At 70.8% G+C, this 56123-nt stretch carries 51 protein-coding genes and 4 pseudogenes (2 of these 55 only partly in view); 33 read left to right on the forward strand and 22 right to left on the reverse strand.

Features of this window, described 5'->3' with window-relative positions:
* Together ACIRR9_RS30085 and ACIRR9_RS30090 are read left to right on the forward strand one after the other, a co-directional pair.
* Positions 1-196, forward strand: partial view of an NDP-sugar synthase gene (locus ACIRR9_RS30085; protein WP_403758072.1) — the 3' end only. 572 nt of this gene lie to the left of the window's left edge; the window shows 196 of its 768 coding nt (coding positions 573-768); its start codon lies off the left edge, out of view; it ends in the stop codon at positions 194-196.
* A gap of 37 nt (positions 197-233) precedes the next feature.
* A complete protein-coding gene (locus ACIRR9_RS30090) occupies positions 234-1586 on the forward strand; it encodes a phosphomannomutase/phosphoglucomutase (RefSeq protein WP_403758075.1) in 1353 nt (450 codons plus the stop codon).
* A gap of 222 nt (positions 1587-1808) precedes the next feature.
* On the opposite strand, the gene ACIRR9_RS30095 is transcribed toward ACIRR9_RS30090, so the two are convergent.
* Positions 1809-1994 (reverse strand): hypothetical protein, encoded by a 186-nt coding sequence (locus tag ACIRR9_RS30095; RefSeq protein WP_403758474.1) that lies wholly within the window; start codon positions 1992-1994, stop codon positions 1809-1811.
* Between the two features lie 440 nt (positions 1995-2434).
* Between ACIRR9_RS30095 and ACIRR9_RS30100 the strand changes: the two genes are divergently transcribed.
* Positions 2435-3832 carry a 2-oxoadipate dioxygenase/decarboxylase family protein gene (locus ACIRR9_RS30100; protein WP_403758078.1) on the forward strand — a complete coding sequence of 466 codons (1398 nt, stop codon included), beginning with the start codon at positions 2435-2437 and terminating at the stop codon, positions 3830-3832.
* A 24-nt stretch (positions 3833-3856) separates the two neighbouring features.
* The gene (locus ACIRR9_RS30105; RefSeq protein ID WP_403758081.1) at positions 3857-5386 is read left to right on the forward strand and encodes an aldehyde dehydrogenase family protein; all 1530 of its coding nucleotides are present in this window, start codon (positions 3857-3859) and stop codon (positions 5384-5386) included.
* 6 nt (positions 5387-5392) lie between these two features.
* Here the strand turns inward: ACIRR9_RS30105 and ACIRR9_RS30110 are convergent.
* A pseudogene (locus ACIRR9_RS30110) lies at positions 5393-6226 on the reverse strand (IS200/IS605 family accessory protein TnpB-related protein); the annotation flags it as partial.
* A 311-nt stretch (positions 6227-6537) separates the two neighbouring features.
* On the opposite strand from ACIRR9_RS30110, the gene ACIRR9_RS30115 reads away from it, so the two are divergent.
* Positions 6538-7173 carry a methyltransferase family protein gene (locus ACIRR9_RS30115; protein WP_403758083.1) on the forward strand — a complete coding sequence of 212 codons (636 nt, stop codon included), beginning with the start codon at positions 6538-6540 and terminating at the stop codon, positions 7171-7173.
* A gap of 25 nt (positions 7174-7198) precedes the next feature.
* On the opposite strand, the gene ACIRR9_RS30120 is transcribed toward ACIRR9_RS30115, so the two are convergent.
* Positions 7199-8341 carry a PP2C family protein-serine/threonine phosphatase gene (locus ACIRR9_RS30120; protein ID WP_403758085.1) on the reverse strand — a complete coding sequence of 381 codons (1143 nt, stop codon included), beginning with the start codon at positions 8339-8341 and terminating at the stop codon, positions 7199-7201.
* 401 nt (positions 8342-8742) lie between these two features.
* Between ACIRR9_RS30120 and ACIRR9_RS30125 the strand changes: the two genes are divergently transcribed.
* The 3 genes and pseudogenes from ACIRR9_RS30125 (at position 8743) to ACIRR9_RS30135 (ending at position 11894) form a co-directional block, all read left to right on the forward strand.
* Complete coding sequence (locus tag ACIRR9_RS30125) at positions 8743-9411, forward strand: glycoside hydrolase family 11 protein (protein WP_403758088.1); 669 nt, start codon at positions 8743-8745, stop codon at positions 9409-9411.
* Positions 9411-10097: pseudogene (locus ACIRR9_RS30130) on the forward strand (polysaccharide deacetylase family protein); the annotation flags it as partial. The gene ACIRR9_RS30125 and the pseudogene ACIRR9_RS30130, both read left to right, overlap by 1 nt.
* 135 nt (positions 10098-10232) lie before the next feature.
* The gene (locus ACIRR9_RS30135) at positions 10233-11894 is read left to right on the forward strand and encodes a hypothetical protein (protein ID WP_403758090.1); all 1662 of its coding nucleotides are present in this window, start codon (positions 10233-10235) and stop codon (positions 11892-11894) included.
* A gap of 35 nt (positions 11895-11929) precedes the next feature.
* Here the strand turns inward: ACIRR9_RS30135 and ACIRR9_RS30140 are convergent, their stop codons facing one another.
* Positions 11930-14014, reverse strand: coding sequence for a SpoIIE family protein phosphatase (locus tag ACIRR9_RS30140; RefSeq protein ID WP_403758093.1), 2085 nt, complete (start codon positions 14012-14014; stop codon positions 11930-11932).
* Positions 14015-14206: 192 nt separating this feature from the next.
* On the opposite strand from ACIRR9_RS30140, the gene ACIRR9_RS30145 reads away from it, so the two are divergent.
* From ACIRR9_RS30145 to ACIRR9_RS30160, 4 genes are all read left to right on the forward strand, one after another.
* Positions 14207-16681 carry a SpoIIE family protein phosphatase gene (locus ACIRR9_RS30145; RefSeq protein ID WP_403758096.1) on the forward strand — a complete coding sequence of 825 codons (2475 nt, stop codon included), beginning with the start codon at positions 14207-14209 and terminating at the stop codon, positions 16679-16681.
* Positions 16682-16796: 115 nt separating this feature from the next.
* Positions 16797-18392, forward strand: coding sequence for a hypothetical protein (locus ACIRR9_RS30150; protein ID WP_403758098.1), 1596 nt, complete (start codon positions 16797-16799; stop codon positions 18390-18392).
* Positions 18393-18435: 43 nt separating this feature from the next.
* A complete protein-coding gene (locus ACIRR9_RS30155; protein WP_403758101.1) occupies positions 18436-20034 on the forward strand; it encodes a serine/threonine-protein kinase in 1599 nt (532 codons plus the stop codon).
* 88 nt (positions 20035-20122) lie between these two features.
* Positions 20123-20614: a nucleotidyltransferase domain-containing protein gene (locus tag ACIRR9_RS30160; RefSeq protein WP_403758104.1), complete on the forward strand. Its 492-nt coding sequence runs from the start codon at positions 20123-20125 to the stop codon at positions 20612-20614.
* Between the two features lie 6 nt (positions 20615-20620).
* Here ACIRR9_RS30160 and ACIRR9_RS30165 read toward each other — a convergent pair whose 3' ends face one another.
* Positions 20621-20893, reverse strand: a complete 273-nt coding sequence (locus tag ACIRR9_RS30165; protein ID WP_403758107.1) for a VOC family protein — start codon at positions 20891-20893, stop codon at positions 20621-20623.
* Between the two features lie 3 nt (positions 20894-20896).
* Between ACIRR9_RS30165 and ACIRR9_RS30170 the strand changes: the two genes are divergently transcribed.
* Positions 20897-21541 (forward strand): carbonic anhydrase, encoded by a 645-nt coding sequence (locus ACIRR9_RS30170; RefSeq protein WP_403758110.1) that lies wholly within the window; start codon positions 20897-20899, stop codon positions 21539-21541.
* A gap of 192 nt (positions 21542-21733) precedes the next feature.
* On the forward strand, positions 21734-22774 hold the full coding sequence (locus ACIRR9_RS30175) for an MBL fold metallo-hydrolase (protein WP_403758113.1): 1041 nt from the start codon (positions 21734-21736) through the stop codon (positions 22772-22774).
* Here the strand turns inward: ACIRR9_RS30175 and ACIRR9_RS30180 are convergent.
* From ACIRR9_RS30180 to nthB, 3 genes are read right to left on the reverse strand one after another with little or no spacing between them, the layout of a single operon-like run.
* Entirely contained in the window at positions 22716-23054 is a 339-nt protein-coding gene (locus ACIRR9_RS30180; RefSeq protein WP_403758116.1) for a nitrile hydratase accessory protein, read from the reverse strand. The genes ACIRR9_RS30175 and ACIRR9_RS30180 overlap by 59 nt on opposite strands.
* Positions 23051-23650: a nitrile hydratase subunit alpha gene (gene nthA / locus ACIRR9_RS30185; RefSeq protein ID WP_403758119.1), complete on the reverse strand. Its 600-nt coding sequence runs from the start codon at positions 23648-23650 to the stop codon at positions 23051-23053. Before nthA ends, ACIRR9_RS30180 begins: the two co-directional genes overlap by 4 nt.
* Positions 23647-24312 (reverse strand): nitrile hydratase subunit beta, encoded by a 666-nt coding sequence (gene nthB / locus ACIRR9_RS30190; RefSeq protein ID WP_403758122.1) that lies wholly within the window; start codon positions 24310-24312, stop codon positions 23647-23649. Before nthB ends, nthA begins: the two co-directional genes overlap by 4 nt.
* A 173-nt stretch (positions 24313-24485) precedes the next feature.
* Between nthB and ACIRR9_RS30195 the strand changes: the two genes are divergently transcribed.
* Positions 24486-25415: an NAD(P)H-binding protein gene (locus ACIRR9_RS30195; RefSeq protein ID WP_403758125.1), complete on the forward strand. Its 930-nt coding sequence runs from the start codon at positions 24486-24488 to the stop codon at positions 25413-25415.
* Between the two features lie 447 nt (positions 25416-25862).
* On the opposite strand, the gene gap is transcribed toward ACIRR9_RS30195, so the two are convergent.
* The 4 genes from gap to ACIRR9_RS30215 all read right to left on the reverse strand — a co-directional run bounded on the left by gap (position 25863) and on the right by ACIRR9_RS30215 (position 29813).
* Positions 25863-26858 (reverse strand): type I glyceraldehyde-3-phosphate dehydrogenase, encoded by a 996-nt coding sequence (gap, locus tag ACIRR9_RS30200; protein WP_403758128.1) that lies wholly within the window; start codon positions 26856-26858, stop codon positions 25863-25865.
* 124 nt (positions 26859-26982) lie between these two features.
* Positions 26983-27939, reverse strand: a complete 957-nt coding sequence (locus ACIRR9_RS30205; protein ID WP_403758131.1) for a GlxA family transcriptional regulator — start codon at positions 27937-27939, stop codon at positions 26983-26985.
* Positions 27940-28025: 86 nt separating this feature from the next.
* Positions 28026-28778, reverse strand: a complete 753-nt coding sequence (locus ACIRR9_RS30210; RefSeq protein WP_403758133.1) for a class I SAM-dependent methyltransferase — start codon at positions 28776-28778, stop codon at positions 28026-28028.
* 51 nt (positions 28779-28829) lie between these two features.
* Entirely contained in the window at positions 28830-29813 is a 984-nt protein-coding gene (locus ACIRR9_RS30215; RefSeq protein ID WP_403758136.1) for an aldo/keto reductase, read from the reverse strand.
* 856 nt (positions 29814-30669) lie between these two features.
* Here ACIRR9_RS30215 and ACIRR9_RS30220 point away from each other — a divergent pair.
* From ACIRR9_RS30220 to ACIRR9_RS30245, 6 genes are all read left to right on the forward strand, one after another.
* Positions 30670-31932 (forward strand): alginate lyase family protein, encoded by a 1263-nt coding sequence (locus ACIRR9_RS30220; protein ID WP_403758139.1) that lies wholly within the window; start codon positions 30670-30672, stop codon positions 31930-31932.
* Positions 31829-32797 carry a PDR/VanB family oxidoreductase gene (locus tag ACIRR9_RS30225; protein WP_403758142.1) on the forward strand — a complete coding sequence of 323 codons (969 nt, stop codon included), beginning with the start codon at positions 31829-31831 and terminating at the stop codon, positions 32795-32797. Before ACIRR9_RS30220 ends, ACIRR9_RS30225 begins: the two co-directional genes overlap by 104 nt.
* 325 nt (positions 32798-33122) lie before the next feature.
* The gene (locus tag ACIRR9_RS30230) at positions 33123-33347 is read left to right on the forward strand and encodes a dienelactone hydrolase family protein (RefSeq protein ID WP_403758477.1); all 225 of its coding nucleotides are present in this window, start codon (positions 33123-33125) and stop codon (positions 33345-33347) included.
* On the forward strand, positions 33344-34291 hold the full coding sequence (locus ACIRR9_RS30235) for a 4Fe-4S domain-containing protein (RefSeq protein WP_403758480.1): 948 nt from the start codon (positions 33344-33346) through the stop codon (positions 34289-34291). The genes ACIRR9_RS30230 and ACIRR9_RS30235 overlap by 4 nt, the downstream gene beginning before the upstream one ends.
* 115 nt (positions 34292-34406) lie before the next feature.
* On the forward strand, positions 34407-35822 hold the full coding sequence (locus ACIRR9_RS30240; RefSeq protein WP_403758145.1) for a DHA2 family efflux MFS transporter permease subunit: 1416 nt from the start codon (positions 34407-34409) through the stop codon (positions 35820-35822).
* Between the two features lie 623 nt (positions 35823-36445).
* Complete coding sequence (locus tag ACIRR9_RS30245; protein ID WP_403758148.1) at positions 36446-38083, forward strand: FAD-dependent monooxygenase; 1638 nt, start codon at positions 36446-36448, stop codon at positions 38081-38083.
* On the opposite strand, the gene ACIRR9_RS30250 is transcribed toward ACIRR9_RS30245, so the two are convergent.
* Positions 38066-39172: a LacI family DNA-binding transcriptional regulator gene (locus ACIRR9_RS30250; protein WP_403758151.1), complete on the reverse strand. Its 1107-nt coding sequence runs from the start codon at positions 39170-39172 to the stop codon at positions 38066-38068. The genes ACIRR9_RS30245 and ACIRR9_RS30250 overlap by 18 nt on opposite strands.
* Before the next feature lie 257 nt (positions 39173-39429).
* On the opposite strand from ACIRR9_RS30250, the gene ACIRR9_RS30255 reads away from it, so the two are divergent.
* Entirely contained in the window at positions 39430-40488 is a 1059-nt protein-coding gene (locus ACIRR9_RS30255) for a glycoside hydrolase family 5 protein (RefSeq protein WP_403758154.1), read from the forward strand.
* Between the two features lie 126 nt (positions 40489-40614).
* On the opposite strand, the gene ACIRR9_RS30260 is transcribed toward ACIRR9_RS30255, so the two are convergent.
* The 3 genes from ACIRR9_RS30260 to paaI are packed head-to-tail and all read right to left on the reverse strand — an operon-like array spanning position 40615 to position 42960.
* Positions 40615-41127, reverse strand: a complete 513-nt coding sequence (locus ACIRR9_RS30260) for a GNAT family N-acetyltransferase (RefSeq protein WP_403758157.1) — start codon at positions 41125-41127, stop codon at positions 40615-40617.
* A gap of 58 nt (positions 41128-41185) precedes the next feature.
* Positions 41186-42532, reverse strand: a complete 1347-nt coding sequence (paaK, locus tag ACIRR9_RS30265; protein ID WP_403758160.1) for a phenylacetate--CoA ligase PaaK — start codon at positions 42530-42532, stop codon at positions 41186-41188.
* Positions 42529-42960 (reverse strand): hydroxyphenylacetyl-CoA thioesterase PaaI, encoded by a 432-nt coding sequence (gene paaI / locus ACIRR9_RS30270; protein WP_403758163.1) that lies wholly within the window; start codon positions 42958-42960, stop codon positions 42529-42531. The genes paaK and paaI overlap by 4 nt, the downstream gene beginning before the upstream one ends.
* Positions 42961-43135: 175 nt before the next feature.
* On the opposite strand from paaI, the gene ACIRR9_RS30275 reads away from it, so the two are divergent.
* Entirely contained in the window at positions 43136-44359 is a 1224-nt protein-coding gene (locus ACIRR9_RS30275; RefSeq protein ID WP_403758166.1) for a thiolase family protein, read from the forward strand.
* Between the two features lie 34 nt (positions 44360-44393).
* On the opposite strand, the gene ACIRR9_RS30280 is transcribed toward ACIRR9_RS30275, so the two are convergent.
* On the reverse strand, positions 44394-45011 hold the full coding sequence (locus tag ACIRR9_RS30280) for a LysE family translocator (RefSeq protein ID WP_403758169.1): 618 nt from the start codon (positions 45009-45011) through the stop codon (positions 44394-44396).
* Between the two features lie 109 nt (positions 45012-45120).
* Here ACIRR9_RS30280 and ACIRR9_RS30285 point away from each other — a divergent pair, with 109 nt between their 5' ends.
* The 7 genes and pseudogenes from ACIRR9_RS30285 to ACIRR9_RS30315 all read left to right on the forward strand — a co-directional run.
* Positions 45121-45573, forward strand: a complete 453-nt coding sequence (locus ACIRR9_RS30285; protein ID WP_365350892.1) for an Lrp/AsnC family transcriptional regulator — start codon at positions 45121-45123, stop codon at positions 45571-45573.
* A 135-nt stretch (positions 45574-45708) separates the two neighbouring features.
* The gene (paaA, locus tag ACIRR9_RS30290) at positions 45709-46680 is read left to right on the forward strand and encodes a 1,2-phenylacetyl-CoA epoxidase subunit PaaA (protein WP_365350893.1); all 972 of its coding nucleotides are present in this window, start codon (positions 45709-45711) and stop codon (positions 46678-46680) included.
* Positions 46677-46967, forward strand: a complete 291-nt coding sequence (paaB, locus tag ACIRR9_RS30295; RefSeq protein ID WP_365350894.1) for a 1,2-phenylacetyl-CoA epoxidase subunit PaaB — start codon at positions 46677-46679, stop codon at positions 46965-46967. The genes paaA and paaB overlap by 4 nt, the downstream gene beginning before the upstream one ends.
* A 9-nt stretch (positions 46968-46976) precedes the next feature.
* Positions 46977-47807: a 1,2-phenylacetyl-CoA epoxidase subunit PaaC gene (paaC, locus tag ACIRR9_RS30300; RefSeq protein WP_403758174.1), complete on the forward strand. Its 831-nt coding sequence runs from the start codon at positions 46977-46979 to the stop codon at positions 47805-47807.
* Complete coding sequence (paaD, locus tag ACIRR9_RS30305; RefSeq protein WP_403758177.1) at positions 47801-48331, forward strand: 1,2-phenylacetyl-CoA epoxidase subunit PaaD; 531 nt, start codon at positions 47801-47803, stop codon at positions 48329-48331. The genes paaC and paaD overlap by 7 nt, the downstream gene beginning before the upstream one ends.
* Positions 48331-49446 carry a 1,2-phenylacetyl-CoA epoxidase subunit PaaE gene (gene paaE / locus ACIRR9_RS30310; RefSeq protein ID WP_403758180.1) on the forward strand — a complete coding sequence of 372 codons (1116 nt, stop codon included), beginning with the start codon at positions 48331-48333 and terminating at the stop codon, positions 49444-49446. Before paaD ends, paaE begins: the two co-directional genes overlap by 1 nt.
* A gap of 351 nt (positions 49447-49797) precedes the next feature.
* Positions 49798-50347, forward strand: a pseudogene (locus tag ACIRR9_RS30315) (TetR/AcrR family transcriptional regulator C-terminal domain-containing protein); the annotation flags it as partial.
* 151 nt (positions 50348-50498) lie between these two features.
* On the opposite strand, the gene ACIRR9_RS30320 reads toward ACIRR9_RS30315, so the two are convergent.
* Complete coding sequence (locus ACIRR9_RS30320; RefSeq protein WP_403758183.1) at positions 50499-51452, reverse strand: LLM class flavin-dependent oxidoreductase; 954 nt, start codon at positions 51450-51452, stop codon at positions 50499-50501.
* Between the two features lie 86 nt (positions 51453-51538).
* Here ACIRR9_RS30320 and ACIRR9_RS30325 point away from each other — a divergent pair, with 86 nt between their 5' ends.
* The gene (locus ACIRR9_RS30325; protein ID WP_403758185.1) at positions 51539-52318 is read left to right on the forward strand and encodes a helix-turn-helix domain-containing protein; all 780 of its coding nucleotides are present in this window, start codon (positions 51539-51541) and stop codon (positions 52316-52318) included.
* Here the strand turns inward: ACIRR9_RS30325 and ACIRR9_RS30330 are convergent.
* The gene (locus ACIRR9_RS30330) at positions 52297-52719 is read right to left on the reverse strand and encodes a hypothetical protein (RefSeq protein ID WP_403758188.1); all 423 of its coding nucleotides are present in this window, start codon (positions 52717-52719) and stop codon (positions 52297-52299) included. The two genes, ACIRR9_RS30325 and ACIRR9_RS30330, sit on opposite strands and share 22 nt — an antisense overlap.
* Positions 52720-52849: 130 nt before the next feature.
* Positions 52850-53155 (reverse strand): annotated as a pseudogene (locus ACIRR9_RS30335) (helix-turn-helix transcriptional regulator); the annotation flags it as partial.
* Between the two features lie 271 nt (positions 53156-53426).
* Here ACIRR9_RS30335 and ACIRR9_RS30340 point away from each other — a divergent pair.
* Positions 53427-53768 (forward strand): hypothetical protein, encoded by a 342-nt coding sequence (locus tag ACIRR9_RS30340; RefSeq protein WP_365350904.1) that lies wholly within the window; start codon positions 53427-53429, stop codon positions 53766-53768.
* A 71-nt stretch (positions 53769-53839) separates the two neighbouring features.
* Here the strand turns inward: ACIRR9_RS30340 and ACIRR9_RS30345 are convergent, their stop codons facing one another.
* Positions 53840-54229 carry a VOC family protein gene (locus ACIRR9_RS30345; protein ID WP_365350905.1) on the reverse strand — a complete coding sequence of 130 codons (390 nt, stop codon included), beginning with the start codon at positions 54227-54229 and terminating at the stop codon, positions 53840-53842.
* A gap of 247 nt (positions 54230-54476) precedes the next feature.
* Here ACIRR9_RS30345 and ACIRR9_RS30350 point away from each other — a divergent pair, with 247 nt between their 5' ends.
* On the forward strand, positions 54477-54734 hold the full coding sequence (locus ACIRR9_RS30350; protein ID WP_403758192.1) for a WhiB family transcriptional regulator: 258 nt from the start codon (positions 54477-54479) through the stop codon (positions 54732-54734).
* Between the two features lie 343 nt (positions 54735-55077).
* On the opposite strand, the gene ACIRR9_RS30355 is transcribed toward ACIRR9_RS30350, so the two are convergent.
* A protein-coding gene (locus ACIRR9_RS30355) for a DUF4157 domain-containing protein (protein WP_403758195.1) crosses the window boundary here: on the reverse strand, positions 55078-56123 show its final stretch. Its footprint extends 1228 nt past the window's final position; 1046 of the gene's 2274 nt are visible here — the last part of the coding sequence; its start codon lies beyond the right edge, outside the window — the gene reads right to left on this strand; the stop codon is at positions 55078-55080.

A 56123-nucleotide genomic window follows, 5' to 3' on the forward strand; every position in this document is an offset into this window, starting at 1 on the left:
GGTGACCGGGCTGCTGCCGGACCTCGGGGACCACGAGGACACCACGTTCCCGTCCCTCGCTGCGCAGGACCGGCTGACGGCTTATCGCATCAACGGCTACTGGCGAGGCGTGGACAACGCGAAGGACCTGAAGACCGCTTCCGCGGAGATCACCGCGTTCGGGTGGCTCGCCGGAGCCGGAGCCGAAGCCGCCTGACAGGCACCTCTCCTCCGAAACCCCCGAAAGGCACCACATGACCGACTACTCCAGCTTGATCAAGGCGTACGACATCCGCGGTGAGGTCCCCGCCCAGCTCGACACAGGGATCGCCGAACGGATCGGCGCCCTGTTCGTACGGCTGACAGGCGCCTCGCGTGTGGTCGTGGCCCGGGACATGCGCGCCACCTCGGGCGCGCTCGCCTCGGCCTTCGCCGCAGGCGTCAACACCGCGGGAGCCGATGTGATCGACGCCGGCCTGGGCTCGACGGACTACCTCTACTACGCCTCCGGCAGCCTGGACCTGCCCGGAGCGATGATCACGGCCAGCCACAATCCGGCCCAGTACAACGGCATCAAACTCTGCCGTGCCGGGGCGTCCCCCGTAGGAGAGGGCACCGGCCTGGAGCAGATCAGGGCCTGGCTGGAGACCGGCGACATGCCTGCTCCCGCCCTCCGTCCCGGGACAACGACCCATCTCGACCTGCTGTACAGGTATGCCGATCACCTCACCTCACTGGTACAGATCAAGCCGACCCGTCTGCTGAAGGTGGTCGTCGACGCCGGAAACGGCATGGCCGGACACACCGTTCCGGCCGTCATGACCGACCTGCCTGTCACATTGATCCCGCTCTACTTCGAGTTGGACGGATCCTTCCCCAACCATGAGGCGAACCCGCTGGAGCCGAAGAACCTCGTGGACCTGCAGGCGGCGGTGTGCGCGAGCGGCGCGGACATCGGACTGGCCTTCGACGGCGATGCCGACCGCTGCTTCTTCGTCGACGAACAGGGCGCTCCCGTCAGCCCGTCGGCAATCGTCGGCCTGGTCGCAGCCCGTGAGCTGACACGTCATCTCGGTGCCGCGATCGTGCACAACGTCATCACCTCCGCCGCGGCCGTGGAGATCATCCGCGAGCACGGAGGCACTCCGATCCGCTCGCGGGTCGGACATTCCTTCATGAAGACGCGCATGGCGGAGTACGACGCGGTCTTCGGCGGCGAGCACTCCGGCCACTACTACTTCCGCGACTTCTGGCGGGCGGACACCGGGATGCTCACGGCTCTGCACGTGCTGGCCGCGCTCGCCGAACAGCACCGGCCGCTGTCGGAACTGCTCGCCCCCTACACGCGCTACGTCTCCTCGGGCGAGATCAACACCACGGTGGCGGACACGCCAGCCGCGCTGAACGATGTCGAGTCCGCCTGCCGCAGCATCGACGGAGCCGGCATCGACCGCCTCGACGGCCTGACCGTGGATCTGGGAGACGGCCGCTGGTTCAACGTCCGCCCGTCGAACACGGAGCCGCTGCTGCGGCTCAACGTAGAGGCCCCGGACGAGAACTCGATGGCCGAACTGCGCGACTGGGTGCTCACGATCATTCGGGCATGAGGCATGAGGCAGGTCCGGCCGGGCCGCAACGGACCCGCACGACGCCGTACGGGAGTCGGCGATCCCTTGCACACCCTGCAGGTCAAGGCAGCCGATCCCCCCGATGAACTGCGCGCGGCCCAGGCCTCCAGCCGTGGGCCGGGCGCTGCCCAGGAGCGCGTTCGTTGCCCGGCATGGAGATGAAGGAGATCATCTCGCCCGGACAGCTCCCGAGATCGTGGGTCAGGGCCAGGGTGCGCCTGGTCGCGCGGATGCGGCGCGACCCGTCTCCTGCCGGCCGCCTTGGCAAGCCCACACGTGAGTGGCGACGACGACGTCTCCGCGAGCCAGGTCCTTCTTCCGCCCGCCCGCGATACCGGTGAAGAACACCGCACGATGGCTGAGCCGGCTGATGGCACGTCCGGCCAGTCAACCACGTCCCCGACCCCGCCGCGGCGCTGCGCGAACGGGCCAGGGTGACCACTCCCGACGGCGTACTCCTCCTCTTCCACCCGTCCGGCCGTGCCGCGCGCCGCCCGCCACGGACGCCCCCTGGACCCGGACGACCTGACGGCCGAGGAGAAACGCGCCCCCGCCCTGCGGGCGGCAGACTGGCACCTCAAGGTCTACGAGGACGCCCGGCACCACCTCCTGGCACTGCGCGACCCGCACCCGCACCCTCGTCTGAGCGCGCCGCCCGCAGGCCCCGACACCCGCCCCGCCTTCTGTACGGCAGGGGCCCGGTCGGCGACCATCGGTGACATGATCCGCCGACCGCACTGCGCCCCCGCCCTCGCGGGCGCCCGTGGCCGGCGCCGGTTCCGCCCCGAAGCCCTGAGTCGCGCGATCCCCGACCGAAAGGCCGAACCATGTCGACGATCAGTCAATGGCAGCTGCGGGCCGCGTTCGCGGTGCGGTTGTCGGAGATGTACGGGCAGGAGGTTCCCGCCTACACGACGCTGGTGGACGTCTCCCGCGAGGTCAACGAGGACGTCCTGCGCGCACAGGGAGCCGACGCCGAACGCCTCGGGTCCATCGGCCGGGTGACCGCGGAGCGGCACGGAGCCATCCGCGTCGGCACCCCGCGGGAACTCCAGCAGGTCGCCCGCGTCTTCGGTGCCCTCGGTATGCACCCCGTCGGCTTCTACGACCTGCGGGAGGCCGCGGCCAGCGCCGTCCCCGTCGTCTCCACCGCCTTCCGCCCGGTCGACGGCGAGGAACTCGCCCGCAACCCCTTCCGGGTGTTCACCTCCATGCTCACCCCGGCCGACCCCCGCTTCTTCGACGCCGGCCTGCGCGCACGTCTGGAGACCTTCCTCGCCGGCCGTGAGCTCTTCCCGCCGGAGCTGCTCACGCTGGCCGACCGCGCCGCGGCCGAGCGCGAACTGCCCAAGGACGACGCCGAGCGCTTCCTCCGGCTGGCCGTCGGCGTCTTCGAGTTGTCGAAGGAACCGGTGGACCGGGCCTGGTACCGCACCCTGGAGCAGGTCTCCGCCGTCGCCGCCGACATCGGCGGAGTCCGCAGCACGCACATCAACCACCTCACCCCGCGCGTCCTGGACATCGACGAGCTGTACCGCCGTATGACGGACCGCGGCGTCGAGATGATCGACACCATCCAGGGCCCACCGGCCTGGAAGGGCCCGGACGTCCTGCTGCGCCAGACCTCCTTCCGCGCCCTGGCCGAACCCCGCCCGATGCGCGCCGAGGACGGCAGCGTCGTCAGCGGCGAACTGCGGGTCCGCTTCGGCGAGGTCGAGGCCCGCGGTATCGCCCTCACCCGTACCGGACGTGCTCTGTACGACGAACTCCTCGGCCGTGTCGACGAGTTGGCGTCCCGAAGCCCCGTCGAGAGCCGCGACGACATCGCGCGTGCCGTGTGGGAGCGCCATATGCCCGGCAGCGAGGAAGAACTCGCGGCCGGGGGACTGGCGTACTTCACCTACCGCCTCGCCGACGACCGGCCGAGTGACGGCGGCACACCGCCCGCCGGTCTCGCCGAACTGGTGCGGCAGGGCTGGGTGCGCGCCCAGCCCATCGTCTACGAGGACTTCCTGCCCCGCTCCGCCGCCGGCATCTTCCAGTCCAACCTCAGCGGCCAGGGCACCCGCGACAACGGACAGACGGGCACCGCCTACGACGCCGACTGGCTCTCCGGCGCCGTCGAACGCGAGGTCCTCGACCCCTTCGCCCTCTATGAGCAGCAGCAGAACCGCTCCCTCGCCCATGTCGCCCGCTCGCTCGGCCTCACCACCACCCTCCGCTGACCCGCCACCCCCTGGAGGACCACGATGACCAGCAACGCGCTGCCCACCACGGACGACCTGCGCGCCCGCGCCCGGACCTGCCTGCGGAACATCGGTGCGGAGGTGACAGAGGGCCAGGACTTCCCGGCCCGTACCCCCATCACCGGCGAGAACCTGTTCGGGTTGAAGGCGGCCACCGGCACCGACATCGAAGAAGCCCTTGCGGCCGCCCGTACCGCCTTCCTCGCCTGGCGCACCACACCCGCCCCACGCCGCGGTGAACTCGTCCGCCGGCTGGGCGAGTTGCTGCGCGAGCACAAGGGCGACCTGGCCGATCTCGTCACCATCGAGGCGGGCAAGATCCGCTCCGAGGCGCTCGGCGAGATCCAGGAGATGATCGACATCTGTGACTTCGCGGTCGGCCTCTCCCGCCAGTTGTACGGCCGTACGATCGCCTCCGAACGCCCCGGCCACCGCCTCGCCGAGACCTGGCACCCGCTCGGCGTGGTCGGCGTCATCTCCGCCTTCAACTTCCCCGCGGCCGTGTGGTCCTGGAACACCGCCGTCGCGCTCGTCTGCGGCGACACCGTGATCTGGAAGCCCTCCGAACTCACCCCGCTCACCGCCCTGGCCTGCCACCGTCTGCTGGCCCGGGCCGCCGACGAGGTCGGCGCACCCCGCGACGTGCACCGACTCCTGCTCGGGGACCGCGCGGTCGGCGAGAAGCTCGTCGACGACCCCCGCGTGGCCCTCGTCAGCGCCACCGGCTCCACCCGCATGGGCCGCGAGGTCGGCCCGCGGGTCGCCGCCCGCTTCGGCCGCAGCCTGCTGGAACTCGGCGGCAACAACGCCGCGATCGTCGCCCCCTCCGCCGACCTCGACCTCGCCGTCCAGGGCATCGTCTTCGCCGCGGCCGGCACGGCGGGCCAGCGCTGCACCACGCTGCGCCGACTGATCGTCCACCGCGACATCGCCGACACCCTCGTCGAGCGCCTGACCGCCGTCTACGGCAAACTCCCCGTCGGCAGCCCGTTCGACGAGACGACACTGGTCGGCCCGCTGATCTCCACCACCGCCCTCGACGCCATGCGGCACGCCCTCACCCGTGTCCAGGCCCAGGGCGGCAAGGTCCTGGCAGGCGGGAACCGGCGCCTCGCCGAGGCGGCACCGGCGGCGGCCTACACCGAACCCGTGCTCGTCCGCGTGGACGAACAGACCGGCGTCGTACGGGAGGAGACCTTCGCTCCGATCCTGTACGTCCTCACCTACGACACCCTCGACGAGGCGATCGCGCTGCACAACGACGTCCCGCAGGGCCTGTCGTCCAGCATCTTCACCCGCGACCAGCGGGAGGCCGAGATCTTCCTGTCCGCCGCCGGCTCCGACTGCGGTATCGCCAACGTCAACATCGGCACCTCAGGAGCCGAGATCGGCGGCGCCTTCGGCGGCGAGAAGGACACCGGCGGCGGCCGCGAGTCCGGCTCCGACGCCTGGAAGGCGTACATGCGCTCGGCGACCAACACCATCAACTACTCGGGCGAACTCACCCTGGCCCAGGGGGTCAGCTTCCTCTGACCGTTCCTAAAGACTGAGCGGGAGTGAGCCCTGTTGCCAGGGCTCATGCTCAGCCGAACGCCCCGAACGGTGGTGGGCGCTCTGGTCGACCGCTTTCGCGCCGCGTCCGGGCGGCACGGATCGTGTCCGTGGTCCGGGGATGCGGGGGCGGTTTCCCTCACGTCCCGGGGCCACCGGTCCGGCCTGGACGGTCCGATGCCCCACACGATCGCTCCGGTCGTGTGGGGGCGGTGCCGTCCGACGCCGGATCGGGTGCCCCAGGGCGCGCCTTCCGATCGCCACGGCGGCTGCGTCGTGGCGAGTGGTCTTCCTGGTTGTGGTGGTAAGGGGTTGCTGGCAGTGCTGGGCGCTCCAGCGGCTGGTGTAGGCGGGGTCGACGGCGACGACGGGGATGCCGAGTTCGGCTGCCATGGACACGAGCCGGGCCCGCAGCCGGGAGGTGGGCATGCCGGAGATCAGCTTGCGGAAGCGCTTCTTGCGGCCGTGCTTCTCGCGGGTTTTCTCCGCCTGGAAGTCGAGGTCCTCGATCGCGATCGCGAGGTGGTGGCGCTGGGCCCAGTGCAGCAGGCGGATCAGGGCGTGTCGGACTTGGGCGTCGCGGTGCTGGGCGGTGCCGGACAGGTCGTAGTCGAAGCGCCGGGGGCTGCCGGTGGGGTTGCCGTGTTCGTCGAGGCGCCCGGCGGCCAGGTGGTCGGCGTTGGTGTCGAAGCCGATCAGACCACCGGCACGGGCCACCGCGAGTGGCACGGTTTGGACTGGCGGGATCGTCCAGGACGCGGTCAGGTACCAGCGCCCGCGGCCTGTGTCTTCGTGGATGCGGTACCGCGCCCCCCGAAGGGCCGGGCACCACGAACGGCGCCGCCACCTCCCGTAGTCTCCCCACCCCGTTCACCCCCGGCCCGATGTCGCAGACATCCGTCATCACACCCAACGACCACCATCAGTGAAGGTCACGCATTCGATCCAAGAACTCCCGTTCCCCATCGTGCCTGCCGTTGCCAGGAGGCTCACTCATGCGCGCCAGAACACGCTCAAGTGCCATCGAACGCCACCTGCTCACAACCCCGGCGGGTCTCCCACCACGGGTGGAGGTCTCTCCATCGACCCGTGGGTGGTGGTGATCCGCACCCCTCCAGGCGCAGCCTTGAGGCATGGGTTCACTTCACTCCGCACTCGTCACCGTCACCGGCATCTGCATCGTGGTCTTTGCCGCGGCCTGGATCGCGGGTGCCGTCTACTTCGGTCTGAAGAGCCAGGGCGGCGTGCGGGGCTGGGGGCGCGGCCTGCGTCGCGCGTTGCCCCGCCGCGTTCTGCTGATCGCAGGCGCCTACCTGTTCTCCTCGCTGATCAGGTACTCCGGGGACATCTGGCGCCATCTTCGGTACTGGCAGCCCGAGCTCGCGCTCCTCGGGGGCCTGCTCGCCGTCGCCTCCACGGCGCTGCTGCTGTGGGCCCGCTGGGTCCTGGGCACGATGTGGGCCAGCGTGCCGATGGTCCAGGAGCATCACGAGCTGCGTACGGACGGCCCTTACCGGCTAATTCGCCATCCCATATACACCGGCTTGCTCGGACTGGTCGTCGGCGCCATGCTGGCCTGCGGCTTCGGCGTCTGGACAGCCGTCCTCGTGGTCGTCGTTCCGTGGCTGCTGCTCCGCGTCCGGGCCGAGGACGCGCTCATGGCCGGTCAGTTCGGGGCTTCCTACGACGCTTACCGCGCCGACGTCCCGGCGTTGATCCCGTGGACGCGTCCCGCTAGGACGGCGGCCGGGACACCGAGCTCGCCGTAGCCGTCGCCGTGCTTCCCGCGCTCCGTCACGGCTGCGGCTCGTCGGGCGCCCCGGCGTCCGGGCCGGTGTGGGGGGCGCCCGGCCTCCCGGTCGTTCCCTCGGGGAGCAGGAAGGCGGTGAGCGCGGCCGTGTCGTCCTGCAACTGGTCGTGGCTGTAGGCCAGCAGGTCCTCATGGAGCCGTTCCAGCAGCTCCGCGGGCGGCAAAGGCCCCCAGGAACGCAGCCGCTGGAGCAGGGGATAGAAGGAGCCGTCCGGATCCCGGGTCTCCGTGACGCCGTCCGTGTACAGGAGGAGCTGGTCGCCGGGGCCGAAGGGGTAGGTGTCGACGCGGTAGGGGTCCCGGACGAGCATGCCGAGGTTCAGCGGTGGCCCCGGCCGCCCGAGGTCCAGTTCACGGACCTCGCCGGGGCGGATGAGCAGCGGTGGTGGATGGCCGCAGTTGAGGATGCGGACGACCCTGTCGTCACCGCCGCCGGGGATCTCGGCGAAGACGGCCGTGACGAACCGTTCGGCCACCTCGCTGCCGCCCAACTGGCCCGCCCGTCGTGACATGCTGGTGTCCACCCGCTCCACGAGGGCATGCAGGTCGGGTTCGTCGTGCGCGGCCTCACGGAACGCGCCCAGCATGGTGGCCGCGGTCTCCACGGCGAGCAGCCCCTTGCCGCGTACGTCACCGATGAGCAGGCGTACTCCGTACGCGGTCGGCACGGCCTCGTAGAGGTCGCCGCCGATCCGGGCCTCCGCGGCGGCGGACAGGTAGAAGCTCTCCAGCAGCAGGTTCCCGATCCGGTGCGGGACCGGTCTGAGCAGGACGCGCTGTGCGATCTCGGCCACGAACCGGACGTCGGCCAGCGTGCGTTCCCGGCGGGTCCGGTGCGCGGCGAAGATCGTGCCCAGGGCGCCCACCAGAGCCGTACACACGTAGGCGGCCACATAGTGGCGCTCCCAGATGTAGCCCACGGGGCGGCCCGCACAGCACGCGGTGCCGGCCAGCAGCATCTCGAAGCCGATGGCGAAGACGGTGGCGCCGGCGACGACGACCGCCACATGTGCGAAGGCGGTCACCAGGGGGAGTGCGATCAGCAGGAAGCTCACCGGCCACTCCACCGGCGTGATCGGTTCGAGCACCAGCACGCCCACGACGTACAGGACGGGAAGCCAACGCATCCACGTGGGGGAAGCGGGGGGAGCGGGCAGTGCTGAGTGGCGACCGTCGTGCCTCACCCGGGACTCCTGGCATACGAATCTCGACAAGACTCCCAGCCTTCCGGGCCACCGCCCGCCGCGCCGGTGATTGCTCCACTCAGCGGCATGTTCCGGCGCGACGGCAGCATTCGCATCCGGTTACGAAACATTCGGGATTTTCCGTGAAGGTAATTGATCTTGAATTGGCCGATTGTCGACTCTCGCGATCGATAGGCGAATTTCTCTGCATTTGAGCTGCGTAAATAGCGCCCTGAGTGAATCGAAGGTTTCGAAATAATCACCGAAACTGTTGACAGGTGACATGGCCAGACCAACACTGCCCAGCAAGCCACACCCGCACAGGCCACACGAGGAGGCACTGCATGAACCCGCTCGACCACGCACTGAGCCGCCGCGGCGCAGGCGCACTGCTGCTGGGCGCCGCCGCCGGGCTGGCCCTGCCCGGCACCGCCCGTGCCGCCACGGTCGTCACCACGAACCAGACCGGTACCAACAACGGCTACTACTACTCGTTCTGGACCGACGCGCAGGGCACGGTCTCCATGACGCTCGGTTCCGGCGGCAACTACGGCAGCAACTGGAGCAACACCGGCAACTTCGTCTGCGGCAAGGGCTGGAGCACCGGCGCCCGCCGCAACGTGACCTACTCCGGCAGCTTCAGCCCGTCCGGCAACGGCTACCTGTCCCTCTACGGCTGGACGTCCAACCCGCTCGTCGAGTACTACATCGTCGACAACTGGGGCACCTACCGGCCCACCGGGACGTACAAGGGCAGCGTCACCAGCGACGGCGGCACCTACGACATCTATCTGACGACGCGGTACAACGCCCCGTCCGTCGAAGGCACCAAGACCTTCAACCAGTACTGGAGCGTCCGCCAGTCGAAGCGGACGGGCGGCACCATCACCACCGGCAACCACTTCGACGCCTGGGCCAGGGCCGGCATGTCCCTCGGCAGCTTCAGCTACTACCAGATCCTCGCGACCGAGGGTTACCAGAGCAGCGGCAGCTCCACCATCACGGTGGCGTGATGGGTGCCGCAGCGCAGCACTCGTCACGCCCCCTGCTGGCAACGGCCGCCGCGATCGCGCTGGCCGCCGCGGGCACCCTCGCCGTCGGCGCCGCCCCGGCCCAGTCCGCCACCTGTGCCGGTTACGTCGGTCTCACCTTCGACGACGGGCCGTCCACCGCCCACACCCCGAGCCTGCTCAGCGCACTCAAGGCCAACGGGCTGCGGGCCACGATGTTCAACGAGGGCCAGTACGCGGCCGCCTACCCCGCCCAGGTCCAGGCCGAGATCGGGGCGGGCATGTGGGTCGGCAACCACAGCTACACCCACCCGCATCTGACCCAGGAGACCCAGGCGCAGATCGACTCGGAGATCTCCCGCACCCAGTCGGCCATCGCGAGCGCCGGTGGCGGGACACCGACCCTGTTCCGGCCGCCGTACGGCGAGACCAACGCGACCGTGCACACGGTCGAGGCCAAGTACCGGCTCACCGAGATCATCTGGGACGTCGACTCGCAGGACTGGAACGGCGCGAGCACCGACGCCATCGTGCAGGCCGTCTCCCGGCTCACGAGCGGCCAGATCATCCTCATGCACGAGTGGCCCGCCAACACCCTGGCCGCGATCCCGCGCATCGCACAGAGCCTTGCGGCCAAGGGACTGTGCTCCGGGCGGATCTCCACGCAGACCGGCCGCGCGGTCGCTCCCTGAGGATCACCTGAGCACCACTTGAGCACCACCGGCACCAGGGGCGCGGCGGCGGTCCGTCAACCGCCGCGCCCTTCTCATGAGTTCGGATGACACCGGGATCTTCCGCCGCCTTCCGCCGATAGGGTCGCCGCCGTGGACTACTACGACCTGGGCCGTCACAGCCGGCGCGTGACGACGTCGTCCCCCGAGGCACAGACCTGGTTCGACCGGGGACTCATCTGGACCTACGCCTTCAACCACGAGGAAGCCGCCCGCTGTTTCGAGGCCGCCGGCGCGGCGGACCCGGACTGTGCGATGGCCGACTGGGGCGTGGCCTACGCCCTCGGCCCCAACTACAACAAACCCTGGGAGTTCTTCGACCAGGACGACCTGGCCCGGACGGTGGAGCGCACGCACACCGCCGTGGAACGCGCCCACGCCAAGGCCGCACACGCGACCCCCGTCGAACGTGCCCTCATCGAGGCGCTGCGCGCCCGCTACCCGCAGGCCGCGGCCCCGGACGCGGAGGCCTGCTCGGTGTGGAACACCGCCTACGCCGACAGCATGCGGGCCGTCCACGAACTGGCGCCCGACGACCTCGACGTGGCGACCCTCTACGCCGACGCCCTGATGAACCTCACCCCCTGGCAGCTCTGGGACATCCGCACCGGCCGGCCCGCCGACGGAGCCCGCACCCCGGAGGCCAGGGCCGTGCTGGAGCGGGCCCTCGGCGCCGAGGCGGGCCCCCGGCACCCCGGGCTGCTGCACCTCTACATCCACCTGATGGAGATGTCACCCACCCCCGAGACCGCCCTGCCGGTCGCCGACCGGTTGCGCGACCTGGTCCCCGACGCCGGGCACCTCCAGCACATGCCCTCGCACCTGGAGGTCCTCTGCGGCGACTACCGGCGCGTGGTCTCCGACAACGCCGCGGCCGTCGCCGCCGACGAGAAGTACCACGCCCGCGCCGGAGCGCTGAACTTCTACACCCTCTACCGCTGCCACAACCTCCACTTCGGGATCTACGGCGCGATGTTCCTGGGCCGTCTCCAGGACGCCCTCGCCACGGCCGAACGGCTCGAAGCCGCCGTGCCGGAAGAACTGCTGCGCGTGCAGAGCCCGCCGATGGCCGACTGGCTGGAGGGCTTCCTCGCGATGCGGGTGCACATCCTGATCCGCTTCGGCCGCTGGGACGACATCCTGCGCCTGCCGCAGCCCGCCGACCCCCTGCTGTACTGCGTGACCACCGCGATGCACCACTACGCGCGCGGAGTCGCCCACGCGGCCACCGGCAGGATCGCCGAAGCGGAGGCGGAACGCGCCCGTTTCCGGGACGCGGTCGCCGCGGTCCCCGCCACCCGCATGCTGTTCAACAACACCTGCGCCGACATCCTGGCCATCGCGTCCGCGCTGCTGGACGGCGAACTCGCCTACCGCAAGGGCGACTTCGACACCGCGTTCGCCGCCCTGCGGCGCTCGGTCGACCTGGACGACAACCTCCCCTACGACGAGCCCTGGGGCTGGATGCAGCCCACCCGGCACGCCTACGGCGCCCTGCTCCTGGAACGCGGCAGGGTCGAGGAGGCCGAGGCGGTCTACCGCGCCGACCTCGGCCTGGACGACACCCTGCCCCGGCCGCTGCAGCACCCCGGCAACGTCTGGTCCCTGCACGGCTTCCACGAATGCCTCCAGCGGCTCGGCAAGGACGGCGAGGCACGGATCGTGGCCCAGCAGCTGAAGCTCGCCGCCGCGACGGCGGACGTACCGATCACGGCGTCCTGCTACTGCCGTACGGAGTGCTGCGGCACGCGTTAGAGCGCCCGCTCAGAGCGCCCGCTCAGAGAGCCCGCTCAGAGCGCCCGCGCGATCAGCAGCGCCACGTCGTCGTGGTCGTCGGGGTGGCGCAGGCCGTGCAGCAGCAGGTCGCAGGTCTGCTCCAGCGGCCGGTGGGGCTCGTCGAGGAAGCCGAGCAGCACGCTGAGGCGGTCGTCGATGGGGTGGCGGCGGGTCTCGACCAGGCCGTCGGTGTACAGGACCAGCAGGTCACCGGCGGTGAGGTCGACGGTGGTGGTCTCGAAGGGGATGCCGCCGACACCGAGCGGCGCGGCGGGCGGCAGTTCGAGCAGGGTGGCGGCGTGCCCGGAGTGCACCAGCGCGGGCGGCATATGACCCGCGTTGGCGAATTCGCAGCGCCTGGTGTGCGGGTCGTACACCCCGTACAGACATGTGACGATGTAGTGCTCCAGATCGCAGGTGATCTTGTCCAGGTGCTGGAGCACCGCGGCCGGGGGCAGTTCCAGGTCCGCGTACGCGCAGGTGGCGGTGCGCAGCCGGCCCATGGTGGCGGCCGCGTCGATGCCGTTGCCCATCACGTCCCCGACGACCAGCACGGTCCGGTCGCCCGACAGCGGGATCACGTCGTACCAGTCGCCGCCCACCTCGCTGGTCGCCTGGGCCGGCTGGTAGCGCGAGGCCAGCTCCAGGCCCGTGTGGTGCGGCGCGTGGTCGGGGAGGAGGCTGCGCTGGAGGGTGAGGGCGGTGTTGCGGACGCTCTGGAACCAGCGGGCGTTGTCGATGGCCACGGCGGCCCGCCCGGCCAGCTCGGTGGCGAGGACCACGTCGTCCTCGTCGAAGGGGAGCGGATTGCGGGTGCGCTTGAGATCGAAGGCGCCGAGCACCTCGCCGTGCGCGATGAGGGGTACGACGAGGTACGAGTGCACCCCGGCCTGCGCCAACAGGGCGCCCGCCTCGGCGTTGCGGGCGATACGCGACAGATCGTGCGCGCCGACACGGGGGACCAGGACCGGCCGGGCCGTGTGGACGCAGAGGGTCACCAGCCGGTCGCCGTCGTAGGCGGCCAGGTCGCCGAGCGGATCGGCGGCACGCAGCGCGACCGTGGGATGGGCCGCTTCGAGGGCCAGGGCCCGGAACAGCTCCGGGCCGTTCTCCGGTCTGCGGGAACGGCGCAGCGCGAGCGCCGAGTCCAGCACGTCCACGGCGACCACGTCCGCGAGGACCGGGGTGGCGATCTCGGCCAGCTCATGCGCCGTACGCTCCACCTCCAGCGAGGTGCCCACCCGCGCGGAGGCGTCGGCGATGAGGGCGAGCCGTCTGCGGGCCCGGTCGGCCTCGGCGGCCGCGCGGTGCCGCTCGGTGACGTCGACGACCGAGGTCGCCGCGCCCAGGACCCGGCCGCCGTGGTCCTCCAGTCGGTAGAACGACAGCGACCAGGCGTGCTCACGCTCCGGATCCGCCGGGGGCCGGCCCACGTGGTACTGGTCGAGCAGCGGCGTGCCCGTGGTGAGCACCTGCCGCAGCGCCGACTCCACGGAGTCGATGTCGGGCAGCGACAGGGCCTCCCGCAGATGGCGTCCGATGTGCTCCTCGGCGGGAATGCCGTCGATGCGTTCCAGCGCCGGGTTGACCAGCAGATAGCGCAGGTCGGGGTCGAGGAGGGCCAGGCCGATCGGGGACTGGTTGATCAGCCGCTCGCACAGCGCCAGGTCGGTCTCCACCCTTTGGAGCATCGTGTGGTCGGCCACGATCCCCAGTGCGTAGATGTCGCCCACGTCGTCCATCAGCCGCATGCTGCGGAACTCCATGAGCCGGCTGCCGCCGTCCTTGTGCCGGACCGGGAAGGCACCGGCCCAGCTCTGGCCGGTCTCCAGCACCTCGGTGAAGAGGCTCACCGCGGCCTTCAGATGGTCCGGGTGCACGAGCAGTCGCGCCGCGTACTCGCCCAGGGCCTCCTCGGCCGGGTAGCCGAAGAGTTCCTCGGCCTGCGGGGTCCAGAAGACGATCCGGCCCTGCGAATCCAGTGCCACCGCGGCCACGCTCAGCACGTCCAGCAGACCCGTCGGGCGGGGCAGCCCGGGGCCGTACCCCGGGCGGCCGGGGCCGTCGGGGTCACCGGACCGCAGGGAACCCACAGCCATGCCTCAACCACCTCCATCGGCCGGCGGGCCGATGCCGCTGCTGCGGCACTTCCATGCTGCCCCCGCCACACGGCCCACCCCAACCCCAGGACACCGGGCCGGACGCCCTTGGAGGGGTCCTCCCCGCTCCCGTCGGCCCGCGCGTATCGGGCGGGCAAGCAGGAATATCGGGGTACATAGAGGATGTAATCGATGGATTCTCCGCGAGAAGGTTTCGACGTGCCGGCCTCCGCGGGCCCGCGCGATCTCCTCGACGCCTCCAGCGACGCGGCGGCGGTGCTGTCGTCCCGGGGCGTCGTGATCGGCTGGACCCGCGGCGCCGAGGCACTGCTCGGCCACCCGGCCGCCAGGGTGGTCGGCCGCTCCGCGGGGCGCCTGCTCGCCATGCGCCCCGACCCGGCCCGCGCCGCGGGTGTCGCCGAGCGCTGCCGCTCCGGCATGGGCTGGAGCGGCCTCGTCCCGGTACTGCACCGCGACGGCCGCAGCATCATCGTCGACCTGCGGATCTCCGCGTCCTTCCGGATGGGCGGCGAGGAGTGCTTCCTCCTCTCGGCCCGAGAGCAGCGGCCCCAGTGGACGATGGGCCAGTCCGTCCTCGACGGGTTCCTCACCCGCTCGCCGATCGGCATGGCCGTGATGGACCTGGACCTGCGCTACGTCTGGCTGAACGACACCCTGGAGCAGTTCGGCGGAGTCCCGAGGGAACAGCGCCTGGGACGCCGGCTCAGCGAACTGCTGCCCGGACTGCAGGCCAGCACCATCGAGGGCCTGATGCGCAAGGTGCTCCTGACCCGGGAGCCGGTCACCGACTACGAGTACCTCGGCTGGAGCTGGGCCGACCCGCACCGGCAACGCGCCTACTCCACCTCGTTCTTCCCCCTCGTCGACGCCGGCGGCTCGGTGACCGGCGTCTGCTACATGGTCTCCGACGTCACCGAGCGGTGGAACGCCCGGCAGTTGCTGTCGCTGGTCAACGAGGCAGGTACCCGCATCGGCACCACCCTCGACGTGCTGCGCACCGCCCAGGAACTCGCCGACTTCGCCGTCCCCCGCTTCGCCGACTTCGTCATCGTCGACCTCCTGGAGCCCGTCCTCAGCACCGAGGGACACGGCACCTGGCTGACCGACGCGGGCCCGGCGCCCGCCAGACCGTCGATGCGGCGGGCCGCGCTCAAGACCGTGCGCGAGGGCAGCCCCGAGGCGGTGGCGCGGATCGGCGACCGGGTCGACTTCCTGCCCCCACCGCACGGCATCGACCTGCTCATCGGGGGCGAGCCCATCATCATCCCGGTGCTCGACCCGGACGACCACCTGTGGGTCACCGAGCAGCCCGCGCGGACGGCCCGCATCAGGGAGTTCGGCCTGCACTCCCTGATCTCGGTCCCCATGCGGGCGCGGAACACCGTCCTGGGCCTCACCACGTTCGCCCGCTCGCTCAACCAGATCTCGTTCCGGCCCGACGACGTCCTGCTCGCCCAGGAACTGGTCGCGCGCGCCGCCGTCTGCGTCGACAACGCCCGCCGCTACACGAGGGAGCACACGGCGGCCGTCACCCTGCAGCGCAGCCTGCTGCCCCAGGCGCTGACCGGGGGTACGGCGCTGGACGTGGCCTCCTCCTACCTGCCGGCGGACGCGACGGACGGTGTCGGCGGCGACTGGTTCGACGTCATCCCGCTGTCCGGCGCCCGGGTCGGTCTGGTCGTCGGCGACGTAGTGGGCCACGGCCTCGCCGCGGCGGCCAGCATGGGCCGGCTGCGCACCGCCGTACAGACGCTCGCCGACATGGAGATGCCCCCCGACGAGCTCCTCGCCCACCTCGACGACCTCGTGCTGCGACTGGGGGAGGAGGAGAGCGGCGGCACGGCCTCAGACGGCAGCACGACCACCTTTGTCGGAGCGACCTGCCTGTACGCCGTCTACGACCCGGTGACCCGCCGGTGCGCCATGGCCCGGGCGGGACACCCGCCGCCCGTCGTGGTCGCACCCGACGGGCGGGTCCACTTCCCCGACATGCCCGCCGGACCACCGCTCGGGCTGGGCGGCATGGCCTTCGAGGCGACCGAGATCGAACTCGCCGAGAACAGTCTGTTCGGCCTCTACACCGACGGCCTCATCGAAGGTGCCGACCAGGACGTCGAGAAGGGCATGTCCCGGCTCCGCGTCGCGCTGGCCGGCCCCGCCACCGAACTGGACGCGCTGTGCGCGGCCACCGTGCAGCAGCTGGTCACCGTTCCCCAGCCCGACGACGTCGCCCTGCTGCTGGTCCGCACCCACGCCCTGGGCGCCGACCACGTCGTCTCCTGGGAGGTGCCCGTAGACCCGGCCGCCGTCGCCGACGTCCGGGCCGAGGCGACCCGCCAGGTCTCGGCGTGGGGCTACGACGAACTGGCCATGACCACCGAACTCATCGTCAGCGAGCTGGTCACCAACGCCATCCGCTATGCCGAACCGCCCATCCGGCTACGGCTGTTGCGTGACGCCCGGCTGACCTGCGAGGTCGCCGACGGCAGCAGCACCGCGCCCCGGCTCAGGCACGCCCGCAGCACCGACGAGGGCGGCCGCGGACTCTTCCTGGTGGCCCAGCTCGCCCACCGCTGGGGCGCCCGCTACACAGGGGAGGGCAAGATCATCTGGGCCGAGCAGGAGATCCCGTCGGACCTTCCCTGAGGCGCCCGGGGCGCCGGCACGGTCCAAGAGGAGGGGGCCGGGGTCCTGTCGAAATCGCACGTTTGGCCGTACGCTGTCAATTCATAAGGATTCGGCAGCAATTGGGGGAGCCGCCATGTCCGGGGACGCGTACGGTCCGAACCAGGGTTTCCAGGGACCGGGATTCCCGAACCCGGGTCCCTTCGTCCCGCCCATGCCGTCGGCTCCGCCGCCCGCCCCGCCGGACGCCCTGCGCGCCACCGCCGTCGCCCTTCTCAACCTCAGCGGCCTCGGCCTCGGTTACCTGCTCGTCCGAAGACGGATCCCGATGGCCGTGTGCCTTGCGGCGACCGTCGTCCTGCTGCTCGTCGCCCTGCCCGCAGACGCCGACGGCGTACCCGGAGCCGCGCTCGTCCTCTACGCCGTGCTCCTGCTGCTGGCGGCCTTTCACGGCGCGTCCGTCGGCCTGCGCACCCGCCTGGTGTGGCCCGGACAGCAGCCCGTCGCCCTCGTGCTGGGCGTCGTCCTCCTCGCCGTACCCGTGGGCGGTGCGCTCTGGTACGACAGCGCACAGAAGGAAGCCGTCGAACGCGCGCTCCTCGACCGCCTCGACCGCGCCGACAAACGGGTCACCGCGGCCGGCCAGGAGGCCTTCGCCACCGGCAAGTCCGACTACCAGGACGCCCTGGCCGTCTACCGGGACCTCGCCGTCGACCACGCCGGCTCCCGCGCCGCAGCCCAGGTCCCCGACCGCCTGAAGACCTACTACACGACCGTCGCGGCGGCCTACAGCCACAACGACTACTGCACGGCCGTCGAACCCCTGAAATACCTGCGAACGGTCCCCGAATCCATACCGAAGGACCAGCTCGGCACCCTCACCCACTGGCCCGACGACCGGCTGGCCACCTCCCTCTACGAGTGCGGAGCGGACGGCCTGACCAGCGGCGGAGACGACTGGGTCACCCGGTTCGGCGACCTCCTGAGCACCTTCCCCGACTCCGGCCAGGCAGCGAAGGTCGTCCCCGCCGTCGACACGGCCGAGAAGAAGGCGGCGAAGGCCGTCTCCGGGAACGACCCCTGCACCGCCGTCAAGCAGTTGCACACCCTGAACACCCAGATCCTGCAGCTGTCTAACGGTGCCGCCGGCGGGTCCGACGGTCTGACCAAGGTCGCCGCCCGGGCCGACAGCAGCGGTGACGCGGGGGAGTACGAGTGCGGCGTCAAGCAGTACAAGGACGGCGACTTCGACAAGGCCCAGCAGACCATGCAGCAGTTCGTCACCGACAACCCGCACCACAGGAACCGCGACCGCGCCCGGAAGATCGCCATCGGCGCCGAGGTCGCCCAGACCCTCCCGGCCGCCGGCAAGAAGCTGCCCACCACCGCGGGCGGCGGCGGCATCTCCGTGACCGTCAAGAACGACAGCCCCGACGACATCACCGTCCTGTACACCGGCCCGGTCACCGGCAGCTTCACCCTGAAGGCATGCGGCAGCTGCAAGGCGTACTCGTTCGCCAGCTCGATCACCCCCGGCTGGCAGCCCTGCAGCGACAGCGGCAGGAACTACCCCCAGCGCACGATCAGCCTCCCCCCGGGCACCACGTACTTCGTGCACAAGCCGAAGAACGACACCACAGCCGCCCCGGGCTCCGACACCGCCAAACTGAGCTACGGCTACGTCTACACCGAGTGCGCCTACACGACACAGTCGCTGGGGTCCAGTTACTGAGCGGAATGCGAGGTTGTCAGCGCCGCCAACTAGGCTCCCGGGCATGAGCGACGAGGGCAGAGACAACCCCGCGAGACGGGTTGTCGACGGACGGTTCGAGCTGGTCGCACGGCTCGGTGGCGGCGGCATGGGCATGGTCTGGCGGGCCACCGACCTGGTACTGCACCGCAGCGTGGCCATCAAGGAGGTACGGCCGTCCGACCCCGGTCTCGCCGAGTACGACCCCGAGGCCGCTCGCCAGCTGCGGGAGCGGGTGCTGCGGGAGGCCCGCGCGCTGGCCCGGGTCGACCATCCCAACGTGGTGACGATCCATCACATCGTCGACGGCGGCCCCGGGACCTATCCGTGGATCGTCATGGAACTCGTGACCGGCGGCTCCCTGGCCGACCGCCTCGCCCTCGGCCCGATGAACCCGACCGAGGCCGCGCGCATCGGCCTGGAAGTGCTGGCCGCGCTCCGGGCCGCCCACGAGGCCGGCATCGAGCACCGCGACGTGAAACCGGCCAACGTCCTGCTGCGCCCCGACGGCCGCCCGGTGCTCACCGACTTCGGCATCGCCGCCATCCGCGACGCCACCGCCCTCACCGCCACCGGCTCCGTCATCGGCACCCCCGACTACATGGCACCCGAGCGCGTCTCCGGCAAGGACGGCGGCGCGGCCTCCGACCTGTGGTCGCTCGCGATGATGCTGTACGTCGCCGTCGAGGGCCACCATCCGCTGCGCCGGGGCACGACCCTCGCGACGCTCGCCGCGGTCCTCACCGACGACATACCGCCGCCGGTCCAGGCGGGCCCCCTGACGGAGGTTCTCGCCCGCGTTCTCGTCCGCGACCCCCAGGCCCGCCCGGACGCCCGGCGACTGGAGCGGATGCTGGCCGACGTGGCGCGCCGGGCGCAGACGCCGACGCCGACCGAGACTCCCACGTCGTTCCCGCTGCAGCCCCCGGCCGCGCCACCGCAGGTCACCCGCCCCACCACTGCGGTGACCGCCGGTCGTCGCCGCTGGACGCTGTTCGTCCTCCCCACCGCGGGAGTGGCCCTCGTGGGCGCCCTCGTCTGGACCCAGCTGCCGGACTCGGGCACACACGCCTCCGGGGCTACGGGCTCCGGGTCGACGGCGACGACGTCATCGCCCTCAGCCGGATCCACGGCCTCTTCCACGGCCACGGAACAGACCACAACCACGACCGACCTGTTGACCCCACAGGGCATCCGCACCGCGATCGCGGCGATCGAGAAGAAGACCGGCCGGAATCGGTTCGGCGACCTCACGGTGTACCCGGACTACGTCACGGTCGAGCTGATGGTCAAGGGCAGCGAGGTCGCGTACGACGACTACACCTACCGCTCAGGCCAGGGCGTGCAGAAGGACATCATCTCGGGCAGTCTGCCCACCAATTGGAAGCCCGTCCGCCTGGACGACTTCGCCTGGGACAAGGTCCCCTACCTGCTCTCCCAGGCCAGGAAGAAGCTCCACGTGCCCAACGCGGACACCCGCTACCTGTCTCTGGACGTTCCGGACACTGCTTTCGACTCGCCCGCCGGGTTCTCCGTCTACCTCAGTAACGAGTACGGCCAGAGCGGCTATGTGCAGGCCGACACGAAGGGCAGGATCACCAGGGTGGTGCCGGCCGACAACTGAGCCGCCGAACCGGAGTCGACGGCTCGGCGAGAGCTCGCCGGAAAAGAGTTCGCCGTCCCGTGGGATCGCTTCTAGCCTGCGTCGAGTGATGACGGCTGACGAGGTGCTGTCCGTGCTGGCCCTGCTGTGGCGGGCGGAGGCCGATGTCTGGGTCGGCGGTGGCTGGGGGATCGACGCGCTGGTCGGTGAGCAGACCCGTGAGCATCGCGACCTGGATCTGATGTACCGGCTGGACCAGGAAGACGCCGTGGTGGGAGCCCTTGCCGCCGTGGGGTTCACGGAGAGCCTGGGCCAGCGGCCCGTCCGGTTCGTGGTCACGGCCCCGGACGGGCGGGAGATCGATCTGCACCCGCTGGTCTTCGACGACGAAGGGGCTGCGGTCCAGGCGTCGTTCGAGCCCGCTCGGCCGTTCCGGTACCCCGCCTCGTGCTTCGTCACCGGCAGGATCGGCGGAGCGGCCGTCCCCTGCCTGTCCGCCGAGCAGCAGGTGTATTTCCATCAGGGCTACCGGCCGACGGCCCGTGACCGGCACGACATGGCCCAACTCCGCCGTGTCTTCGGGATTCTCACGTACTTCTGATGAATGTCAGGCGTCCTGGTACAGATTGACGATGTTGCCGTCCGGGTCACGAAGCCACACCGAACGGCGTCCCCACGCCTGGGTCGTCGGCGGCTTGAGAACGGGAACGCCTCGGGACAGCAGCCGTTCGTGGCGAGCGTCCACCTCGGTGACCCGGAACCGGGTTCCCCCGCTCCGCCGGAGCAGCCCGACACCGGTGGCATCGCGTTGCAGATTTTTGCGATTCCACAATTCCATGCCATGCATTTGCCCACGCAAGGCGTTGGTCTGCGTGGTCACGATGTGCCGCAGAGTCGAGTGGCACGGGAGGCGGCGGCGGTCCAGGATTGGCGGCAGCTGGAGGTCGTCGGTGTCACCGGGAGTCCGGACTCGGAGCAAGAAGGGGGTGCCGTCACAGTGATCGACGCGGACGAGCTGGCCGAGCGGAACGCCGGGTTCGCCGGCGGCGGATCTTTCGCCGGCCTCAAGCTCATGCCCAGTGGCGGTCTGACGGTCATCGGATGCGTCGACCCTCGTGTCGACCCGTCCGACGTGCTCGGGCTCAAGCTCGGCGAGGCAGCGGTGATCCGCAACGTCGGAGGGCGGGTCACCCCCGAGACACTCCGGACGCTGGGGATGCTGGCGAAGGTCGTGCAGGCCCGTACGGGCGGCCCGCGCCCGGGCGACGTCCACTACGCGGTCCTGCAGCACACCGACTGCGGGATCACGGACCTGGCCGCGTTCCCCGAGTCGCTGGCCGATTACTTCGACGTGCCGGCCGGGGACCTGGACGCCAAGGCGGTCACCGACCCGGTCGCCGCCGTCCGCGTCGACGTCGAAAGCCTCAAACAGAAGCTTCCGGCCGGAGTCTTCGTCTCAGGGCTCGTGTACGACGTGGCCACCGGGCTCATCGACATCGTCGTCCCGCCCGCGCGAGTGGAAGCATGACATCGCGCGGCGCCTGCGGCCGCTCCGGTCGGCGCGACCGTCGTGGGCCTGGGGCCGGTACACGGATCTGTTTCCCTGGCCGGTCGTATCGGCGGGGAGGCGCTGTCTGACAGGTGCGACGATCACGGGCACTCGGCGGCCGAGGCGGCCTGGTCAGCGCCTCGTGTCGCGCAGGGACCGGCCGTCGACCCGGTGACGCTGCCCGAGGCCGACGAGGTCAGGGTCACGACGATGGTCGACAACACCTTCGACGCCCTGCTGCCCTCCGCCGAAGGCGTCACCCGGGCGTCGATCGGCGCCGGGCGGACCGCCGCGCGGCAGTTCGCCGACGGCGAGGCCCTCGCGGGGCTGCGTGCCGAGCACGGCTTCTCCGCCCTGGTCACCGTCCGAAGCGGGAACGCGAGCAGCACGCTGCTGTTCGACACCGGCGCGTCGCCGGACGGACTGGCCGTGAACGCCGAGCGTCTTGGCATCGATGTCGGCGGCCTGCTGGGCGTCGTGCTCAGCCACGGGCACTTCGACCACGCGGGCGGCTTCGACGGCCTGGCCCGGCTGCGCGGGCGCTCCGGCCTGCCGCTGACCGTCCACCCCGCGGTCTGGACCCGCCGTCGCCTGGCACTACCCGCCGGCCGGCCTCTGGAGATGCCCACGCTGTCCCGGGGTGCCCTGGAACGCGAAGGGTTCGAGGTGATCGAGCGGCGGCAGCCGTCATTGCTGGCCGGCGGCATCCTGATCACCGGCGAAGTGGACCGCGTCACCGAGTTCGAGCACGGCATGCCGCAGGCACACCAGGCGTGGGACGGAAACGGCTGGCGACACGACCCCGCCGTCATCGACGACCAGGCACTCGTCATCGACGTGCGCGGCCGGGGACTCGTCATCATCACCGGGTGCGGCCACGCCGGAGTGGTCAACATCATCCGGCACGCCATGAGGCTGACCGGCGTCAGCAGACTGCTGGCCCTCATCGGCGGCTTCCACCTGAGCGGCCCCGCCTTCGAACCGGTCATCGGCCCGACGGTGGCCGCGCTCACCGAACTCGCACCCGAGCTGATCGTCCCCGGTCACTGCACCGGCTGGCGCGCCCAGCACACCCTCGCCGCAGCCCTCCCGGACGCATGGGTGCAGACCAGCGTCGGAACCACCTGCACACTCACCGGGAATCCGCCGCGGATCAGTGCGGGTGGTCGTGGCCCAGGGGGCGTCGGGCCAGGGCCTGGGCGCGTGTGGTGACCTCGTCCGTGGACACGGCGCACATGCCCGTGAGCACATCCTCCAGGGCGGCAAGCCAGAGGCTGTAGTAGTTGTACGGTTCGTCCCGCTCCGCCGAGGCTTCCCAGGCGGCGATCCGGGCGATCAGCACGGCCTGGAACTCCGGCCAGGTGAACGCTCCCGCGTCGTACAGGGTGACGGCCATCCCGAAGGCGCGGCTCTCCCACGGCTCGGCGAACACCAGCTCGCCGTTGGAGCGGGGCGGTGCGGCGGGGCCCTCGATGTCCAGGGGCGCGCTCATGGTGCCGCCACCTTGGCCACGCCGACCATCGCGTCCCTCGTCACCAGCGCCACGAGTTCCTCCTCGGTCAGGTGCTCGGTGCCGGACGGCCGCTCGGGCAGCACCAGCCAGCGCACCTCGCTGGTGGAGTCGCGGACGGTGATCCGTACATCGTGGGCCAGCTCGAGTCCCATCTCGGACAGCACCGCGCGTGGTTCCTTCACCACCCGGGCGCGGTAGGCGGGATCCTTGTACCAGCTCGGCGGGAGGCCGAGCACCGGCCAGGGGTAGCACGAGCACAGGGTGCAGACCACCACGTTGTGCGTGGTGGGGGTGTTCTCCACCACGACGATGTGCTCGCCCTGGAACCCTCCGAAGCCCAGTTCCCCGATGGCGGCCGTGCCGTCCTCGAGCAGTCGCCGACGGTACTCGGGGTCCGTCCAGGCCCTCGCGACGACCTTCGCGCCGTTGAGCGGTCCGATGGTGGTCTCATAGGTGGTGATGAGCCCGTCCATCGCCTTCGGGTCGATCAGGCCCCGCTCGGTGAGCAACTGCTCGAGCGCCTCGGTGCGCAGGGCCGGGGGAAGGCGCTCGGCCGATCCGGCGGCGCTGGTCATGAGACGGCCTCCAGGTAGCTCTCGAACATTTCTACGGTGAGTTCGAACGGCTCGGCGTCGGTGCCCCACACGTCATGTGAGTCGAAGCGCACCGAGTAGACGTACTGCGGGTTCTCGCCCAGGAAGTGCGCATTGGTGTCCGGCAGCACGCCGGCGGGCTGAACGATGTCGACGACACCGACATGCCCTCGCACATAGCGCGGCAGTCTGGTGTGTCCGGACGGCGACATGTCCTTGGCGCGCACGCGCTCGCCGACGGCGAAGGCGGGCGCGGTGTCGAGGGAGCGCAGCGTGCCCTCGGCGGTCGGCGCGTAGTCGGGCCTGGCCGGCTCCGGGATCGGGGGCTCCGCCACGTGCTCGCCGCGGAGGTTACGGGCGCGCGCGTCGACCGCACCAGGTGCCAGGATGGCGCTGTCGAGGAGCCTCAGCTCTCCGGCGTTGAGCCAGCGCCCGTAGTAGCCGTCGTCGATGTAGTGCTCTCGGTCCAAGCGCTCCAGCGCATGCCTGAAGGAGTCCAGGTTTCCACCGGACACCCGGTTCGAGAGGATCGCGAGCGCGAACGCCCGACTCTCCCAGGACTCTGCGAAAACAGGTTCATCCCGTCTCGGCGGATGCATGGAGCCCCAGCCAGGGGCTCCTCCCATGTCGGCAATGCCTTCCATGGCCGAACCTCTCTTTTGCCAGCAATAGCGGGCATAGTGCGATCAATTGTATTTGGGTGACACCTTTGGCGTCAGGCTGTGAGCTGCGTTCCAAGTCGCTGGCTGCATCGCTGCCGCGGATGGCTGGACGTCCACCGGTTGCGCCCAGGTCCTGCGGGCCGCAGGCTGCCGCCATGAGTTACAGCCCGGAAGCAGGTATGCGGCCCGTTCTGGTGACCGGTGCCGCGGGCAGCGTCGGGGCCGTCGGCAGGACCGTGGTCCAAGGTCTACGGCGCCGGGGGCTCCAGGTCCGTGCTCTGGTGCACCGGGATGACGACCGTGCCCAGGCGCTGCGCGCGACGGGTGCCGAAGTCGTGGTCGGGGATCTGACGCGTGCCCGTGATGTCGCCGACGCCCTCGACGGCTGCGGTCGGATGTATTTCGGCATGGCCGTATCGGCGCAGTATCTGCTGGCCGCCGTGACGACGGCGACGGTCGCGCGTGCCTACGGAGGGCTGGAGGCGTTCGTGAACATGTCGCAGCTGACCGTCTCCGAGATGGACGCCACCAGCGGCTCCGAGTCTCATCAGCATCGCCAGCAGTGGCTGGTCGAGCAGGTTCTCGGCTGGTCGGGCCTGCCCGTGGTCGAGGTCAGGCCCACCGTCTTCATGGAGAACCCGATCTTCTGGCCCGTGTTTTCCTCGATCGCCAAGGACGGCACCATCAGGTGGCCCTTCGGCAAGGCGAAGACCTCCCCGATCGCGGCCGCTGACGTTGCCGCGGTTGTCGAGGAGATTCTGGCCGATCCGGCCGGGCACATCGGCCGGACCTATGAGCTGACCGGTCCCCGATCGCAGGACATTGCCGCTCTGGCCGCGGAGATTTCCGGTGCCCTGCACCGCACGGTCGGCTACACCGACGTCCCGTTGCAGGAATGGCTCGACAACGACCTCGGGGCGCTGGGACTACCGGACCATGTCCTCCAGCACATCTCCACCATGGCTCGCCTGCACGCGGCCGGCCGCTATGACCGAGAGGCAGACGGTATGGCAGAGGTCACCGGGCGGTCCGCTGCAGGAGTAGCCGACTTCGTCCGCGAGAACCCCGAGCTGTTCACCTGCTGAAGCCGGTTGCCGTCCGGGCACCGCCGGGGCCGACCGCGCGCACCTGCACCATGGCGGGTCCCGCTTTCGGCCCGTTCATGGCCGGCCTGGTAGCGCTGCTGCGCTGCACACGGATCTCCGTGCCGTCGATGATCCCGGTCCGACCGCCGACGCCCAGGTGGTCGATGACTTCGGCGAGCGTGCGCAGCCGGACGTCCGGCGCGACGGTGCAGCCCCCTGGGCGAGCTGGGGCCGCACCTCGCCGATGGCGCGGGTGAGGGTTGCAGCCCGTCGCCGCGGCCGGGCCGTCAGGCGTGCCTGACGCTGTTCGTGTCACAACGGCCCTGCCCCAGCGACGAGTTCAGCGTTCACCCTCGGCGACAACCCGGTGACCCGGTACTCAGCCACGCTCAACGCACGCGCCCCAGCCCCCACCATGCCCAGATCGACGAGCTACCGCTCCGCCCGCTAGCGCGCGAGCAGTTCGAGCGTGTCGATGACCCGGTTCGAGAAGCCCCACTCGTTGTCGTACCAGGCGACGACCTTGACATGGCGGCCGTCGACCCGGGTGAGGGCCGAGTCGAAGATCGACGAGGCCGGGTTGCCCGTGATGTCCGAGGACACCAGCGGGTCGTCCGAGTACTCGAGGACACCCGCGAGCGGCCCCTCGGCCGCGGTGCGGTACGCCGCCAGCACCTCGTCACGCGTCACGTCACGGGACACCGTCGTGTTGAGCTCGACGATCGAGCCGACCGGCACCGGCACCCGGATCGAGTCACCCGACAGCTTGCCCTCGAGGTTCGGCAGCACCAGGCCGATCGCCTTGGCGGCGCCCGTCGTGGTCGGCACGATGTTGACACCGGCGGCACGGGCGCGGCGCGGGTCGCGGTGCGGGCCGTCCTGCAGGTTCTGCTCCTGTGTGTACGCGTGCACCGTCGTCATGAACCCGTGCTCGATACCGGCGAGTTCGTCCAGGACCACGGCGAGCGGGGCGAGCGCGTTCGTCGTGCACGAGGCGTTGGACACGACCGTGTGCACATCCGGGTCGTAGGCGTCGGTGTTCACGCCGTACGCGAGCGTGACGTCGGCACCGTCCGACGGCGCACTGACCAGCACCTTCTTCGCACCCGCGTCCAGGTGGACCCGGGCGGCCTTCGCCGACGTGAAGCGGCCGGTCGACTCCAGCACGATGTCCACGCCGAGCTCGGCCCACGGCAGCTGGGCCGGCTCGCGCTCGGCGAGCACCTTGATACGCCGGCCGTCGACGACGAGGACGTCTCCGTCGACGCTCACCGGACGCCCGAGGCGGCCCGACGTCGAGTCGAAGGCCAGCAGCCGCGCGAGCGCGGTGGGCTCCGTGAGGTCGTTGACGGCGACGACCTCCAGGCCGCTGTCCCGCTCCAGCAGTGCGCGCAGCACATTGCGTCCGATGCGGCCGAATCCGTTGATGGCAATACGAGTCATGAATGGCGTCCCTTCGCTACGCCACCAGGTTCGCGGGCCGCACCGCCCTCCGACAGCGGCGAGATCGCCATGGTTCGAAAGGATCCCGCCAGCCTGTCGGCCCGTCGGCCCGCGGGGCCGGCCGCTACTCCCCCTTCGTGAAAGTCCGCCGGTAGTCGCTCGGCGTCGTACCGAGAATCCGCTGGAAGTGCAGCCGCAGATTCGCCCCGGTGCCCAGACCGACATCGTCGGCGATCTGCTCGACGCTCCGCTCCGACCGCTCCAGCAGCTCACGGGCCAGGTCGATCCGGGCGCGCATCACCCACTGCATCGGCGTGTACCCGGTGTCCTCGACGAAGCGCCGCGAGAACGTCCGCGCCGACACCCCCGCGTGCCGGGCCATCGCGTCCAGGGTGAGCGGCTCGTCGAGCCGGTGCAGGGCCCACTCCCGGGTCACCGCGAACCGCTCACCGAGCGGCTCGGGCACACTGCGCGGCACGTACTGCGCCTGACCCCCGCTGCGGTAGGGGGCCGCGACCAGCCGCCGGGCCGCGTGGTTGGACGCGGCCACCCCGAGATCACCGCGCAGGATGTGCAGACACAGGTCGATACCGGAGGCGGCACCGGCCGACGTCAGCACACTGCCCTCGTCGACGAACAGCACGTTCTCGTCGACCTTGACGAGCGGATGCTTCTCGGCGAGGGCCCGCGTGTAGTGCCAGTGCGTGGTGGCGCGCCGGCCGTCGAGCAGCCCGGTCGCGGCGAGCGCGAACGCCCCCGTCGAGATGGCGGCCAGCCGCGCGCCCCGCTCGTGGGCGGCGAGCAGCGCGGCGACGACGGCAGGTGGCGGATCCTCCCGGTCCGGGAACCGGTACCCGGGCACGAACACGATCTCCGCCCACTCCAGCGCGTCCAGACCATGGGCGACGTGGTACGACAGCCCGTCACCGCCGGTGACCAGACCGGGCGCCGCCCCGCACACCCGTACCTCGTACGGCATGCTCGCCCGGGTCGTGAACACCTGCGCCGGGATCCCGACGTCGAGGGGTTTCGCCCCCTCCAGCACAAGGACGGCGACGCGATGCAGGCGGATGGGAGGCACGTCAGACAGGGTACGAGGACACGACCGGCGTCCGGAGCGGCCCGCCCGCCCGGCCCGACGGGGTCAGAGCTCTTCTTCCGTCCGGCTCACCATGCGCGGTTCGTCGGCCGCGTCCCCGGCCGCCGCGCCAGGAACACGAACTCCCGCCCCGGGCGGTCGGGCGCGTCGCGAACACCGTCGATCACGAACCCCTCGGCGAGCAGATCCGCCTCGACCTCCTCGCGCTCCCGGAACCGCAACGTCGAATCCGACGTCAGCACCTGCCCGTCCGAGGCGAACACATAGGTCCACCGGAACGTCACCAGCGGCTCCGCCACCTCGGTCACCTGCACCCAGCTCTCGACCGTCCCGACCCCCGGGACCTCCGTCACCCGGTACGACGCCGCCCGCTCCCACTCCTCCCAGGCCCGCCGCGCCGGATCCCGCGTCTCGAACACCAGCCGCCCGCCCGGCCGCAGCGCCGCGTGCGCCCCGCGCAGGGTCTGCCGCCAGCCCCTTTGATCGACGATGGCCTGGGCGACGTTCCCCGTCATGGTCGCGAGGTCGACCCGGAGCGGCGGCAGCGCCGTCGCGTCACCGCAGATCCATCGCACCCGCCCGGCGCCCGGCTTCCCCCGCGCCACCTCGATCGACGCGGCCGCGGGGTCGAGGCCGACCACCTGGACGCCCCGGCCGGCGAGGAGCAGCGCGAACACACCCGTCCCGCACCCGATGTCCAGCACCCGGCGAGCCCCGAACCCGTCCGCCAGCCGGACGTATGCGTCGAGGTCGCCGCGGTCGGGGTCGAGGGCGTCGTACACCGCGGCGAGTCGCGGTTCCCGGAAGCATTCGTCGGTCACCTCATCGACCTCGCCTTCTTCGAAGCCACCGCAACCGGCCGCGTACCGGGCTCACGCCGGCAAGGCGGCGCGCTCGTCGAGCAGGCCGGCCTCCAGAAGATCCGCCCACAGGCCTTCCGGTACGGCCGCCCGGAACGACGTGACGTTGTGCCGTACCTCCTCGGGCGAGCGCATGCCGACCACGATGCCCGCGACCGCAGGGTGCCGCAGCGGGAAGGCCATGGCCGCCTGCGGAAGGGTCGTGCCGTGCGCCTCGCAGACGGCGGCGATCTCCTGGGCCCGCCGCAGGACCTCCGGCGGGGCGGGCGCGTAGTCGAAGGCCGCTCCCTCGGCGGGGTGCGCGGTGGCCAGCACACCCGAGTTGAAGACCGAGGCGGCGAGCACGGAGACGCCGCGTTCCGCGCATGCGGGCAGCAGATCGTCGGCGGCGCTGTGGTCGAGGAGCGTGTAGCGGCCGGAGAGCATCACCACGTCGACGTCGGTCTCCCGCACCAGCCGGGTCAGCATGCCGGGGTGGTACATGCCGGCCCCGATCGCGCCGACCACGCCCTGCGCACGCAACTCCGCCAGCGCGGGGTAGCCGTCGCGCAGCGCCACGTCGAAGTGCTTCTCGGCGTCGTGCAGGAACAGCACGTCGATCCGGTCCGCGCCCATCCGGGTCAGAGAGTCCTCCACGCTGCGGAACACACCCTCGCGGGAGAAGTCCCACACCCGTCGGTGCGTCGCCGGCACGTTGAAGCTCTCGTCGCGCCGTCCGGCCGCATCCTGTTCCGCGAGGAGCCGTCCGACCTTGGTCGACAGGGTGAACTCCGCGCGCGGCAAACGGCGCAGGAACTCGCCGGTCCGGCGCTCGGAGTGCCCGATGCCGTAGTGCGGGGACGTGTCGAAATAGCGGATGCCCGAGGACCAGGCCGCGGTGAGCGTCGCCGCGGCGGTGTCGTCGTCGACGGCCGCGAAGAGCCCCCCGAGCGGTCCGCCGCCGAAACCCAGTTCCGACACCTCGACCGTGCTCCGCCCGAGCCGCGCCATCCTCATCCGGCAAGTCCTCCTCGTCCGGCGACACCGTCCGGCCCATCAGTGTCACGAGGGAGCCACCCCTTTCCAACTGGTTTTCCGTGTAAGGAAGTTGAGCTGGCAGTCCTCGGCGGCCGACGCGGAGTTCGCCGACCGGCCAGATGGCCGGTGGCCGGCGTCCCGCGCCGTCAGTGACCGGTGGCGACGGTGATCTCCGTGTGGGGCGCAGGCCGCCACAACTGCGTCCCGTGCGGAGGAGGTGGCCGCCCTGGACCGTCCGCCATGTCCGGTCGGCCGGGTCCCAGCGCTGCACGGCAGGCAGCGGTATCCGGATCTCCACGACGACCGGCTGGCCGGGGCGGCCTCGACTCTCGCGAACTCCGCCGGCCGCTGAGGCGGGTGCACGGTGTCCGGGTCGGCCGGTCAAGCCGGTTCCCGCTGATCGCCGTTCGACATCTGGGGTGGATCTTCTCTCAAGACCGCTCTCGATTTCTGATATCGCGTGCCTCCCGAACCGCCTCCTGTTCGGAACCGTCCATGATCAGGAGACAAGACCAGTGAGCCAGCACCACAGCAAGCAGCGCGTGAATCGGTGTGACCTGTTCAAACTCGCCGGCGCGGCCGGTATCGGTACCCTCGCGCTGGGCGCCTCCGTGGCCACTCCGGCCGCAGCGGCAGGCAACGGCCTCGCCCATCCCGGGATGTTGCACGGGCAGACGGACCTCGAACGCATGGCCGCGAAGGTCAGGGCCGGGGTCCAGCCGTACCTGGCGGGGTGGAACAAGCTGGTGGCGAACTCCCACTCGCAGAGCGGCTGGAAGGCGAGTCCGCTGGCCGTGGTGTACCGGGGGAGGGGTATTCGGAGAACTACGGCACGTTGTACAACGACATCCATGCCGCATATCAGAACGCGTTGCGTTGGCGGATCAGCGGGCAGAAGGCGCACGGTGACGCCGCGCGGGACATCCTCAATGCCTGGTCCGCCACACTGACGAAGGTGGACGGAAACGCCGACCGCTTTATCGCGGCAGGTGTCTACTGTTACCAGTTCGCCAACGCCGCCGAGCTGATGCGCGGTTACCCCGGCTTCGGCCTGGAACGCTTCAAGACCATGATGCTCCGGGTCTTCTACCCGATGTGTGACGGCTTCCTCCGGAAGCACAACGACGCCCTGGTCACCAACTACTGGGCCAGCTGGGACCTGCTGAGCATGTGCGGCGTGCTGGCCATCGGCATCCTCTGCGACGACCGGGCGAAGGTGGAGCAGGCGGTCGAGTACTTCAAGCACGGCGCCGGCAACGGCTCCATCGAACAAGCCATTCCCTACGTCCAGCCCGGCGGGCTCGCCCAGTTCCAGGAGAGCGGGCGCGACCAGGGGCACACCACACTCTCCGTGGGGCTGATGGGCGCCCTGTGCGAGATGGCCTGGAACCAGGGCATCGACCTCTACGGATACGACGACCACCGTTTCCTCAAGGGCGCCGAGTACGTGGCCAAGTACAACCTCGGCAAGAACGTGCCGTTCACCCGCTTCACGTGGAACTACGGTCAGCCCGGGGTGTGGTCGGGCTCGAAGACCTTCACCACCGTCTCCGCCGGCAGCCGTGGTGTGGAGCGCCCGGTCTGGGCGATGATCGTGAACCACTACGTGAACCGTCGGCGTCTGCCCGCGCCGTACTGCACGGCCATGGCCGAGAGGCTCGCCCCCGAGGGCGGTGGTGGCGACTACGGACCCGACAGCGGAGGTTTCGACCAACTCGGCTTCGGCACCCTCACGTTCACCCGCTGCCCCCGAAGTACGACCTCGCCGCCGAGGAAGGCGTGGCCGGAACACGACGCTCGCACGCCCTGGCAGGTAACGATTCGGCAACCCACAGGCCCTGTGCGCGCTAGGGTTCAGATCGGAAACGTCGTCCGTCGCCTTGCCTTCCGTCGCACGCTCCACGACCTGACCGTTCTGCGTCACGTCCGTGCCTCGGTTCCAGCTGCCGACGACCCGCGTGACGCACAGTTTTCTGTGAAAGCGGGCTTCCTCCTTGAGCGCACCCCCCACTTCGTACGAGCAGTCCCTCGTCGTCGCGGAAAGGGCCCAAGCAGCCGACGAAACAATTTCCCTGACGCTCCGTCACCCCGACGGTGAGGCGCTGCCGGACTGGCAGCCGGGAGCACACGTCGAGCTGCTGCTCGGCAACGGCCTCACCCGCACCTACTCCCTGTGCGGCGACCCCGCCGACCGCACGGACTGGCGCATCGCCGTGCTGCGTACCCCGGACAGCCGGGGCGGCTCGGCCTGCGTCCACGACAAGCTCCACCCCGGTGTACGGGTCGCCGTACGCGGGCCCCGGAACAACTTCCCGCTGCACCCGGCGCGTCGGTACCTGTTCGTGGCCGGTGGCATCGGCATCACACCGCTGCTGCCGATGATCGCCGCGGCGGAGACCGCGGGCACGCAGTGGCATCTGCTGTACGGCGGACGAAGCGGCGCCTCGATGGCGTTCACCGGTCAACTGGCCGTGTACGGACCTAAGGTGACGCTCCATCCGCAGGACGAGTATGGGCTCCTCGACCTCGACACCCACCTCGGCGAGGTCGACGACGACACCCTCGTGTACTGCTGCGGCCCCGAGCCCCTGCTCGCCGCCGTCGAGGAGCGGTGCCGCGCCTGGCCCGCCGGGGCGCTGCGGACGGAGCGGTTCACGGCAAAGGCACAGGAGGCGCAGGAGACGCAAGGCGCGGGCATCGCCTTCGAGGTCGTCTGCGCCGGCTCCGGCGTCACCGTCCAAGTCCCCCCGGAGCACACCGTGTTGTCGGCCGTGCGGGCGGCGGGGATCGCCGCCCCGTTCTCGTGCGCCGAGGGTATCTGCGGCACCTGTGAGACGGGGGTGCTGGAGGGCGAACCGGATCACCGGGACTCCGTCCTGAGCCCTGCGGACCGGGCGACCGGCGAGACGATGATGATCTGCGTCTCCCGCGCCCGGGGCCCCCGTCTCGTCCTCGACCTGTGACCCCGTCCCCGGAGCTCCGGAGAAGTCCATGCCTCTTGTCGAACAAGTCGACTTGAGCCACCTCAGCGCTCCGGCCGGCGGCTCCCGACGGCTGAACGGGCACCTCGCCCGCCCCCGCCGACCCGGGCCCCCCGGCCCGGAGTGGTCGTCGTCCACGAGGCACTCGGCGTCGACGACGTGATGCTCCGCCAGGTCGAACGCCTGGTCCAGGCCGGATACGTCGCCCTGATGCCGGACCTGTTCACGCAGGGCGGCGTACGGCGCTGTCTGGTCCCCACCATGCGCGCGGCCCCGTCCGGCACCGGGCGCGGCCACCCGGCTGCGCATCAGCCTCGACCGGCTCGGTGTCGTGCACGACGTACACGAGTATCCGCAGGCCGGCCATGCCTTCCTCAACGACGCCGAGGTCGGCCCCCGCCCGCTGCGTCCCCTGTTCCGGGTGATGGGCATGGGCCCCGACCCGGAAGCCGCCGCCGACGCCTGGCGGCGCATCGAGACCTTCTTCGCCACCCATCTGAACACCCCCCACACCGAGAAAGCGGAGTCATGAGCAACACCGAGAACGAGACCGGGACCCCGACGCAGACCGACACCGGGACCCCGGACGGCTGGCACGTCGACGACCGCTGCCTGAACTGCAACATCGCCCGCCAGTACGCCCCCGGAATGATCACCTACGCGGAGGGCGGCGCCTACGGTGGCGTGTCCACCGTCGTACGCCAGCCGGAGACGGAGGAGGAGGTACGGCAGATGTACCAGGCCGCGTACGCCTGCCCGACCCGGTCCGTGCACCCGCCCCAGGACCAGTGGGGCGAGGACTCCGACCCCTACCCGATGCCCCTCGACGAGGACGGCATCGTGCTGCTGTGCGGATACGCCTCACCGCAGACCTACGGCGCCACCTCGTACCTGCTGCGCCGCCCCGACGGCACCGCCATGATGATCGACACCCCGCGCTGGCGTCCCTCGCTCGCCCGTCGCTACGAGCAGAAGGTCGGCAAGATCACCGACGTGCTGCTCACCCACCTCGACCATGTCGCACACGGTCGGCAGTACGCCGACGCGTTCGGGGCACGCCTGTGGATCCACGAGGGCGACCTGCACTCCCGCCCCGACGCCGATGCGGTCATCCGGGGCCAGGAGCCGGTCGAGATCGGGCCGGGCGTCATCGCCCACCCTTTCCCGGGCCACACGGCGGGCAGCACGGTGTTCGTGGCCGACGACAAGTTCTGCTTCACCGGCGACGCGGTCTTCTGGTCCCACTCCGAGAAGGACCTGGAGGTCGCGGACAGCGTCGTCTACGACTCGATCAAGACGCTGGCCGCGTCCGTCACCCGTGGCGCCGACGCCTTCACCTTCGAGTGGGTGCTGCCCGGCCACGGATCCTTCCACCACCTCCCGGCCGAGGAAATGCGGGCGCGGATGCGGGACCTGGGCCGACGGGCCGAGAGCTACCCCGAGCAGGAAGTCGACTACGGCAAGGTCCGCTACTGACCTGACCGCGGACACCGAACACCACGGGCCCGGGGCGAGTCCCATCCCCGGGCCCGTGGGCCGGCCTGCCCGCAAGCGTTCCCAGCAGCTCCGACGAAACCGGCCGAAGTGAGCCATGACCAACACCGCAGCACCGAAACCCGCCCCTCGCGGGGCCGCGTCCACGAGCAGCGCCCGGGCGGCGCTCACCGCGCTCTGCCTGGGACTCTTCATGATCGTCGTCGACACCTCCAGCGTGTCGTTGGCGGTCCCGGCCATGGTCCGTGACCTGCACGCCGGCCTCAATGCCGTCGTCTGGGTCACCAGCGTCTACCTCCTGACCTATGCCGTCCCGATGCTCTTCACCAGTCGGCTCGCCGACCGGCACGGACCCAGGAGGCTGTTCGTCGCCGGGCTCGCGCTGTTCACCGCGGCCTGCCTGGGAGCGGCGACGGCGCCCGACATCCGGGTACTGATCGCGGCGCGGGCGATCGAGGGGCTGGGCGCCGCCCTGCTCACGCCGCAGACCCTCACCCTCATCACCCACCTGTACCCGGACGGTGAACGGGGCCGTGCGATGGGCGTGTTGGGTGCCACCTCGGGACTGGCCACGGTCACCGGCCCCCTCCTGGGCGGTGTCGTGGTGGATCGCCTCGGATGGGAGTGGATCTTCTACCTCAACGTCGCGCTCGGCGCCGGCACACTGGTGATGAGCCTGCGGGTGCTCCCCGACTGGCGACCCGGCCATGCCCGCCGTATCGACCCGCTCGGCATCCTTCTCTCCGGCGCTGGCCTGACGCTGATCGTGTTCGGCGTGCAGAACGGCAGGTCCTACGACTGGGGCAAGCTCGTCGGCCCGTTCGCGGTGCCCCAGGTCATCGCCGCCGGCGTCGTCCTGCTCGGCGCCTTCGTCCTGTCACAGCGCTCGCCCCGTGACGATCCGCTGCTGCCCCTGAGCCTTTTCCGGGACCGCAACTTCTCCGTCAGCACACTTATCACGGCGGCCCTCGGCTTCTCCATGACCGGCATGTTCCTGCCGCTGGTCCTCCACCTCCAGAGCACCCTCGGTCTGACGCCCACACAGGCCGGGCTTCTCACCGCGCCCATGGCGCTGGTCGCCGCCACGATGGGCCCCTTCATCGGCCGTCTCTCGGATCGAGTGAACACCAAGTACCTGGTGCTGTCCGGACTGTTGGGCATGGCCCTCGGCCTGTCGCTGGTCGCCGTGCGCACCCTGCGCGACGCACCCGCGTGGCAGTGTGTGCCCGGGCTCCTGGTGTGCGGTCTCGGTATGGGCCTCGTCCTGGTCCCGCTGAACAACGCGGCTCTGCGAACCGTCCGACCCGAACTGCGCGGCACCGCATCCGGAACCTACTTCACCGCCCGCCAGTTGGGCGCGGTTCTGGGGAGCGCCACGACGAGTGCGGTCCTCCAGGCGAGGTCCGCCCAGGCCGCGTATCTGCCGCTCGTCCTCGTCCTGCTCCTCGGCGGCGCGGCCGCGACCGTGCTGCGTGGCAGGGGACGTCCACAGCGAATACGCGACGTCGTATGACGTGTATCACCCATGGACGACGGTGGCGTCTGCCGACTTGGGGGGCGCGGGCGGGTTCGGCAGGAGCGCCGGTGACAGGGGTCGGTCCGAAACATGGAGTTCGAGTTGCTCACCCGCGTGCCAGCGGGTCGCGCTCGGCATCAGGGGAATCGCCACTCCGACGATTCGCCCGGCGACGGTTTCCGCTCGGTGCGCAGATCCAGTCGCGGGTGGGCGGGGAATACCGGGAACCACCGCGGATCGTGAGTCTGTGCGGCTGGCGGCCGAAGGCACAGAGGCGCTCAACCCCTGGTAGTCCTCCGATAGGTTCTGGTTCTGCCGAAGTCCACCGCTGCCAGCGCGCCGCTTGACCCTGAGGCCGGGTGGCGCGCGGACACGCCCAGTCTTCGACGCGCGTCCCCTGGCCGTCCCGGACTGCGGGGACGACGAGGCCGCTCTCGCGTCGACCGCGGCGCTGTTCATCGGACTGTGAGTGGGAGAGGGAGCGGGCGTCCAGACCATCGCGCCTCCGCCGGTCCGGGCGGCCGGCCCCCGGCCGTAGGCGGAGCACCGGAGCGAACTCGTTCGGGTGTACTCCGACGTGCGGTGACGGCTGCCGGTCGGCGCGCCCGGATGATGGGGCCATGCCTGGAGCGGACGCCGAGGTGGCGGTACTGATCGTCGGCGGTGGGCCGGTCGGGCTCACCGCCCGCGCGCTGCTGGAACGCTGGGGTGTGCCGACCCTGCTGGTCGAGAAGCACACCGAGATGTCTCCCTTCCCCCGGTCCCGCCTGGTCAACGTGCGGACGATGGAGATCTTCCGCCAACTGGGGCTCGCCGGGAGGATCGCCGCGAACGCGTTCGCACCGGAGTACGGCCGGGTCCGCTTCCGCGACACCCTGTGCGAGCCCGACTTCGCCACGGCCGGGATGGTCGGGGTCAACGCTCCGGTCCCCGAGAGCCCGGTGACCGGCGTGGTCACCTCGCAGGACCGGCTGGAGCCGGCGCTCCTCGCCGCCGCCGAGGGGGAGCTGCGGTTCGGCGCCGAACTCGTGGACCTGACCGAGGAGGCCGAAGGCGTCACCGCCGTGCTCGTGGACCGGCGGAACGGCGAGGGGAGCCGCGTCCATGCCCGGTACGTGCTCGCCGCCGACGGCGCGAACTCCACCGTGCGCGAGCGGCTCGGTATCGGCACCACCGGGCCCGGAGCCATCGGGAGCTTCACCACCGTCGTGTTCGACGCCGATCTCGGACACTGGTGCGCCGACCAGCCCGCCGGGGTCTACTTCACCCCGCACGGCACGTTCGGCCCGATCCACCCCGAGGGCGGCTGGGTCTGGTTCCACGCCACTCCCGAGGACGCCGGGGACGCCGGGGACGTCGAGGACACCGAGGACGCGGACTGGTCCGGCCTGGTCTCCCGTGCCCTCGGTCCGGGTGGCGACGTCCGGGTCGACGTGGCCCGGGTGCAGCACTGGACGATGACCGCGTACGTCGCCGACCGCCTACGCCACGGCCGCGTCCTGCTGGCCGGCGACGCCGCGCACGCCGTGCCCCCCATCGGCGGCCTCGGTATGAACACCGGCGTCGCCGACGCGCACAACCTGTGCTGGAAACTGGCGGGCGTGCTTCAAGGGTGGGCCGGACCAGGCCTGTTGGACAGCTACGAGACGGAACGGCATCCGGTCGCCCGCGAGACGCTCCGCCAGGCGGTCGCCAACACCCGGCTCCTGCTCCAGGTGCAGAACCTGCGCAACGAACAGCTGCGGTCCGGCGCCGAGCCCGCGGCCTCGGTCGAACTCCCGTGGTCGGAACGGTACTTCGCCCAACTGGGCCTGGTGCTGGGCACGACGTACCGCTCCGGCGCCGTCCTGAGCGACCACAGCTCCCCGCCCGAGCCCACCGACACCGAGTACGTCCCCACCGCGGAGCCGGGCCGCCGGATGCCCCACCACTGGCTGGCCCCCGAACGCTCCACGCTCGACACCTTCGGCGAGTGGTTCACCCTGCTCACCCCGGACCCCGCCCGCTGGCGTCAACAGGTCTCCGAACCCTGGCCGTTGCGGATCGAGGCCCTGTCCGGCGAACACGCCGGCGTGTACCGGGTCAGCCCGTACGGCGGCGCACTCCTCGTCCGCCCCGACGGCCATATCGCCGCCCGCTGGGTCGAGCCCCCGACCAACGGCTCGACCCTCCACCACGCCCTCACGGCCATCACCGCCGGCACACCGCGCAGGGCTGACGGACGTCGGCACCGTGACGGGCTATCCGGGGCCCGGTGAGCCGAGCGGCGGTGCGGTGCTGTCCCTGATCACCAGACGGGTCGGGACGAGGTCGGTGCCGGGGCGGGAGTCGTCGCGGGTGCGGATCTGGCGGAGCACGCCCTGGACACAGCGTCGTCCCACCTCGGCGAAGTCCTGGTGGACGGTGGTGAGGGGCGGGATGAAGAAGGCGGCGTCGGGGGTGTCGTCGAAACCGACGACACTGACGTCCGCCGGAACGGCCAGGCCCTGTTCGTGGAAGGCGCGCAGCAGACCCAGGGCCATCTGGTCGTTGGCCGCGAACACGGCCGTGCAGTCGGGCTCCTCGGCGAGCGCGAGCCCGGCCGCGTAGCCTGACTCGGCCGACCAGTCACCCCGCAGCGGCGCCGGAACCGGCCGTCCCGCCTCCTCCAGCACGGCCCGCCAGGCCTGCGTGCGCCGCTGGCCCGCGTACGACGTCCCGGGACCGGTCACATGCCATACGGTCCGGTGCCCCAGATCCAGCAGATGCCGTACGGCCTTGCGCGCACCGTCGGCCTGGTCGGTGTCGACCACGCTGTAGCGGTCCCCGGCGTCCGAGTCGACGACCACCACATGCACGCCGGGCGGCAGTTGCACCGTGCCCGTGTCGAGCAGATGGATCTCCATGATGACGATGACCGCGTCCACCGCCAGCTCGCCCATCCGCGTGAAGGCCCCCAGCACGTTGTCCTGGGTGGCCACGTCGATGGGGATGAGGGTGATCGCGTAACCCTCGGCCGCCGCATGCGTGGCGATCGCCTCCACGGTACGGCTGTTGCCCGTGGAGGAGAGGCTGAACAGGATCACGCCGATGGTGTTGAACCGGCCGTAACGCAGGGCGCGCGCGGCGCTGTTGGGCCGGTAGCCGAGCTCCCGCATCGCGGCGAGCACCTGCTCCCGGGTGGAACCGATCACCCCCGGATGGCCGTTGGAGACCCGTGACACCGTCTGCGACGAGACCCCGGCGAGCTTGGCGACATCGGCCATGGAGACCCGCTGCTTACGGCGCCCGCCGGGCACGCCGGACCCGCTCCGCCGCGCACTGCCCGCGGCCGGCGGAACCCACTGCTCCGGCTCGTTCAGGTCCATCGCCCCACCCCTCAAATCTCCTTCATGCACGGGAAGTCGGGACCGGAAACCTTGACGGCCGCAGGGGCGGGTGCCACGATTCCGACGCTTTCGAGTTTACGTAAACATCGCCGTGTGACCAGCCCGGACGGAGATCCCGTTCCTCCGTCGCGCGACAGATGTTCACGTAAACACACCGCGTCGATGTTTACGTAAACACGTGGTCCGGGGCCCATGGGCCCCTGCGTCGAGCCGCCGTCACCTGAAAGGGCAAGTTGATGCGCAAGACCCCCGCCAGAACCCGTGTCACCCCCCGTACCCGCGCCGCCCTCGCGGCGGTCGCGATCGCCGCGGTGGGCGCCACGACCCTCACCGGCAGCCCGGCCTCCGCGGCCGTACCGGGCCACGGCACCAGCCAGTTCAAGGGCGTCAACTGGGCCGACCCGCGCGACAACTACGCCGACGACCCCGTGGTCCTCTCCGGCCTGTCGCTCTCGGACACCTACGCCCAGACCTACGCCAAGGCGACCCGGGTGATCGCCGCGTTCCGCGCCAACCTCGGGGCGAACACCGTACGGCTGCCCATCAACCCGTACACGGTCAACGGCTCGTACTGGAAGTCGTACCGCGGAGTCATCGACGCGGCCTCCGCCCAGGGCTTCAAGGTGATCGTCTCCTACTGGGAGGGCACCGGCGCCAACAAGGACGGCTTCATCGACGACGAGGCCACCTACTGGCCGATGTGGGACACCGTCGTGAACGCCTACCGGCACGACCCGCACGTCTACTTCGAGCCCATGAACGAGCCGCACGGCTACACCGACGCCCAATGGGCCGACATCGCCGCCAAGTGGCTGGCGACCTACCCGTCCGTCCCGCACAACCGGGTCTTCGTCAGCGGCGCCGGCTACAACGACCACGTCACCACCGTCTGCGCCGACCCGCGCCTGAAGGGCACCTACCTCTCCCTCCACCACTACGGCTTCTGGAAGAGCTACGCGACCTACGACCAGTGGGTGGCCGACCTCAAGGAGCGCCTCGGTGACTGTGCGGGCCGCACCGTCGCCGACGAGTTCGGCGCCCCGATGACCACGGGCCTCGACTACAACAAGCCCGCTCCCGACGACAACTCCGTCAACTTCATCCAGGCCGACACGGATGTGTTCCGCAAGCTCGGCATGGGTTCGGTGTACTGGCCCGGCCTGCGCACCGACGACACCTACTCCATCCAGAAGCTGATCGGCGACCCGTCCCGTCCCTGGCTGGCCACCACCAACCAGTCCGGCGCCGACCGCCTCGCCTGGGCATGGGGCCGCGGCAGGCCGGTGAGCGGCTGACCGACTCCGGGAGGGCCGCGGCGCGCCACGAGCACCGCGGCCCGGCGGCACGTCTCACCGGCCCCGACGGGCCACCGGCCAGGCGCGATGTTCTCGGCGATGCCTCTTGGCGCCGACCGTCCGGTGTCAGCCAGGCCGGTGGCCGGGCGCGGTGAACTCCTCCAGGCGGCGCAGATACGTCAGGCCGGGGAGGCCGGAGAGCGTTGTCTCTCCGGTGAGGGTGAACCCGGTACGGGCCAGCACGGCCCGGGACGCCGCGTTCTCGACCCGGGCCGCGGCCCGCAGGGTGGTCAATCCGTAGCTGTTGGCGGCGAGTTCGAAAAGCTCTCGTACGGCCGAGGTGGCCAGCCCGCGCCCCGTGGCCCGCTCGGCGATCCGGTACCCCAGATCGGCGCCGCCGTCCGTCACGTCCATCAGGTTGATCCGTCCCAGCACCTCACCCGCCGCATCCACCAGTACATGGAAGTAGCAGATCCCGGCCTCCTGCTCGGCGAGCCGCTCGCGGAGCAGCTCCTCGAACCGGGCGAAGAACTCGTCGCCGCGGTCGGGGATCGATGCCGCGAAGTAGGCGCGGTTCTCCCGCTCGAAGGCGAGGAGCGCCGGGGCGTGGTCGGGACGGAGCAACTGCAGCTCGGGCATGGGCAGGACAGTAGGCACCCCGCCCGTTCGCCCGCCACCGTATTAGGACTTGATCGTATTAGGACTCGCGCAGGTCCTTGACCCGGCGGAGTTTGCCGACCGAGCGCTCCAGGGTCTCCGGGTCGACGACGGCGACCTCCACGGTGACGCCGACGCCGTCCTTGATGCCCTGGGCGATGGTCCTCGTGGCGGCCTCGCGGTCGGCCGGAGCTGCGTCGGGCCGCGCCTCCACGCGGACGGTCATGTGATCCATCCGTCCGCGCCGGCTGAGCTGGATCTGGAAGTGCGGAGCCACCCCCGGCGTCCGCAGCACGATCTCCTCGACCTGGCTGGGGAAGACATTGACCCCACGCAGGATGATCATGTCGTCGCAGCGGCCGGTGATCTTCTCGATACGGCGGAGTCCGGGACGCGCGGTGCCGGGCAGCAGCCGTGTCAGATCCCGGGTGCGGTACCGGATGACCGGCAACGCTTCCTTCGTGAGCGAGGTGAGGACCAGCTCGCCGCCCTCGCCCTCGGCCAGCACCTCGTCGGTCAGCGGGTCCACGACCTCGGGGTAGAAGTGGTCCTCCCAGACGTGCAGCCCGTCCTTGGTCTCCACGCATTCCTGTGCGACACCGGGGCCGATGACCTCGGACAGCCCGTATATGTCGACCGCGTGGATGTCCAGGCGCTCCTCGATCTCGCGGCGCATCTCCTCCGTCCAGGGCTCCGCACCGAAGATGCCGACCTGGAGGGAGGAGGAGCGGGGATCGATGCCCTGGCGCTCGAACTCGTCGAGGAGGGTCAGCATGTAGGACGGCGTGATCATGATGATCTCGGGCCGGAAGTCCTGGATGATCTGCACCTGGCGGGCGGTCATCCCGCCGGAGGCCGGGATCACGGTGCAGCCCGCGCGTTCGGCGCCGTAGTGGGCGCCCAGGCCGCCGGTGAACAGGCCGTAGCCGTAGGAGATGTGCACCTTGTGCCCCGGGCGGCCGCCGGCGGCCCGGATGGAGCGGGCGATCACGTCCGCCCACATGGACAGGTCGTTGTCGGTGTAGCCGACCACGGTGGGACGGCCGGTGGTGCCGCTGGAGGCGTGCACCCGCCGCACCTCGGACATCGGTACCGCGAACATGCCGAAGGGGTAGGTGTCCCGCAGGTCCGCCTTGGTCGTGAAAGGGAAACGGGAGAGGTCTGCGAGGGTGTGGCAGTCGTCGGGACCCACGCCGGCCGCGTCGAACTTCTTGCGGTACAGCTCCACGTTGTCGTACGCGTGCCGCAGCGTCGTGCGCAGCCGGGTGAGCTGGAGCGCCCGGAGCTCCGCGCGGGACATCCGCTCGGCGTCGTCCAGGAGTGCCTCGGGCAGCGGCTCTCCCCGGCGGATGCCCCTGGGCTCGGGCGCGATCACTTCGCTGCTCATTGCGGCTCCTCGTTCTGTGTGCGCAGAGTGCGACTGCGGCCGCGGAACTCCGCGATCACCTCGTCGCCGCGCACGACACTCACGTCGTAGACACCGCTGCGGCCGAACCGGACCCGCTCCCGCGCGGTGGCCACCAGCACATCGCCCTCGTAGGCGGGTGCGACGAAGTCGATGTCGGCTCCGGCGGCGACGGTCACGGGGCCGTGGCTGTTGCAGGCGCAGGCGAACGCCGAGTCGGCCAGCAGGAACACGTAACCGCCGTGGGCGATCCGGTGTCCGTTGACCTGCGAGGCGGTCACGGTCATCCGCAGCACGGCGGTCCCCTCGCCGTGCTCCACCAACTCGATTCCCAGCCAGCGGGAAGCCTCGTCCACGGCGAACATCGTCTCGACGGGGCCCGGCCTCCTGTCAGGCGCCTGGGTCGTCATTTCCACCACCTTGTGAACCGACCGAACATTCGGTTAGCGTGCGGCGTGGTCAAGTAATCCAGCAAGGCCCCTGCATGTCAAGAGGTGGACGACGTGCCACAGCTGGGGCGGACCAGCCCGACTTCAGCGACTTCCACGGCACCCCCGTCCGTCCCGAAGCCGAGGAGGCTGCCCGATGTCCGACGACGTCTACCTGATCGACGGGGCCCGCACCCCGCAGGGCCGCTACGGCGGTGCCCTGGCCGCCGTACGCCCCGACGACCTGGCGGCCCTCGTCGTCGGTGAGGCCGTCCGGCGGGCCGGCGTCCCCGGCGAAGCCGTGGACGAGGTCATCCTGGGAGCCGCCAACCAGGCGGGCGAGGACAACCGGGACGTGGCCCGCATGGCGGTGCTGCTCGCCGGGCTGCCGCACACCGTGCCCGGCTACACCGTCAACCGCCTCTGTGCCTCGGGCCTGACGGCGGTGGCCTCGGCGGCCCAGGCGATCCGCGCCGGCGAGGCGGACCTCGTGGTCGCCGGGGGAGTGGAGTCCATGACCCGGGCGCCCTGGGTGATGGAGAAGCCCGGCACCCCATGGGCCAAGCCAGGGCAGGTGCACGACACCGCCCTGGGCTGGCGGTTCACCAACCCGCGCTTCACCGCCGCCGACCGGGCCCTGTCCGCGGACGCCGGACCGGAGACGGCGAAGACCACGCTGTCCATGGGGGAGACCGCCGAAGAGGTCGCGGCCCTGGACGGCATCACCCGCGCCGAGTCCGACGCCTTCGCCCTGCGCAGCCACCAGCGGGCCGTGGCCGCCCAGGAAGCGGGCCGCTTCGACCGGGAGATCGTGCCCGTCCCGGTACGCGACGGCCAGGTGACCCGGGACGAGGGCCCGCGCCCCGCCACCACCCTGGAGAAGCTCGGCTCCCTGCGCACCGTCTTCCGCGCGAACGGCATCGTCACCGCGGGCTCCTCCTCACCGCTGTCCGACGGCGCGGCGGCCCTGGTGGTCGCCGGTGCCGAGGCGGTGCAGCGGTACGGCCTCACTCCCCGGGCCCGGATCGTCGCGTCGGCCTCCGCCGGTGTGCAGCCCAACCTCATGGGGCTGGGCCCGGTCCCCGCCACCGAGAAGGCGCTGGCCCGGGCCGGCTGGCGGACCGGCGACCTGGACGCCGTGGAACTCAACGAGGCGTTCGCCGCCCAGGCGCTGGCCGTCGTCCGCCGCCTCAAGCTCGACGAGGACAGAGTCAACGCCGACGGCGGCGCCATCGCCCTCGGGCATCCGCTCGGCTGCTCCGGCGCCCGCATCCTGCTCACGCTGCTCGGCCGGCTCGAACGCGAGAACGGCCGCCGAGGCCTGGCCACGCTCTGCGTGGGCGTGGGTCAGGGCGTCGCCCTCCTGGTGGAGCGGGTCTGACCGCTGCTGCTGGAGCAGCGGTCAGACCGGGTCGTCAGCCCGCCAGGCGTTCCAGCAGCAGGAAGCCGCCGATCGCGATCATCATGACTCCGGAGATCCGGGTGACTGTCCGCGCGGCGGTCGGCCGGGTCTTGAGCACGGTGCGGGCCAGCAGGCCGACCGCGAGATAGACCAGCGCGGTGGCGGTCACATGGACGGCGCTGAGCAGTCCGGTCTGTGCGGCCACCGGCCACCCGGTGGCGGTGTGTATGAACTGGGGGAAGAGGGAGAAGAAGAGCAGCGGCGCCTTCGGGTTGAGGCCGCTGACACCCGCGCCCCTGAGCAGCAGCCGCCACCGGGAGGAGTGCGCGTACTCCTCGGATGCGGCTATGACGGCCGGCCCGCGCAGCACGCCGAGGCCCAACCACATCAGATAGCCGGCCCCCGCCACGGTGAGGGCGGTGAGCGCGAGCGGGGATCCCGCCACGAGCACGGCCAGGCCCGCGACGGCCAGCAGAGCGTAGGCGACATGTCCCGTGAGCATTCCGGCGACCGCCGGGACGACCGACCGCTCCCGCAGGCCCGCCGAGATCGCGAACGCCCAGTCCGCGCCCGGAGTGAGGATCAGCAGCAGATCCACGGCCAGGAAGGCCACCAGCGTCGTCGCGTTCATGAAGCTCCACCTCTCACCCGCACATCCGGGAGAAAGGCTAGGCAAGAAATCCCCGAAGGTGTTCCCGGATTTACCCGAGCAGGTGGTGCTGTGAGGAAGAATCTTCTCCATGGATGCCATGGACCGGAAGATTCTTGCCGAGCTGCAACAGGACGGCCGCCTCACGATCACCGAGCTGGCCGCGCGGGTGCGGCTGAGCGTCTCGCCCTGTCACCGCCGCCTGCGTGACCTCGAAGCCCAGGGCGCGATCCGCGGCTACCGCGCGGTGGTGGACCCGGGCGCCCTGGGTCTGCACTTCGAGGCGCTCGTCTTCGCCACGCTGCGCTGGGAAGCACCCGACACCGTCACCGCCTTCGAGGAAGCGGTCAGCGCCATCCCCCACGTCCTCCAGGCCCAGCGCCTCTTCGGTGAGCCCGACTACCTGCTGCGCGTGGCCACCGCCGACCTCGCCGCCTTCCAGCAGCTCTACGACGAGCGGCTCGCGCGCCTTCCCGGCGTCCAGCGCCTGACCTCCACCCTCGTCATGAAGCACGTCGTCGAAGACCGCCCCCTGCCCGGATGACCGCCCCGCCCGAGTGATCCACATGGTCGCTCTCCGGCCCGGGATCCGGCCAATGACCGGGCCCCGCTCTTGCCAGACCGGGGAGGGGGGACCTTATGATGAACCGAACGAATGGTCGGTAGGGAGTTGGTGGAGATGACCGAAGCGGTCGGACGGGACACCGAGCCGGACCTGGAGTCCCACTTCGAGGCGACGATCGCGCGCGACCAGCGGATCGAGCCGCGCGACTGGATGCCGGAGGGCTACCGCAGGACGCTGGTCCGGCAGATCGCCCAGCACGCGCACTCGGAGATCATCGGCATGCAGCCGGAGGGCGAGTGGATCACCAAGGCGCCGTCGCTGCGCCGCAAGGCGATCCTGTTCGCCAAGGTCCAGGACGAGGCCGGCCACGGCCTGTACCTGTACTCGGCCGCCGAGACCCTGGGCGCCGACCGGGCGGACCTCACCCAGCGACTGATCGAAGGCCGCCAGAAGTACTCGTCGATCTTCAACTACCCGGCGCTGAGCTTCGCGGACGTCGGTGTCATCGGCTGGTTCGTCGACGGCGCGGCCATCTGCAACCAGGTACCCCTGTGCCGCAGCTCGTACGGGCCCTATGCCCGCGCGATGGTGCGGGTCTGCAAGGAGGAGTCCTTCCACCAGCGGCAGGCCTACGAACTGCTGATGACCATGATGCGCGGCACCGACGCCCAGCGGGAGATGGTGCAGGAGGCGGTCGACCGCTGGTGGTGGCCCTCCCTGATGATGTTCGGCCCGCCCGACGACGACTCGCCCAACTCCGCGCAGTCGATGGCCTGGAAGATCAAGCGGCACAGCAACGACGAACTGCGCCGGCGCTTCGTCGACATGACCGTGCCCCAGGCCGCCAAGCTCGGTGTGACCCTGCCCGACCCCGAGCTGCGTTGGAACGAGGAGCGCGGCCACCACGACTTCGGCACCCCCGACTTCGCCGAACTCAAGGAAGTCATCAGCGGCAACGGCCCCTGCAACGCGCAGCGGATGGAACGCCGTCGGACCGCCCACGAGGAAGGCGCCTGGGTGCGTGCGGCCGCCGGTGCGCACGCCGCCAAGCAGGCCGCCCGAGCCCGCGAGGAGGCAGTGGCATGAGCGACCAGGAGAACTGGCCCCTGTACGAGGTGTTCATCCGCGGCAAGCGCGGCCTCAACCACGTCCACGTCGGCTCGCTGCACGCGGCGGACGACCAGATGGCCCTCACCCACGCCCGCGACCTCTACACCCGGCGCAACGAAGGCGTGAGCATCTGGGCCGTCCGCTCGGACCACATCGCCGCCACCACCCGGGACGAGAAGGACCCCTTCTTCGCCCCGAGCGCCGACAAGGTCTACCGGCACCCCACGTTCTACGACATCCCCGACGACGTCCCGCACATCTAGGAGCCGGTGATGAGCGACGACCACGTCTACCTGAGCCTCGCCGAGGGCCACGACGACAGCGACGCCCGCTGGGCGTTCGGCACCGGCTTCGAAGACCCCCTGCACGGCGTCGACACCGCCGTACCCGAGACCGTCGACGCCGCCCGACTGGCCGCCACCTGCCTCGCCCTCGGCGACGACGCCCTGGTCCTCGCCCAGCGGCTCGCCGAATGGGTCACCCGGGCCCCCGAGCTGGAGGAGGAGATGGCGCTCGCCAACATCGGGCTCGACCTGCTCGGCCAGGCCCGCCTGCTCTACGCCCGCTGCGGCCAGACGGACGGCACCGGCCGCACCGAGGACGCCTACGCCTACTTCCGCGACACCGGCGACTTCCGCAACGTACGCCTCGCCGAACTCCCCAACGGCGACTTCGCCCACTCCGTGCTGCGGCTGCTGGTGTTCGCCAGCTGGCGGCTCGCCCACTTCACCGAACTGGCCGGCACACCCGACCCGGTGCTCGCGGCCATCGCGGCCAAGGGCGTCAAGGAGCTCACCTACCACCGGCAGTACGCCGCCGAGTGGGTCGTACGCCTGGGCGACGGCACGGAAGAGTCCCACGCGCGCATGCTGACGGCCCTGGAAGCGCAGGCCCCCTACTGGGAGGAACTGTTCGCCGCCGAGGACGTACGCGACGCGGTTCTGGCCGATCTCCGCCAGGTCCTCGACGCGGCCGGACTTCCCGCGCCGCACCCCGCGCCCCTGCCCGGCAGCGGCCGCGACGGCGAGCACACCGAGCATCTCGCCCCGTTGCTGGCCGAGTTGCAGAGCGTGGCCCGCGCGTACCCGGAGGCGACATGGTGACCCCCGTTTCCGTCCCCGTCCTGTCCGACGTCCGGCGGGCCCGGCACCTCGCCGAACAGGTCCCGGACCCCGAACTCCCCATGCTCACCCTGGCCGACCTCGGGGTGCTGCGGGGCGTGACGATCACGGCCGACGGCACAGTGGTCGCCGACCTCACCCCCACCTATTCGGGATGCCCTGCCATGGCCGAGATGCGGGCCGGGGTCGCCGCGCGCCTGCGGGACGCCGGCTTCGACCGCGTCGAGATCCGCACGGTGCTGGACCCGCCGTGGACGAGTGACTGGATCACCCCCGAAGGACGCCGCAAACTCGCCGAACACGGCATCGCCCCGCCCATGGCGGCGCCGCAGCGCCCCGCGGGCCCCGTCCCTCTGACCCTGTCGCCGACCCGGCGCACGGTCCCGTGCCCGCGCTGCGCATCGGTCGACACCGAGGAGACCTCCCGCTTCGCGGCCACCTCCTGCAAGGCGCTGTGGCGGTGCCTCACCTGCCGTGAGCCGTTCGAGTACGTCAAGGAGATCTGATGGCAGAGCTGACGGCACCGACCGCCGGTGCCCTCGTGACGACAGCACGCCGGCGCCGCCCAGCCTTCCATCCCCTGCGCGTCGCCGCCGTCCAGCGCCTCTGCGAGGACGCCGTGGCGGTCACGTTCGACATCCCCGGCGCCCTCGCGGAGGAGTTCGCCTTCGGCCCCGGCCAGTCGCTCACCCTGCGCCGCGACATCGACGGGCGTGACGAACGGCGCTCCTACTCGATCTGCTCACCGGCCGGCGCACCGCCCCGCATCGGCGTCCGCGAGGTGCCCGGCGGGCTCTTCTCCTCCTGGCTGGTCCACGAGGTACGGCCGGGCGACACCCTCCAGGTGATGGCCCCCACCGGTGCCTTCACCCCCGACCTCACGGTGCCAGGCCACCACGTACTGATCGCGGCGGGCTCGGGCATCACCCCCATGATGTCCATCGCCGAGTCGGTCCTCGCCGCAGACGACCGCTCGAAGGTCACCCTGTTCTACGGCAACCGACGCACCGACACCGTGATGTTCGCCGACGAACTGGCCGACCTGAAGGACGAGTACCGCGCCCGCTTCCACCTCGCCCACGTCCTCTCACGCGAACCCCGCGAAGCGGAACTCCTCTCCGGGCGGCTCGACGGCGAACGCCTCGGCGCGCTCATCGAGGGACTGATCGACGTTCCGTCCGCCGATCACTGGTGGCTGTGCGGCCCGCACGGCATGGTGGTCGACGCACAGCAGGTGCTCGCCGGTCTCGGTGTCCCCGTCCAGCGGGTCCATCGGGAGCTCTTCTTCGCCGACGACGAGCCGATCGAACCCGTCCGCCACGAGGAGGCGGCGGCGACCGGACCGACCAGCGAGGTCACCGTCACCCTGGACGGCCGCTCCACCACCGCGCGACTCCCACGCGAGAGCACGATCCTGGACTCCGCCTCACGCATCCGCCCGGACCTGCCCTTCGCGTGCAAGGGAGGGGTGTGCGGTACGTGCCGTGCGCGCATCACCGACGGCAAGGCGGACATGCGCCGCAACTACGCCCTGGAACCGGCCGAGGTGGACGCCGGTTACGTGCTGACCTGCCAGTCGTACCCGGTCTCCGAGACACTGACGGTCGACTACGACAGCTGACCGGCCCCCGCCCGGCATCGCCGGGCGTGGAACCGGGCATGGGGACCGGTCGTTCGGGTCTGGCTCGACAGCATCGCCACCGGATGGCCGCTGCGAAACCTCGACTCGTTGACCTGGACGGCCAAGAAGGGCGTGGAGGAGTCAGCCGGGCCGAACTGCCTGGCTCGTCGACCGTTTCCCGGAGGGCTGACGAATTACGCGAGCTCCGAGCTGCTGGGAAGTACCGACGCAGAGTCCGTGTGGAGCGTGATGCGTACCGGTGTGAAGGTGGTGGCGCTGAGCGGCGACTCACCGGTGCCGGGATTGCGGGCGTAGCGTGGGTGAGCGCCTCCGCTGATCTGCCAGCGTATGCGGGTGGCCGCCGAGGTCGGGGCGGGGGTCATGTCGCTCTACAGCTACGCCCCTGACAAGGAGACGCTGCTGGAACTGATGATCGACCACGTCTGCGGCGAACTCACGGTCACGGACCCGCCCAGCGGCGACTGGCGCGCCGATCTGAAGACCGTGGCCCGACTGCAGCGCGCCCACATGCTGCGCCACCCTTGGCTTCCCGCGGCCTTGTCCACCCGTCGCGTTCCGAGCCCCAACACGCTGGCCTTCCTGGAACACGTGCTCGCCGTCCTGCGGCCCACCGGGCTGGACGGCGCGGCGAAACTGGAGGTCTTCGCCCAGATCACCGCGTGCGTGGCCGGGCATGTCGCCCATGAGATCGCGCAGGCCGCGGTCTCACGATCACCGGACCGGGCCGCGGCCGAGGGCCGCTACCTCGCCGCTGTCGCCGCCGACGGCTGCCACCCGGAACTCGCCGAAACCCTTTCCGCTACCGGACGGTCCCCTCACTCCCGACGCCACCTTCACCCGCTTCCTCAACCGTCTGATCGACGGCCTCGATACCGACTGATGCCACGCAGGTGTGAGTGGCGTCCCGCCCGCGGCACCTCCGAGGAACCGACCGTCGGCTCGTCCATGGCCACGGCCGCTACGAGGGCTGCCCCCGGCGCCGTCTCCGGCAGCGGACCGGCTACCCACAGGCGGGTCAGAGCGTCGGCTCCTTACGTGAGGGCACCTGTGCGCACGGCGGGGATCAGCTCCGCCGCACGTTCGAGCTGGTCGCGCTGGGAGTGCAGGTCCTGGGCGGCGAGGCGGAGGACGATGTGCCGGGCGCCGACGGCGACGTACCGTTCCAGACGCCCGACGACCTGATCGGCGGGCCCGGTGACGACGGCCTGGATCTGCTCCAGGTCCTCCAACGGCATACCGTACGTGGCCCGCGCGTAGGCGTCCGTCGCCCGACGGCCCCGCTCGACGTCGTCGTCGATCCGAATCGAGACGAACAGCGCCGGGGTGATGTCCCCGGGCGGGCGCCCGGCGTCGGTTGCGGCCGCGCGGATGTCATGGAGACCCGTGGCGTAGTCGGCCGGATCGGGAGGGTAGGGCAGCCAGCCGTCGTAGAGCCGGCCGGTGCGGGCCAGCGCCGACGCGGTCGCGCCACCGAGCCACACCGGCGGGCCGCCCGCGCGGGACGGCCTGAGCGCGGGCGGGAGGTCGGCGAAGCGGAACAGCTCGCCCTGGAAGGAGCCTGCGCCGTCCCACAGGGCACGCCACAGTGCCACGGTCTCGTCGAGACGGGCGAAGCGTCCCGCCCACGGCAGTTCGGACAGGGCGTAGAGAGGCCTGCCGAAGCGGCCGGGGAAACCGGCGCCGACCGCCACGGTGAGCCGACCACCCGACAACACGTCGATGGACGCGAGTGACTGCGCGGCCTGGACCGGCCGGCGCAGGAACGGCAGCAGTGCCGCCGTCCCCAGCGTCACGGCCCCGGTCGCCGGGGCGAGTGCCGCCAGCATCGTGAGCGCCTCGACGCGCGGGCTGAGCAGGGAGTCGTTGACGAAGAGCGAGGCGAAACCGAGGCGTTCGGCCGCGCGCCCCAACGCCACCAGTGCGCGGGGGTCGTCGGCCGGGCCCCATTGGGCCGTTCCGGTCGGGAGCAGTACACCGATGTCCATGCCGGTGATGTTCACGACCCGTGCGGCCGGCGACAATTCCCCGTGGGGAATGGCCCGTACCCCTCCGCCGCCGTTACAACAGGTCAGTGGAATTCCCCCGCGCGCTTCGCGAACGCCGTGTCCGCCGCCGACTCAGCCAGCTCGACCTGGCGCTGCGCGCGGGCACCACCCAGCGCCACCTCAGCTTCATCGAGTCCGGCCGGTCCGTGCCCGGCCGGAACATGGTCGTGCGCCTGGCCGAGTCCTTGGAACTGCCGCTGCGGGAGCGCAACGAGCTGCTGCTCGCCGCAGGGTATGCCCCCGCCTATCCGGAGAGTTCGCTGGAAGCCCCGGAACTTGCGCCGGTCCGTACGGCGATCGACCACATCCTGCGCGGGCATCTGCCCTGTCCGGCGCTCGTCGTGGACCGAGGCGGCGACCTGATCGCCGCGAACCCGGCCTTCGACCTGATCGCCGAGGGGGCGGCCCCCGAACTGCTCGGCCCGGGCAGGAACGTCTACCGTCTAGCGCTGCACCCCGACGGTCTGGCGCCACGCATCCGCAACCTCGCCGAATGGGCGCGCCACATCCTGGCCGGCCTCGGCCACCGGCCCGAGCTGCGAGCCGAACTCGCCTCGTATATACCGGAGTTGGAGCCATCGGCCGAGGCGCTCGGATTCGCGGTACCCCTTCGGCTGAGTTCCTCGCGCGGCGACCTGAGCCTGATGACGACCGTGACGACCTTCGCCACCGCCGTCGACGTGACACTGGCCGAGCTGAAACTGGAGGCGTTCCTGCCGGCCGACCAGGCGACCGCCGAGGCGCTGTGGGCGGCGGCCGGGCCCGCGGCTTACGTTGCCGGAGGTCAGGCTCCCGGGAACATGTAGTCGGTCCTGATCCGGCCGTCGTCGTCGAGTACGAGGATGTTCAGGCCCCCGCCCACGACGTCGCCGGTCTCGGCGGACACCGCCTCCCAGCCGAACTTCACCAGGCCGTGCAGCCGCACCGCGCCGGGGCGTGCCCGGAAGGCGAACCCCTGCGCCCTGACAAAGCGTTCGTGGCCTCGCGCAACCCGCTTCTCGATGGCGTCGTACCCCTGAGCCTCCAATGTCGAGTGACCGAAGCCGAGTTCGGCGGCGACCTGCCTGATCTCCGCCGGTGGTTGGAGGACGTGGACGCCGTTCTCGGCCCACAACAGCTCGATGGCCGTTCGCCGTTCGGTGGCGTCGGGTGTCGTCCACTGGGCCATGTAGCGGTCGGCCAGCTGCTGTGCGTCGAACTCGATCACGCGAATCTCCTTGCCGGGCGGGGCGGTTCGGACCAGATCCTGCGGTGTGCGACCGCGACCGACAATTCCCGGCGGGGAATCGGCAGTACGGCGTGCAGACGTCACGGGCGAGACCGGCCGGCCGCTGTGGTCAGGCGTCGCCGTCCGCCAGCGCGTCGCGCAGTGCGGCGTGGGAGGCCACGCCCAGCTTGGGGAAGAGCTGGTGCAGGTGGGTGGAGACGGTGCGCGGGGAGAGGAAGAGGCGTTCGCCGATCTGCTTGTTGGTGAGGCCCGCCGCCGCGAGCATGGCGATCTCGCGTTGCTGCGGGGTGAGCGACGCTGGCCCGGTGGCACCGGCGGACAGACCGGTGGCCCGCAGCTCGTTGCCGGCCCGGGCCGCCCAGGGGCGGGCGCCGAGGCTCTCGAAGGTGTCGAGCGCCGCACCGAGACGGATACGTGTCCGTCCGGCATTCGGGTGACCCATCCGTCACGAACGGTGATACGAGGTGACGGAGCCCTTGCGGCTTCCCGCGGAAGTTGCCACGCTGGAGGTTCGGACCGCTTGTTCCAGCTCTCTCCACGGCGTTCGCGAGATCGCCGGCCCCGACCAGTCCCGGCTCGATACGTTCGTGCGCGCTGCTCTCCTCCCCGGCGCTGAAGCGCGTGCACCGCGCTCACGTACCACAGCGACCGGCCGGACTGCCGCCGCCTCACCTGTGGAGCACACCATGGACACGAGCGAGGAGGCCGCCCGCGGCCTGACCGACATCCAGGACTTCCTGTACCAGCAGGCTCATCTGCGAGCGGCACGTCGGCGCGTCGCGGACTTCACCGCACAGGAGCCGGGGCTGACCCGGGAACAGCGGACGGACATCGAGCGCTGGTACCTGGAGGAACAGACATACGTGGCCCGCATGGTCACCGACCACATCGCCGCCAGCATCAGCGAGGTGGAACAGCGCCATCGCGTCCGCTTCGGCCACTGGCTGCGGGGCACCCTGACCGCGATGATCCTCGTCACCGCGGCCATGGCACTGTGCGTCACCGTGGTGTTGGTCGGCGCCTCCTAGGGGGCGGTGGCCCAGGTTCGACCCGGACAGCGGTGTCGACGACGCGAGGCTGCGTTCTGAGCGCTTGCTTCCTACGCGGCCCAGCCGCCGTACGGCACGGTGATGAGTTCCATGGCGTGGCCTGCCGGGTCCATGAAGTACACGCCGTGACCGCCGTCGTTGTGATTGATCGTCCCGGGGTGTTTCCGCCGGGGGTCGGCATAGTGCTCGATGCCGCGCTGCCTGATCTGCGCGTACGCCGCGTCGAACTCCTCCTCGGAGACCAGGAAGGCGTAGTGCTGTGGGGTGATGGTGTCCACGGGAACCGTGGCGAAGTCCAACGTGACGCCGTTGCCCAACCGGACAGCGATGAACGGGCCCCACTCGGACGTGATCTCAAGGCCCAACAGGTCTGCGAAGAACTCCGCGGACTCCCGGTTGTCCCGGGCATGGACGATCGTGTGATTCAGCTCGACTGACAAGGAATGCCTCCGAGGGCATCTCCCGACACCTCCATGCCTCACCCAGCCGGTGACCGGCACGCGATGTCGCCGGAGATCTTAGATGCCGTTGTCCATGTGGGCCAGGCCGGCCGGCTCAGCGGCGGCAACCGGTCGAACCGCAGAGCGCGGCCCGCTGTCACAGATGCACCCGCTGCCCTGTCTCCTGTGTACAGGTGCAGGCGCGTGCCTGCGCACCGCACGACGAGCACCGGAGGTCTCCGTCGCCATGACCACCGCACGCGAAGACCCGGCTGCATCCTGGCGCGAACATGCTGCCTGCCTGCGCGAGGACCCCGATCTCTTCTTCCCGATCGGGAACGGCGGGCTCACCCTCCACCAGATCGACGAGGCCAAGGCCGTCTGCGGCGGGTGCCCTGTCGCCCGGCAGTGCCTCGACTGGGCCGTGCGGACAGGACAGACGGAAGGGATCTGGGGCGGCACGACCGAGACCGAACGCCGTCTCGGCGCAGGCGCGATGAGCTGACTTCCTGCGCGACAGGATGAAGCCGTCGGCCCGGCCACGTCCGTGACGGCCGCCGGGTGCGGGGAGACCTCGTCCAGCAGGCGCAGCCACGGCAGGCCCGGTCCGACGCCGGGCCCAACGCTGTGCTCGTACCCGTAACGGCGTTCTGTGCGGAACAGCAGCTGAGCCACCTGCGCCTGGGACAGGCCCGCCGCGCTGCGGCCTCGGCCACGGCGGCGCGCCGGTCCCGCGTCGGCGGGGCTGATCTGCGTACGCCGACACCTCGGCAGGGACGTCAGCTCCCCTCGCACCATGCCATGCCTCGCCTGCCATGGTGATGATGTAGGCGCGGAAAGGCCTGAACTCAGTGGATGCTCGCGGGGGCCGACTTGGTCCGCCTGATCGACCTGCCGACACTGGAACTCCCGCCCTCCGCGACGGGCTCCGGTTCCGCCATCTCCAAGGTCAGCGCCTCGGCCAGCTGCTGCATGCGCTCGATGCGCTCCTCCTCGGGCCATGTCTTCTTCATGGTCGGCTCCGGGGTGGCTCCGTCCCAGAAGTCGTGCGGAACCCACTTCGCCGGTTCCTCGACGTCCTCCAGCCCGGCGTCCGGGCCCTGCCGGGTGTACCCGCCGCGGAGGCCGTCGTCGGCGGCGGTGCGGGGGCTGGTCCGCATGGTCGCGTCGATCAGCGCGTTGGCGGCGCTCTGCCAGGTGTAGTGCGTGAGGATCTCCTGGAGCTTGCCGGCGTCCTTGCGGGCGGCAGGCAGTCGCCGGTGGAGGTTCGCGATGGCGCTGGCCCAAGCCGCGGCCCGCTTGTCCTCGCCGCCGTCGACTTCCTGGTTCGTCTCCGAGTCGACCTGGTAAGGGGCCTCCACGCTCATGTCGGGGCTCAGATTCTCGAAGTGCTGCAGGAACTGTGCCGCGCCGCTCTCCTGCGTGACGAGGATGGGCAACTTGCGTCCGGCCGCCTCGGTGGCGACCAGTCCGAACCCCTCGTGCAGGGACGGCATGATCAGGCCGTGCTTGCCCTGGTAGTCGGCGTCCAGTTCGTCGGCGTTCGGGGTGAAGGGCAGCAGCGTGACCCCGCCCTCACCGTGTGCGTTGATTATCTGCTGCCACGCCGCCGTGTCCTCGTGGTACTTCGCCAGGTCCTTCTGGTGCTTCGCCAGCTTGTCCTGGTGGCCCTCCTGGCCCTCTTCGCTGTTCAACGTCGGCTGCCGAGGTCCGCCGCGGATCGTCAGCCTGACGTCCAGACCGTATCCGCCCTCCTCCACGGGACGGCGGAGCTGCCCGATGGCCATGATCGCGGCCTTGGCGCCCTTGATCTCGTCGGTGACGCGCCCCGGCAGGAGCAGTTTGAGCTTGCGCGGCAGATGCAGCATGTACTTCGTCCGGTTGGGCAGCGACG

It is taken from the genome of Streptomyces sp. NPDC101234 (genome assembly GCF_044767525.1).
In the GTDB taxonomy this organism is placed as follows: Bacteria; Actinomycetota; Actinomycetes; order Streptomycetales; family Streptomycetaceae; genus Streptomyces; species Streptomyces sasae.

Coding starts and splice junctions, on each gene's coding strand:
- ACIRR9_RS30115 (WP_403758083.1), top strand. CDS start 6,538: ATGGGTTCACTTCACTCCGCACTCGTCACCGTCACCGGCATCTGCATC.
- ACIRR9_RS30195 (WP_403758125.1), top strand. CDS start 24,486: ATGAGTTACAGCCCGGAAGCAGGTATGCGGCCCGTTCTGGTGACCGGT.
- ACIRR9_RS30100 (WP_403758078.1), top strand. CDS start 2,435: ATGTCGACGATCAGTCAATGGCAGCTGCGGGCCGCGTTCGCGGTGCGG.
- ACIRR9_RS30240 (WP_403758145.1), top strand. CDS start 34,407: ATGACCAACACCGCAGCACCGAAACCCGCCCCTCGCGGGGCCGCGTCC.
- ACIRR9_RS30260 (WP_403758157.1), bottom strand. CDS start 41,127: ATGCCCGAGCTGCAGTTGCTCCGTCCCGACCACGCCCCGGCGCTCCTC.
- ACIRR9_RS30145 (WP_403758096.1), top strand. CDS start 14,207: ATGGATTCTCCGCGAGAAGGTTTCGACGTGCCGGCCTCCGCGGGCCCG.
- paaD (WP_403758177.1), top strand. CDS start 47,801: ATGGTGACCCCCGTTTCCGTCCCCGTCCTGTCCGACGTCCGGCGGGCC.
- ACIRR9_RS30125 (WP_403758088.1), top strand. CDS start 8,743: ATGAACCCGCTCGACCACGCACTGAGCCGCCGCGGCGCAGGCGCACTG.
- paaI (WP_403758163.1), bottom strand. CDS start 42,960: ATGACGACCCAGGCGCCTGACAGGAGGCCGGGCCCCGTCGAGACGATG.
- nthA (WP_403758119.1), bottom strand. CDS start 23,650: ATGACCAGCGCCGCCGGATCGGCCGAGCGCCTTCCCCCGGCCCTGCGC.
- ACIRR9_RS30340 (WP_365350904.1), top strand. CDS start 53,427: ATGGACACGAGCGAGGAGGCCGCCCGCGGCCTGACCGACATCCAGGAC.
- ACIRR9_RS30140 (WP_403758093.1), bottom strand. CDS start 14,014: ATGGCTGTGGGTTCCCTGCGGTCCGGTGACCCCGACGGCCCCGGCCGC.
- ACIRR9_RS30090 (WP_403758075.1), top strand. CDS start 234: ATGACCGACTACTCCAGCTTGATCAAGGCGTACGACATCCGCGGTGAG.
- ACIRR9_RS30350 (WP_403758192.1), top strand. CDS start 54,477: ATGACCACCGCACGCGAAGACCCGGCTGCATCCTGGCGCGAACATGCT.
- ACIRR9_RS30105 (WP_403758081.1), top strand. CDS start 3,857: ATGACCAGCAACGCGCTGCCCACCACGGACGACCTGCGCGCCCGCGCC.
- gap (WP_403758128.1), bottom strand. CDS start 26,858: ATGACTCGTATTGCCATCAACGGATTCGGCCGCATCGGACGCAATGTG.
- ACIRR9_RS30180 (WP_403758116.1), bottom strand. CDS start 23,054: ATGAGCGCGCCCCTGGACATCGAGGGCCCCGCCGCACCGCCCCGCTCC.
- paaC (WP_403758174.1), top strand. CDS start 46,977: ATGAGCGACGACCACGTCTACCTGAGCCTCGCCGAGGGCCACGACGAC.
- ACIRR9_RS30280 (WP_403758169.1), bottom strand. CDS start 45,011: ATGAACGCGACGACGCTGGTGGCCTTCCTGGCCGTGGATCTGCTGCTG.
- ACIRR9_RS30150 (WP_403758098.1), top strand. CDS start 16,797: ATGTCCGGGGACGCGTACGGTCCGAACCAGGGTTTCCAGGGACCGGGA.
- paaK (WP_403758160.1), bottom strand. CDS start 42,532: ATGAGCAGCGAAGTGATCGCGCCCGAGCCCAGGGGCATCCGCCGGGGA.
- ACIRR9_RS30255 (WP_403758154.1), top strand. CDS start 39,430: ATGCGCAAGACCCCCGCCAGAACCCGTGTCACCCCCCGTACCCGCGCC.
- ACIRR9_RS30285 (WP_365350892.1), top strand. CDS start 45,121: ATGGATGCCATGGACCGGAAGATTCTTGCCGAGCTGCAACAGGACGGC.
- ACIRR9_RS30155 (WP_403758101.1), top strand. CDS start 18,436: ATGAGCGACGAGGGCAGAGACAACCCCGCGAGACGGGTTGTCGACGGA.
- ACIRR9_RS30275 (WP_403758166.1), top strand. CDS start 43,136: ATGTCCGACGACGTCTACCTGATCGACGGGGCCCGCACCCCGCAGGGC.
- ACIRR9_RS30120 (WP_403758085.1), bottom strand. CDS start 8,341: ATGCGTTGGCTTCCCGTCCTGTACGTCGTGGGCGTGCTGGTGCTCGAA.
- paaA (WP_365350893.1), top strand. CDS start 45,709: ATGACCGAAGCGGTCGGACGGGACACCGAGCCGGACCTGGAGTCCCAC.
- ACIRR9_RS30245 (WP_403758148.1), top strand. CDS start 36,446: ATGCCTGGAGCGGACGCCGAGGTGGCGGTACTGATCGTCGGCGGTGGG.
- ACIRR9_RS30235 (WP_403758480.1), top strand. CDS start 33,344: ATGAGCAACACCGAGAACGAGACCGGGACCCCGACGCAGACCGACACC.
- nthB (WP_403758122.1), bottom strand. CDS start 24,312: ATGGAAGGCATTGCCGACATGGGAGGAGCCCCTGGCTGGGGCTCCATG.
- ACIRR9_RS30320 (WP_403758183.1), bottom strand. CDS start 51,452: ATGGACATCGGTGTACTGCTCCCGACCGGAACGGCCCAATGGGGCCCG.
- paaE (WP_403758180.1), top strand. CDS start 48,331: ATGGCAGAGCTGACGGCACCGACCGCCGGTGCCCTCGTGACGACAGCA.
- ACIRR9_RS30160 (WP_403758104.1), top strand. CDS start 20,123: ATGACGGCTGACGAGGTGCTGTCCGTGCTGGCCCTGCTGTGGCGGGCG.
- ACIRR9_RS30250 (WP_403758151.1), bottom strand. CDS start 39,172: ATGGACCTGAACGAGCCGGAGCAGTGGGTTCCGCCGGCCGCGGGCAGT.
- paaB (WP_365350894.1), top strand. CDS start 46,677: ATGAGCGACCAGGAGAACTGGCCCCTGTACGAGGTGTTCATCCGCGGC.
- ACIRR9_RS30215 (WP_403758136.1), bottom strand. CDS start 29,813: ATGAGGATGGCGCGGCTCGGGCGGAGCACGGTCGAGGTGTCGGAACTG.